The organism is Streptomyces sp. TP-A0874 (genome assembly GCF_001748085.1).
In the GTDB taxonomy this organism is placed as follows: domain Bacteria; phylum Actinomycetota; class Actinomycetes; order Streptomycetales; family Streptomycetaceae; genus Streptomyces.
In genome coordinates, this window is sequence record NZ_BBZK01000012.1 from 1 (window position 1) to 55074 (window position 55074).

The 55074-nt window shown below is 70.3% G+C and carries 58 protein-coding genes and 1 pseudogene (1 of these 59 only partly in view); 27 read left to right on the top strand and 32 right to left on the bottom strand.

Features of this window, described 5'->3' with window-relative positions:
- Positions 1-113 precede the first annotated feature (113 nt).
- Positions 114-635: a GNAT family N-acetyltransferase gene (locus BGP73_RS19295; RefSeq protein WP_069816667.1), complete on the top strand. Its 522-nt coding sequence runs from the start codon at positions 114-116 to the stop codon at positions 633-635.
- 78 nt (positions 636-713) lie between these two features.
- Here the strand turns inward: BGP73_RS19295 and BGP73_RS19300 are convergent, their stop codons facing one another.
- From BGP73_RS19300 to BGP73_RS19325, 6 genes are all read right to left on the bottom strand, one after another.
- The gene (locus BGP73_RS19300; RefSeq protein ID WP_079127690.1) at positions 714-2273 is read right to left on the bottom strand and encodes a type VI secretion protein; all 1560 of its coding nucleotides are present in this window, start codon (positions 2271-2273) and stop codon (positions 714-716) included.
- A 1-nt stretch (position 2274) separates the two neighbouring features.
- A complete protein-coding gene (locus BGP73_RS19305; protein WP_069816669.1) occupies positions 2275-3702 on the bottom strand; it encodes an ATP-binding protein in 1428 nt (475 codons plus the stop codon).
- A gap of 14 nt (positions 3703-3716) precedes the next feature.
- Positions 3717-5276, bottom strand: coding sequence for an SCO6880 family protein (locus BGP73_RS19310; protein WP_069816671.1), 1560 nt, complete (start codon positions 5274-5276; stop codon positions 3717-3719).
- The gene (locus tag BGP73_RS19315) at positions 5273-6562 is read right to left on the bottom strand and encodes a hypothetical protein (RefSeq protein ID WP_069816674.1); all 1290 of its coding nucleotides are present in this window, start codon (positions 6560-6562) and stop codon (positions 5273-5275) included. Before BGP73_RS19315 ends, BGP73_RS19310 begins: the two co-directional genes overlap by 4 nt.
- Positions 6552-7400, bottom strand: coding sequence for a hypothetical protein (locus BGP73_RS19320; protein WP_069816865.1), 849 nt, complete (start codon positions 7398-7400; stop codon positions 6552-6554). The genes BGP73_RS19315 and BGP73_RS19320 overlap by 11 nt, the downstream gene beginning before the upstream one ends.
- 394 nt (positions 7401-7794) lie before the next feature.
- Positions 7795-8103 carry a hypothetical protein gene (locus BGP73_RS19325; RefSeq protein ID WP_069816676.1) on the bottom strand — a complete coding sequence of 103 codons (309 nt, stop codon included), beginning with the start codon at positions 8101-8103 and terminating at the stop codon, positions 7795-7797.
- A gap of 605 nt (positions 8104-8708) precedes the next feature.
- Between BGP73_RS19325 and BGP73_RS19330 the strand changes: the two genes are divergently transcribed.
- The 4 genes from BGP73_RS19330 to BGP73_RS23205 all read left to right on the top strand — a co-directional run bounded on the left by BGP73_RS19330 (position 8709) and on the right by BGP73_RS23205 (position 12195).
- On the top strand, positions 8709-9716 hold the full coding sequence (locus BGP73_RS19330) for a C40 family peptidase (RefSeq protein WP_069816678.1): 1008 nt from the start codon (positions 8709-8711) through the stop codon (positions 9714-9716).
- Positions 9717-9988: 272 nt separating this feature from the next.
- The gene (locus tag BGP73_RS19335; protein ID WP_069816867.1) at positions 9989-10735 is read left to right on the top strand and encodes a phosphatase PAP2 family protein; all 747 of its coding nucleotides are present in this window, start codon (positions 9989-9991) and stop codon (positions 10733-10735) included.
- A 259-nt stretch (positions 10736-10994) separates the two neighbouring features.
- Positions 10995-11903: a hypothetical protein gene (locus BGP73_RS19340; protein ID WP_069816680.1), complete on the top strand. Its 909-nt coding sequence runs from the start codon at positions 10995-10997 to the stop codon at positions 11901-11903.
- A gap of 133 nt (positions 11904-12036) precedes the next feature.
- Positions 12037-12195, top strand: coding sequence for a hypothetical protein (locus BGP73_RS23205; RefSeq protein ID WP_170837890.1), 159 nt, complete (start codon positions 12037-12039; stop codon positions 12193-12195).
- A 54-nt stretch (positions 12196-12249) separates the two neighbouring features.
- On the opposite strand, the gene BGP73_RS19345 is transcribed toward BGP73_RS23205, so the two are convergent.
- The gene (locus tag BGP73_RS19345) at positions 12250-12552 is read right to left on the bottom strand and encodes a metal-sensitive transcriptional regulator (RefSeq protein ID WP_069816869.1); all 303 of its coding nucleotides are present in this window, start codon (positions 12550-12552) and stop codon (positions 12250-12252) included.
- 300 nt (positions 12553-12852) lie between these two features.
- Here BGP73_RS19345 and BGP73_RS19350 point away from each other — a divergent pair, with 300 nt between their 5' ends.
- Both BGP73_RS19350 and BGP73_RS19355 read left to right on the top strand, forming a co-directional pair.
- Positions 12853-13473 (top strand): DUF47 domain-containing protein, encoded by a 621-nt coding sequence (locus tag BGP73_RS19350; RefSeq protein ID WP_069816682.1) that lies wholly within the window; start codon positions 12853-12855, stop codon positions 13471-13473.
- Positions 13474-13479: 6 nt separating this feature from the next.
- The gene (locus BGP73_RS19355) at positions 13480-14478 is read left to right on the top strand and encodes an inorganic phosphate transporter (protein ID WP_069816685.1); all 999 of its coding nucleotides are present in this window, start codon (positions 13480-13482) and stop codon (positions 14476-14478) included.
- Positions 14479-14592: 114 nt separating this feature from the next.
- On the opposite strand, the gene pstB is transcribed toward BGP73_RS19355, so the two are convergent.
- From pstB to pstS, 4 genes are all read right to left on the bottom strand, one after another.
- Entirely contained in the window at positions 14593-15369 is a 777-nt protein-coding gene (gene pstB / locus BGP73_RS19360; protein ID WP_069816687.1) for a phosphate ABC transporter ATP-binding protein PstB, read from the bottom strand.
- Between the two features lie 116 nt (positions 15370-15485).
- Positions 15486-16568 (bottom strand): phosphate ABC transporter permease PstA, encoded by a 1083-nt coding sequence (pstA, locus tag BGP73_RS19365; protein WP_069816689.1) that lies wholly within the window; start codon positions 16566-16568, stop codon positions 15486-15488.
- Positions 16565-17551 (bottom strand): phosphate ABC transporter permease subunit PstC, encoded by a 987-nt coding sequence (gene pstC / locus BGP73_RS19370; protein ID WP_069816692.1) that lies wholly within the window; start codon positions 17549-17551, stop codon positions 16565-16567. Before pstC ends, pstA begins: the two co-directional genes overlap by 4 nt.
- 134 nt (positions 17552-17685) lie before the next feature.
- Positions 17686-18816: a phosphate ABC transporter substrate-binding protein PstS gene (pstS, locus tag BGP73_RS19375; RefSeq protein WP_069816694.1), complete on the bottom strand. Its 1131-nt coding sequence runs from the start codon at positions 18814-18816 to the stop codon at positions 17686-17688.
- Between the two features lie 542 nt (positions 18817-19358).
- Between pstS and BGP73_RS19380 the strand changes: the two genes are divergently transcribed.
- On the top strand, positions 19359-20792 hold the full coding sequence (locus BGP73_RS19380; RefSeq protein WP_079127691.1) for a PP2C family protein-serine/threonine phosphatase: 1434 nt from the start codon (positions 19359-19361) through the stop codon (positions 20790-20792).
- Between the two features lie 86 nt (positions 20793-20878).
- On the opposite strand, the gene BGP73_RS19385 is transcribed toward BGP73_RS19380, so the two are convergent.
- The 3 genes from BGP73_RS19385 to BGP73_RS19395 all read right to left on the bottom strand — a co-directional run bounded on the left by BGP73_RS19385 (position 20879) and on the right by BGP73_RS19395 (position 22371).
- Entirely contained in the window at positions 20879-21241 is a 363-nt protein-coding gene (locus tag BGP73_RS19385) for a DUF2516 family protein (RefSeq protein ID WP_079127704.1), read from the bottom strand.
- A 138-nt stretch (positions 21242-21379) separates the two neighbouring features.
- The gene (locus BGP73_RS19390) at positions 21380-21931 is read right to left on the bottom strand and encodes a hypothetical protein (RefSeq protein WP_069816698.1); all 552 of its coding nucleotides are present in this window, start codon (positions 21929-21931) and stop codon (positions 21380-21382) included.
- 26 nt (positions 21932-21957) lie between these two features.
- Positions 21958-22371, bottom strand: coding sequence for a helix-turn-helix domain-containing protein (locus tag BGP73_RS19395; protein ID WP_069816700.1), 414 nt, complete (start codon positions 22369-22371; stop codon positions 21958-21960).
- 16 nt (positions 22372-22387) lie between these two features.
- Here BGP73_RS19395 and BGP73_RS19400 point away from each other — a divergent pair, with 16 nt between their 5' ends.
- On the top strand, positions 22388-22966 hold the full coding sequence (locus BGP73_RS19400; protein ID WP_244501275.1) for a TnsA-like heteromeric transposase endonuclease subunit: 579 nt from the start codon (positions 22388-22390) through the stop codon (positions 22964-22966).
- Positions 22932-24308 carry a hypothetical protein gene (locus BGP73_RS19405; RefSeq protein WP_244501276.1) on the top strand — a complete coding sequence of 459 codons (1377 nt, stop codon included), beginning with the start codon at positions 22932-22934 and terminating at the stop codon, positions 24306-24308. The genes BGP73_RS19400 and BGP73_RS19405 overlap by 35 nt, the downstream gene beginning before the upstream one ends.
- A gap of 484 nt (positions 24309-24792) precedes the next feature.
- On the opposite strand, the gene BGP73_RS19410 is transcribed toward BGP73_RS19405, so the two are convergent.
- The 3 genes from BGP73_RS19410 to BGP73_RS19420 all read right to left on the bottom strand — a co-directional run bounded on the left by BGP73_RS19410 (position 24793) and on the right by BGP73_RS19420 (position 26407).
- Positions 24793-25386, bottom strand: coding sequence for a hypothetical protein (locus BGP73_RS19410; RefSeq protein WP_069816703.1), 594 nt, complete (start codon positions 25384-25386; stop codon positions 24793-24795).
- Positions 25383-25718: a hypothetical protein gene (locus BGP73_RS19415; RefSeq protein ID WP_069816873.1), complete on the bottom strand. Its 336-nt coding sequence runs from the start codon at positions 25716-25718 to the stop codon at positions 25383-25385. The genes BGP73_RS19410 and BGP73_RS19415 overlap by 4 nt, the downstream gene beginning before the upstream one ends.
- 98 nt (positions 25719-25816) lie before the next feature.
- Positions 25817-26407 (bottom strand): DUF4240 domain-containing protein, encoded by a 591-nt coding sequence (locus BGP73_RS19420; protein ID WP_069816705.1) that lies wholly within the window; start codon positions 26405-26407, stop codon positions 25817-25819.
- Positions 26408-26464: 57 nt separating this feature from the next.
- Here BGP73_RS19420 and BGP73_RS19425 point away from each other — a divergent pair, with 57 nt between their 5' ends.
- The 5 genes from BGP73_RS19425 (at position 26465) to BGP73_RS19445 (ending at position 28576) form a co-directional block, all read left to right on the top strand.
- Positions 26465-26734: a hypothetical protein gene (locus tag BGP73_RS19425; RefSeq protein ID WP_069816706.1), complete on the top strand. Its 270-nt coding sequence runs from the start codon at positions 26465-26467 to the stop codon at positions 26732-26734.
- Positions 26731-27099: a hypothetical protein gene (locus BGP73_RS19430; RefSeq protein ID WP_069816708.1), complete on the top strand. Its 369-nt coding sequence runs from the start codon at positions 26731-26733 to the stop codon at positions 27097-27099. Before BGP73_RS19425 ends, BGP73_RS19430 begins: the two co-directional genes overlap by 4 nt.
- A 188-nt stretch (positions 27100-27287) precedes the next feature.
- The gene (locus BGP73_RS19435) at positions 27288-27758 is read left to right on the top strand and encodes a DUF6228 family protein (protein WP_244501277.1); all 471 of its coding nucleotides are present in this window, start codon (positions 27288-27290) and stop codon (positions 27756-27758) included.
- Positions 27755-28228: a hypothetical protein gene (locus BGP73_RS19440; RefSeq protein ID WP_170837893.1), complete on the top strand. Its 474-nt coding sequence runs from the start codon at positions 27755-27757 to the stop codon at positions 28226-28228. Before BGP73_RS19435 ends, BGP73_RS19440 begins: the two co-directional genes overlap by 4 nt.
- A gap of 102 nt (positions 28229-28330) precedes the next feature.
- A complete protein-coding gene (locus tag BGP73_RS19445; RefSeq protein WP_069816710.1) occupies positions 28331-28576 on the top strand; it encodes a hypothetical protein in 246 nt (81 codons plus the stop codon).
- Positions 28577-28580: 4 nt separating this feature from the next.
- On the opposite strand, the gene BGP73_RS22340 is transcribed toward BGP73_RS19445, so the two are convergent.
- Complete coding sequence (locus tag BGP73_RS22340) at positions 28581-29771, bottom strand: TniQ family protein (RefSeq protein WP_079127706.1); 1191 nt, start codon at positions 29769-29771, stop codon at positions 28581-28583.
- Here BGP73_RS22340 and BGP73_RS19455 point away from each other — a divergent pair.
- Entirely contained in the window at positions 29697-30491 is a 795-nt protein-coding gene (locus BGP73_RS19455; RefSeq protein ID WP_244501278.1) for an SMI1/KNR4 family protein, read from the top strand. The two genes, BGP73_RS22340 and BGP73_RS19455, sit on opposite strands and share 75 nt — an antisense overlap.
- A gap of 249 nt (positions 30492-30740) precedes the next feature.
- Here BGP73_RS19455 and BGP73_RS19460 read toward each other — a convergent pair whose 3' ends face one another.
- Positions 30741-31181: an NUDIX hydrolase gene (locus tag BGP73_RS19460; protein ID WP_069816714.1), complete on the bottom strand. Its 441-nt coding sequence runs from the start codon at positions 31179-31181 to the stop codon at positions 30741-30743.
- Positions 31182-31376: 195 nt separating this feature from the next.
- Positions 31377-32826, bottom strand: a pseudogene (locus BGP73_RS19465) (FAD-dependent oxidoreductase).
- Positions 32827-32972: 146 nt separating this feature from the next.
- On the opposite strand from BGP73_RS19465, the gene BGP73_RS19470 reads away from it, so the two are divergent.
- The 9 genes from BGP73_RS19470 (at position 32973) to BGP73_RS19510 (ending at position 43949) form a co-directional block, all read left to right on the top strand.
- A complete protein-coding gene (locus tag BGP73_RS19470) occupies positions 32973-33614 on the top strand; it encodes a TetR/AcrR family transcriptional regulator (protein WP_069816716.1) in 642 nt (213 codons plus the stop codon).
- A 112-nt stretch (positions 33615-33726) separates the two neighbouring features.
- A complete protein-coding gene (locus tag BGP73_RS19475; RefSeq protein ID WP_244501279.1) occupies positions 33727-34206 on the top strand; it encodes a helix-turn-helix transcriptional regulator in 480 nt (159 codons plus the stop codon).
- Positions 34207-34211: 5 nt separating this feature from the next.
- Positions 34212-34628, top strand: coding sequence for a VOC family protein (locus BGP73_RS19480; protein ID WP_069816881.1), 417 nt, complete (start codon positions 34212-34214; stop codon positions 34626-34628).
- 148 nt (positions 34629-34776) lie between these two features.
- A complete protein-coding gene (locus BGP73_RS19485; protein WP_069816718.1) occupies positions 34777-37182 on the top strand; it encodes an ATP-binding cassette domain-containing protein in 2406 nt (801 codons plus the stop codon).
- Between the two features lie 119 nt (positions 37183-37301).
- Positions 37302-38384: a MerR family transcriptional regulator gene (locus tag BGP73_RS19490; RefSeq protein ID WP_069816720.1), complete on the top strand. Its 1083-nt coding sequence runs from the start codon at positions 37302-37304 to the stop codon at positions 38382-38384.
- Positions 38385-38912: 528 nt separating this feature from the next.
- Positions 38913-40376, top strand: coding sequence for an MFS transporter (locus BGP73_RS19495; RefSeq protein ID WP_244501280.1), 1464 nt, complete (start codon positions 38913-38915; stop codon positions 40374-40376).
- 452 nt (positions 40377-40828) lie between these two features.
- Positions 40829-42007, top strand: a complete 1179-nt coding sequence (locus BGP73_RS19500; RefSeq protein ID WP_069816721.1) for an EamA family transporter — start codon at positions 40829-40831, stop codon at positions 42005-42007.
- A 265-nt stretch (positions 42008-42272) separates the two neighbouring features.
- Positions 42273-42524 carry a hypothetical protein gene (locus tag BGP73_RS19505; protein ID WP_069816723.1) on the top strand — a complete coding sequence of 84 codons (252 nt, stop codon included), beginning with the start codon at positions 42273-42275 and terminating at the stop codon, positions 42522-42524.
- A gap of 663 nt (positions 42525-43187) precedes the next feature.
- Positions 43188-43949, top strand: a complete 762-nt coding sequence (locus BGP73_RS19510) for an ATP-grasp domain-containing protein (protein ID WP_069816725.1) — start codon at positions 43188-43190, stop codon at positions 43947-43949.
- 168 nt (positions 43950-44117) lie between these two features.
- Here the strand turns inward: BGP73_RS19510 and BGP73_RS19515 are convergent, their stop codons facing one another.
- Complete coding sequence (locus BGP73_RS19515) at positions 44118-45359, bottom strand: GNAT family N-acetyltransferase (protein ID WP_069816726.1); 1242 nt, start codon at positions 45357-45359, stop codon at positions 44118-44120.
- A 164-nt stretch (positions 45360-45523) separates the two neighbouring features.
- Positions 45524-46294 carry an RsiG family protein gene (locus BGP73_RS19520; protein ID WP_244501281.1) on the bottom strand — a complete coding sequence of 257 codons (771 nt, stop codon included), beginning with the start codon at positions 46292-46294 and terminating at the stop codon, positions 45524-45526.
- A 188-nt stretch (positions 46295-46482) separates the two neighbouring features.
- On the opposite strand from BGP73_RS19520, the gene dtd reads away from it, so the two are divergent.
- Positions 46483-46908 carry a D-aminoacyl-tRNA deacylase gene (gene dtd, locus BGP73_RS19525; protein ID WP_069816728.1) on the top strand — a complete coding sequence of 142 codons (426 nt, stop codon included), beginning with the start codon at positions 46483-46485 and terminating at the stop codon, positions 46906-46908.
- A gap of 58 nt (positions 46909-46966) precedes the next feature.
- On the opposite strand, the gene ygfZ is transcribed toward dtd, so the two are convergent.
- From ygfZ to BGP73_RS19540, 3 genes are all read right to left on the bottom strand, one after another.
- Positions 46967-47947 carry a CAF17-like 4Fe-4S cluster assembly/insertion protein YgfZ gene (gene ygfZ, locus BGP73_RS19530; protein ID WP_069816730.1) on the bottom strand — a complete coding sequence of 327 codons (981 nt, stop codon included), beginning with the start codon at positions 47945-47947 and terminating at the stop codon, positions 46967-46969.
- 9 nt (positions 47948-47956) lie between these two features.
- Positions 47957-48451, bottom strand: a complete 495-nt coding sequence (locus BGP73_RS19535) for a Fur family transcriptional regulator (RefSeq protein ID WP_069816732.1) — start codon at positions 48449-48451, stop codon at positions 47957-47959.
- 74 nt (positions 48452-48525) lie between these two features.
- Positions 48526-49110, bottom strand: coding sequence for a heme-binding beta-barrel domain-containing protein (locus BGP73_RS19540; protein WP_069816734.1), 585 nt, complete (start codon positions 49108-49110; stop codon positions 48526-48528).
- Between the two features lie 459 nt (positions 49111-49569).
- Here BGP73_RS19540 and BGP73_RS19545 point away from each other — a divergent pair, with 459 nt between their 5' ends.
- On the top strand, positions 49570-49932 hold the full coding sequence (locus BGP73_RS19545) for a DsrE family protein (protein ID WP_069816736.1): 363 nt from the start codon (positions 49570-49572) through the stop codon (positions 49930-49932).
- Positions 49933-49992: 60 nt separating this feature from the next.
- Here the strand turns inward: BGP73_RS19545 and BGP73_RS19550 are convergent, their stop codons facing one another.
- The 7 genes from BGP73_RS19550 to BGP73_RS19580 form a co-directional block, all read right to left on the bottom strand.
- A complete protein-coding gene (locus BGP73_RS19550) occupies positions 49993-50289 on the bottom strand; it encodes a DUF3099 domain-containing protein (RefSeq protein ID WP_069816738.1) in 297 nt (98 codons plus the stop codon).
- A gap of 468 nt (positions 50290-50757) precedes the next feature.
- The gene (locus tag BGP73_RS19555) at positions 50758-51048 is read right to left on the bottom strand and encodes a DUF1416 domain-containing protein (protein ID WP_069816740.1); all 291 of its coding nucleotides are present in this window, start codon (positions 51046-51048) and stop codon (positions 50758-50760) included.
- A gap of 28 nt (positions 51049-51076) precedes the next feature.
- A complete protein-coding gene (locus BGP73_RS19560) occupies positions 51077-51916 on the bottom strand; it encodes a sulfurtransferase (protein ID WP_069816741.1) in 840 nt (279 codons plus the stop codon).
- A gap of 526 nt (positions 51917-52442) precedes the next feature.
- A complete protein-coding gene (locus BGP73_RS19565) occupies positions 52443-53150 on the bottom strand; it encodes an LmeA family phospholipid-binding protein (RefSeq protein ID WP_069816743.1) in 708 nt (235 codons plus the stop codon).
- Positions 53151-53231: 81 nt separating this feature from the next.
- On the bottom strand, positions 53232-54167 hold the full coding sequence (locus BGP73_RS19570) for a hypothetical protein (protein ID WP_069816745.1): 936 nt from the start codon (positions 54165-54167) through the stop codon (positions 53232-53234).
- A 10-nt stretch (positions 54168-54177) separates the two neighbouring features.
- On the bottom strand, positions 54178-54438 hold the full coding sequence (locus tag BGP73_RS19575) for a MoaD/ThiS family protein (protein ID WP_069816747.1): 261 nt from the start codon (positions 54436-54438) through the stop codon (positions 54178-54180).
- 89 nt (positions 54439-54527) lie between these two features.
- On the bottom strand, positions 54528-55074 hold the 3' portion of the coding sequence (locus BGP73_RS19580; protein WP_069816887.1) for an alpha/beta hydrolase. Its footprint extends 332 nt past the window's final position; the window shows 547 of its 879 coding nt (coding positions 333-879); its start codon lies beyond the right edge, outside the window; it ends in the stop codon at positions 54528-54530.

Here is a 55074-nt window from a genome sequence, read left to right on the forward strand (position 1 = left end):
TTTTGTTTTCGAGGTCGCATCAAGGGGACTAGGAGCATTCTCACCGTATGGATCCGTGCTGTCACGTTCTGAACGGTCGAGCGATCTTCCGACGCTGGTACTAGCATCGGAAAATGGACTATCAGATTCGTACGGTGGGACCGGAGGACTGGCCCGCGTTGAGGGACCTGAGACTCGCCGCCCTCCGCGACGAAGCGGCACCGATCGCATTCCTGGACACTTATGAGAACAGTGTGGCCCAGGCTGACAGCTTCTGGCGTGGCCGGGCCACCCCGATCGAGCAGGGTGGAGCTGCGACCACCCTGGCGGCTGTGGATGCGGGCGGTACATGGGTCGGCATGTTGGCGCTGTTGGACGAGACCGGTGGTGAACCGCCGGCGCAGGTCCACGTCGTCAGCGTGTACGTACGGCCTGAGCAGCGCGGTACGGGGCTGGCGGAGGCGCTGCTCCGCAGGGCCGTCGACTGGACCTGGGCGAACACGGGCGCCGAGCGGATCCGCCTGTGCGTGCACGAGGCCAACGTCCGTGCCCGTGCCCTCTATGGCCGTGTCGGCTTCACGCCCACCGGGGAGACCATGGTCTTCCCGCCCGCACCGAATGAGGTCGAGCACGAGTTGGCGCTGGAACGCCCTTGAGTCCTGTGAGCAGCTCACCGGAGGTTCCGTGGCTGGACGGAGTCGCTGACTCCGGGGTGAGCGGCGTTCCGCTACTAACTAACCGAGCGACTGCCGTGGCCACCGGGCACGCGCTTGCTCCTGGGAGCGTACGAGAGCCAGCGTGGGGAGCCCTTCCGTGGAGCCCGCCCTGATCAGCTCCGGAAGCTGCGGCAGTGGAGCGACGGCTGCGATGTCGTCGAGGACCAGGGTGAGTGGTGGGTCGAGCCGGCCGGAGGATGACCGTGCGGCCATGCGGCGGCCGTGCTCGACCACGCTGGAGATGAGTGCTGTCAGCAGGGGCATCGCACCGGCGCGGGTGCGTGGGTCCTCGATGGCTTCACCCACCGCATAGAGCGTTCCCCCTTCTGCGATGAATGATTCCACGGCGAGCGAATCGGCCCTACGCGCCGTGCAGGCGTCGCGGATGTGAACCGAGGAGAGCGCGCTGAGCGCGCGAGCCGTCAACTCCTGGGCGGCTGCCCGGCGCTGCGGGTGGGCGGTGAGCATGCCCTCGAGCTCGCCCGCTGAACCAGCGGCGGCCCTGGGGTGGGTGCGGAGAGTGCGGACGGGTTCCTCCGGGGAGTTGCCGGAGGCCCAGCGGTGTACCTGGCGAAACGGTCGGCCGTCGATGGCCGCGGCGTGCAACCAGCAGCGCAGCAGCGTCTCGGCGCATTCGGCGGTCATCGCGTCGAGAGCGTGCGAGGGCCGTACGGGGGCCAGGAGCGCGGTGGCGCGGGCCGCCGCGATGTCCCGTGACTCGCAGCCCGTGCTGGGCGACCAGCGGAGTCTGTCCGGGGTGTCGACCAGATGGTTCGGATCGTAGAGATGGACCGGGCCCAGTTTGGCCCGGGGGGCCCTGCTCTCCGCCCAGACCGCCGGATCAGCGGTGACGACCAGCAGGGCACCCTCGGCCTCCAGCGCCGTGCGGAGCGCCAGTTCGCGGTAGGTCTCGCGGTCGTGCCCGGTGAAGTGCAGTCCGTGGGGGCCAGGCTCCGGAGGGGTCCGGTGGAGGCCGGCCGTAGTCGTGCCCGTCGGGCTGGAGACCGCCGCCTCCGGTGTTTTGGGGTCGTCAGACCAGTCCTCGGCCACCGGTGTCGGACTCGGTAGGGAGACCTGGGGAGGTCCCACGGGGACCCGGTGCTCGCTGGGTGCCGGCGGCGGGGACTGAACCGGCGGCGGCACGTCGGCCTGGACGGACTCGGCCGCGGCCGACCCGGCAGCTTCCTTGCGGCGTAGCCTTCGTTGAGCGCGCCATCTGCTCAGGGTGCCGAGGACGAAGATCGAGAGCACTGTGAGTACCAGGAACTGGCTGATGAAGACGCCCCAGAACAGGCCGTAGCCCGGAAGGGCGGCAGGGTCCGCGGTGGGCCAGGCGGCCGGTAGGTCGTGTGGCTCGGAGAGCAGATGGCGAATCGCCAGCGGGGTGCGAGTGAAGGCGACCCCGGAGGGGAAGGCGCCGTGGGCCAGGAGAGCGGACAGTTCCGCGGCCGTCCACACCAGCACCGTCAGCGCCAAGAGGAACCCCAGGATTCCGATGAGGAGTCCGTCTGGGATCCCGCCACCGGTGGGGCTGCTCGGCGATGGGCTGTGCGGTGTTCTTCCGCTGCTCACCGCCATCTCAGGCCACCGTGGATTCCGAGGACTCGGCGGTGGCCTCCTTGGCCAGTCTCCGCTCCATCACCGCTGCCCGTTCCTCCACTTCCGCCTCCGCCGCCCGCTGGAGGGCCAGGGATTCGCTGTTGCTCGAGGACTCGGTCATGGCCCGGTCGGTGTAGACGAGAGGCCGCTCGTCCTCGGTGATCAGATGTTTGACCACCTGCACATTGCCGTTGACGTCCCATACCGCGATACCAGGAGTCAGGGTGGGGATGATCTCCACGGCCCATCTGGGCAGCCCCAGTACCTGCCCCGTGGAGCGGGCCTCGTCCGCCTTCTGCGCGTAGATGGTGCGAGTCGAGGCCATTTTCAGGATCGCGGCGGCCTCCTTCGCCGCGGCTCCGTCCACCACGTCGGAGAGGTGGTGGACGACTGCTACGAACGACAGCCCCAGCCGTCGGCCGAACTTCAGGAGGCGTTGGAAGAGCTGCGCCACGAAGGGTGAGTTGATGATGTGCCAGGCTTCCTCGACGAGGAAGATCCGCTTCTTGCGGTCCGGCCGGATCCAGGTGTGTTCCAGCCAGACGCCGACGATCGCCATGAGGATCGGCATGGCGATCGAGTTGCGGTCGATATGGGAGAGGTCGAAGACGATCAGCGGGGCGTCGAGGTCGATTCCGACCGTCGTCGGGCCGTCGAACATCCCCCGCAGATCACCGTCGACCAGCCGGTCCAGCACCAGAGCCACGTCCAGGCCCCACGCCCGTACGTCGTCCAGGTCGACGTTCATTGATTCCGCGGACTCCGGCTCCGGGTGGCGGAGTTGCTCGACGATGTCGGTGAGGATGGGCTGCCGGTCGGTGATCGTCTCGTTCACATAGGCGTGCGCCACCTTCAGCGCGAACCCGGAGCGCTCGTCGAGGCCGTGCCCCAGCGCCACCTCGATGATCGTGCGGAGCAGCGCCAACTGACCGGTGGTGGTGATCGCGGGGTCGAGCGGATTGAGCCGGACGTTCCCGTCGAGGGCGGCCATCGGGTCGAGCCGGATCGGGGTGATCCCCAACTCCTGGGCGATGAGGTTCCACTCGCCGACCCCGTCCTCGCCCTGTGCGTCCAGGACCACCACCTGCCGGTCCCGGAACCGCAGCTGCCGCAGCACGTAGGTCTTCTCCAGCGCGGACTTGCCGTTGCCGGACTCGCCCAGCACCAGCCAGTGCGGGGCCGGCAGTTGCTGCCCGTAGAGCTGGAAGGGGTCGTAGATGTACCCCTTGCCCGAGTAGACCTCCCGCCCGATGATCACGCCGGAGTCGCCGAGCCCCGGAGCGGCCGTCGGCAGGTAAACGGCCTGGGCCTGCCCTGTCGACGTCCGGACGGGAAGTCTGGTCGTCTCCACCTTCCCGAACAGGAAGCTGGTGAATGCCTCGGTGAGGGCGGAGAGCGGATCGAGCATGACGGCGATGCCTCCTAGCGGCGGATGCCGGTCGCGAACGGCAGGGTGTTCACGAAGGCCCGGTGGTGCTCCCGGTCGCACCACTCCAGCTTGAGATAGGACTTGCCGGCCGAGGCGCGAATTGTCCGCTTGTCCCGGGCCAGCGCCTCGGGCGAACGAGAGGAGACGGTGATGTAGCCGACCAGGTTCACCCCCGCCGCGCCGCTGGCCAGGTCTTCGCCCCGCTGGTCCAACCGGTTGTGAGCGGCGATGTCCCGGGGGTCGACGGTCCGGTTCATCTTGGAGGCCCGGCTGGCTTCCGCTTCGTCGTTCGTCTTCTCCGTCAGCATGCGTTCGATGGCCACCTCGGTGGGTTCCAGGTCCATGCAGACGGCCACCGTGCGGATCACGTCCGGGGTGTGGACGAGCAGCGGTGCCAGGAAGTTCACGCCGACCGGTGTCATCGGCCACTCCTTCACCCAGGCCGTCGCATGGCACCAGGGCTCCCGCGTGGCGGACTCCCTGGTCTTCGCCTGCAGGAAGGTCGGTTCCGTCGCGTCCAGCTCAGCGGGCCAGGCGTTCCGCCTGGTCATCGCCTGGATGTGGTCGATGGGGTGGTCCGGGTCGTACATCGCGTGGATCAGCGAGGCGAGACGGCTCTGCCCCAGCGGCTGACGGACCCGGATATCCGCCTCGGTCAGGCGGGCGCAGATGTCCGTGAGCTCCCTCGCCATGACGACCGCCAGGCCCGCGTCCTTGTCGAGTCTGTTGCTGCCGCGCGCACCGCTCTTACGGGAGGCACGCGCTATCGCCTGGGCCTCGGCGGCGAGGTCACGGGTGTAGTGCATACAGGCGACCAGGTAGGCGCGGTGCTGCTCGGAAGAGGTCGACACCATCGACTGGAGCTGGTTGTAGGAGTTCTGCAGCCACTGCGGGGAGTTCGGGTCACCGCGCCGATCCACGTCCTTCGCGTGCGCGTCGGGGTCGGCCGGGAGCGTGCGTGCCAGCATCTGGAGGCGGGTGACGAAGCCGTCGCCGTTGGCCACATGCTTGAGCAGCGTTCCGAATCGGTCGACCAGGGCCTCCTGGTCCTCGCTGTCCCGTAGCCCGACGCCGGGCCCCTCGATCTCGATGGCGGCCGTCACCGTGCGGCGGTCGGCGTGCAGCAGCACCGCGATCTCGTCCGGGCCGAAGGGCGCGGCCAACCAGTTGATCCGACCGACGCCCGGGGGCGGACCGACCTCCACCTCACGCCCGTCCAGCCCCACACCCGCCTCCGCCACCCCGGAGCGGTAGACGGCTCCGCGGCGGACGATGCGCCGATAGGAGCGGTTGATCTCGAACCACCTGTAGAAAGTCCGCTGCTTGTAGGGAACGTAGACGGCGGCCAGCGCCAGCAGGGGGAAACCCGTGAGAGCCGCGATGCGGAGCGGCAACGCCGGGATGAGCAGACCGCCCATCATGCCGAGGAAGGCGCCGACGATGATCAGAGCGATCTCGCCGGTCTCCCGGTTCTTGCCGATGATCGCGTTCGGTCGGGCCCGGCCGATGAGGTACGTGCGTCGGGGCGCGACCGACTGGGTGTGGACCGTCAACGCCGCTCACCTCCTGAGGATTTGCTGGTGCTGGTGCCGGATCCGCCCCGGTCATGGGTGCGGGGGGCCGGCGGCGCGGACCTGGAACCGCCCGTGTCGCCCGGGCGGGAGCTGTGCGCGGCCACGCCGCCGGAGACGGCCCCGGTGGACTGCGGGGGCGGTTGCGGAGCGGAACCGCTGCCCCGGCTGCTGTGGGTCTTGATGCCCTGTTTGACGAGAGCGGCGGGGGAGGAGATGACGGCAGCGGCCTGGCTGCCGTCGGTGGCGTTCTTGCGGCCCCTGTGGGCGGAGGCCATCTCGTCGCCGAAGCCGGGTACGAACTTGTAGATGACGGCGCTGGCGAAGATCGCCAGCAGGATGATGGCGAGGCCCGAGACGACGGCGGACAGGGCGTTCGGTCCGTCGTCCGAGGTGCTGAGCGCTCCGGCGAGCCCCAGCACCACCACGATGACCGGTTTCACGAGGATGACCGCGATCATGATGCCCGCCCAGCGCCGGACGTGGCCCCACATGTTCTTGTCCACCAGTCCGGCGTAGACGGCGGTGCCGAGCAGCGCGCCGACGTAGAGCAGAGCCGCCCGGATCACGAGTTCCAGCCACAGCACCCCCGCGGCCAGCACGGTGACGAGGCTGACGACGATCAGCATGATGGGGCCGCCGCCGATGTCCTCGCCCTTCCTCAGCGCGTCCATGAACGTGCCGAAGAAGACATCGGTGTTCGACGAGGTACCGGCGGCCACGACATCGGTGACGGCGTCCGTCGCCGAGACGACCGTGTACAGGATGAGCGGGGTGAAGGCCGAGGCGAGGACGGTCAGCCAGAGGAAACCGATGGCTTCGGAGATCGCCTCGGTGAGGGGGACGCCCCGCACGGCCCGTTTGGCGACGGCGAGCAGCCAGAGGACGAGGGTGAGGACGGAGGAGGCGGCGAAGACGACGGCGTACTGGCGGAGGAAAGCGGTGTTGGTGAAGTCCACCTGTGCGGTCTCCGTGACCGCCTTGGAAAGTTTTCCGACGATCCATGCTGCTGCTTCGGCACAGCCCTTGGCGAGGGAGGAGAGGGGGTCGAGGGGGTTGTCGGAAAGTCCTTGCCGGGTGGGGGAGCCGTCTCCGCGTTCGCAGTAGTCCCTGGCTGGACCATGAATCAGGTCACAGGGTTCATTACTCCCTGATGGTGTCGGGGATGGCTCTGCGAAGGCACGGCTGGCGAGGAGGACACTGGCTACCTGCACCGTGGCCAGTGCAGATGTTATGGAGAGAGCACGTTTGCCGTGGCTAGCGGGCATAAGTGAACCCTCCATAGTTTTCTACCGCCTCCGAAATATCCTTGGCACTGGAAGCCGTTGTGTCGCTGCGTACCGGGGCTGGGCCACTCTTCTGAGAATGTGACTCAATTCTCCAGTCATTTTCGGACCATTTGAGGGTAATGGTGATAGTAAACCAGTCGTCTGCGACTGGTTTCGTCGAGCCTTCACCAGCCAGGCCGAACAAGCTGGTTGACCACACCTCGACGGTCGCAGTTTCCTGCCCGTAATCCGCTATCTTGGTCCCGACAGGAATTGTTCGGCTGATGAAAGTCATACCGTCAGGTGCGGAGCCGTCAGCGTTTAGGCCGATGCTTTCTTTGAACGACCTGTTGTAAGCCTTGTCCAGACCGCGCTGCATGTCGTCCCGTGCCGAGGATGTCGTGAGTGCCGCTATGGCTCGGTGACGCTTCTCCTCATCGAACATCAGGTCGGAGCCCAGAACCACCGCGTAGTTGGCCGCCGCGCTCTGCGCGCCCTGCTCCGTCTTGGGGAAGCCGGACGGGATGCCGGCGTTGGAGCCCGTCACCGGGTCTTCGCCGGTTGGGGCGGTCGGTTGGGGGCCGTTGGCGGAGCCGCCGCTGGAGCCGGAGTCCGACTGGTCCTGGCCGCTGCGGTTGGCGAACGCGATGGCCGCGATCAGCAGGACCACCACGCTCACGACCGTGAGCAGGCTCCTGGGCGAGCGGTTGGCGCGCTTGGCGCCGCCGTAGACATCGCCGGTCTCCGGGAGTCTGGTGCGGGTGCCGTGGCCGTCGTCGCCGGAGTGTCCGTCGGAGTAGTCGTCGTAGCCGCTGTAGTCCTCGCCGCTCTGAGTCATGTCGCCCACGTCCCCTCGTGCCCGGCAGCCGTTCTGGCCTCGCCGTGTGCACAGTCTTCACAGCCGTAGTACGACGGTAGCGCTGGTTGCCGCGCGGGCGCGGTGTGATGACATGACATCGGAAAGTTGCAACCTCAGCCGGTGGGGCGACGGACGGTGTCATGGCCGGGTGCGGACCGCTCCTCGGGCGTGACGGAGACGCGGTCGCGGTGGCCGATCGGTTGGGGTGGGCGTCGGGTGTGGGCTGTCGTCCGGATCGCCTTGGCGTCGCGTGCCCCGGCAGGCCGGGGCACGCCGGTAGGCCCTGCGGGCTCCGCCACGAGGACGTTCCGGCCCGTGCCGTTGGCCGTGCCGGGTCGCGCCCTCTGCCTCGGGGGGATCCGAACGGCAGCCCCTAGACGGCCATGCCGTAGACGATGGTGAACAGGGTTCCGAGTGACCCGATGATGAAGACACCGGTCAGTCCCGCGATGATCAGGCCCTTGCCCTGCTCGGCGCTGAAGGTGTCACGCAGGGCCGTGGCGCCGATCCGTTGTTTGGCCGCCCCCCAGATCGCGATCCCGAGGCAGAGCAGGATGGCTACCGCCATCACGACTTCGATCATGATCCGGGCCTCTTGGCCCAGAGTGCCGAACGGCCCCCAGTCCGGGGCGATGCCGCCGATGATCGTGGTGATGTCGCCTTTCTCGGCCGCCAGGTACATGTGGAACTCACCGCCCCCTGTGGGTAGTTGCCTGCCCCGGTGCCGTATGACACGGGGCAGGGTCCATCTTCGCTCAAGTTGCCGCCTGGTCCTGTCGACTTGACGGCATTTCTCGGTGGATCCGGTGTGGATCTCGGGTTGGCTCGCGCCTGCGAGGCGGCGAGGAGGCTTCTGAGGTCCGAATGATTACTCTGTGTATCACGCTCCGTGACCAAGGGCAATGGTCGGTCCGCGCCTCGGACCTCCGCCGCGCTGCGGGAGGAATGCCGGAGCCTGCAATGGGTCCGCCAGCTCGGGCCGCCCGGCTCCGTCGGCCCCGCAGGGTGGCCGTGGTGCCCTTGGGTCGGTCTTTCCGGCAGCGGAGCTAACGGCCTGTGATGTTGGGCGCACTTCCGGGCTTCCTCCGCCTGCGGTCGTGGTTCAGTCGCTATTGATGGCCTGTCGGGCGCTCCGAGTCGTTCGGTGGTACCGCCGCTGGCCGGCGCCTCCGCCCGGCGCACGGTGGCACGTTGGGTCGGCGCCGTGCGCCCGTCGCGGAAGGGCCGCGTGCGCTGTACCGTCCGAAGGAGCGCTGGGCGGCCGGGGAGTTGGGGGAAGGAAGCGGGATGCGGAAGCTCTGGCTGGGGCTGGGTGTCGGGTTAGGGCTGTCGTTGAGCTTCCTGGCCCTGCTGGTGGTGGGCACGTTCACCGCCGCCTCGAATCTGCTCGGTGGCGTGGCGGGTCGGGGCACCGGTCTGGCCAAGGGGGCGGTCCCGGCGGCCTACAAGCCGCTGGTGCAGCAGTGGGGGAACCACTGTTCGGCCATCACCCCGTCGCTGCTCGCCGCCCAGCTGTACCAGGAGAGCGGTTGGAACCCGAGGGCGCAGAGCCCGGCGGCGGCGCAGGGCATAGCCCAGTTCATCCCGAGCACCTGGGCCGTGCACGGGCTGGACGGCAACGGGGACGGCAAGCGAGATGTCTTCGACCCGCAGGACGCGATTCCCTCGGCGGCCGCCTACGACTGCAAGCTGGCCGAGTATGTGAAGGACACGCCGGGCGACCCGACCGAGAACATGCTCGCCGCCTACAACGCCGGGGCGTACGCGGTCATCGAGCACGGGGGTGTGCCGCCGTACCGCGAGACCCAGAACTACGTGAAGACCATCACCACGCTCGCGAAGAGCTTCGAGGCCCCGGAGAGCAAGATCCCAGCTTCCCGGCAGGCGGCCGGGGCGATCTACTACGCCCAGCAGAAGCTGGGCACCGAGTACCTGTGGGGCGGTGACGGCCGGGAGGACCAGGGCGGCCGCTTCGACTGCTCGGGGCTGACCAAGGCGGCTTACGCCTCGGTCGGGATCGAGCTGCCCCGGGTCGCCAACGATCAGTACAACGCCGGGCCGCACCCCCAGCGGGACGAACTGATGCCCGGTGACCTCGTCTTCTTCTCCGACGACCTCGACGATCCGCGGGCGATCCGCCATGTGGGGCTGTACGTGGGCGGCGGATATATGATCAATGCGCCGTACACAGGGGCCGTGATCCGGTTCGACAAGATCGACACGCCGGATTACTTCGGGGCCACCAGGGTTACCCAGGACGGCGCGCGGGCTCTTCCGGGGGCCGACACCGCGTAGGCTGTCCCCCACCTCCCCCAAGCCGTCTGAGCTGCGACGATGGATCACCCTTCGGTAACGTACTGGTGGTCTTTCCGTGGAAAGCGGAACGTCGGGCGGGTGGTTGGGCGTTCCCTGGTGGCGAGGTTGATGTGCCCCCGAGCGGGCACGGCAGCCCCAGGGGGACGTGGGGGCCGACAGCGGGCAAATCGATCAGGGCGACAGACAAGGGGCCGCGTCAGATGGCTGGAACCGCAGTGGGACTCCCTTTGTCGGTGGACTCCGCGACAGCGATGGACTCCCTGGCCTCGGCGACCTCGGAGCCCCTCACCGCCGCGGCCGGTCCGGTGGTCGAGGCCGAGTCCAATCTCGATGTCGAGCTGCTCTACGACATCAACGGGATCGGCACTGACGCCCCGCACTGGTTCGACCGCACCGTGGAGTGGGTCGGGGAGTACGGGATCCTGGTGGCGATGGCGCTGCTGATGCTCTTCTGCTGGTGGGGAGCGCGGAAGCGGAGCGGTGCACCGGGTGTGGTGGCCGGTCTGGTCTGGGCGCCGATCGCGGCCGGCATCGCCCTGCTGGTGAACATCCCGATCCGGGAGATCGTCGAGCGGCCGAGGCCCTTCCTGGACCACGAGGGACTGCACGTCCTGGTGGAGGGCAAGACCGACTACTCCTTCGCCAGCGATCACTCGACGCTGGCCATGGCCATCGCGGTGGGCGTCTTCATCGCGCACCGGAGGTACGGTCTGGCGGCCCTCGGGCTCGCGCTCCTGGAGGGCTTCTGCCGGATCTACATGGGCGTCCACTACCCGACGGACGTGGTGGGTGGCTTCGCGCTCGGTACGGCTGTCGCCCTGCTGCTGGCCCCGCCCGCGATGGCGCTGCTCACACCGCTGGCGCGGACGGTCGCCGACTCCCGGGCCGGATGGCTGGTGCGGGCGGGCGGCGCGGGCGCCTCGGCCTCCGAGGGGGAGGCCGACTCGAACGGTCCCGCCGACGGCTCCGGAGGCCACCGGAACGACCTGGCGGCCTGAGGGCCTCCTTTCACCACTCCCGGCAGCCGCGCGCCCGCCGCGCTGTCGCGCTCCGAGGGTGGCCCGTGATCGGGGTGCCCCCGGGGGCGCGCCGCGGTCGCCCGAGGGCACCCACTGACGCACCGCGGATCGAACCGGCGGCGCGGGGTGGGCGAGAGTGGCCGCGGTGCTGGAGTGCGCCGGCCGCCGACCGTGACGGTTCGCCCCGGACGCTCGTTGTCCAAGCGAGTCGCAGCGGGACTACTGGGGGTTGTCGGCCATGGCAGGGCAGCGAGGGCGTCGAGGCGGTGGTGTCATCGTCGTCGCCGTGTCGGGCAGCCTGCTGGCCTCGGCGGCCGTGACCGGCTGTTCGCAGCCGGATGTCGCGGTGGACCAGAAGCCCGCGGCTGACAGCCGGCCGGCGGACGACGCGTTGTCCCAGGTCCGGGACGCGGCCGACGTCCTTCTGCGGTCGGGCAGCTCCAGGGCCCGTACGGCGATGGAGACCGCGGTGGGCGGCACCAAGGTGACCACCCGGGGCGAGGGCGCCTTCGACTACACCCGGCGGATCGGTCGGCTGCGGGTGGTGCTGCCGCGGGATGCCGCCGGTCTGGCGGAGCACCGTCCGGTCACCGAGTTGATGACGGCCGGGGAGCTGTACATGAAGGACCGGGGGGCCGGGGTTCCGGCCGACAAGTGGGTGCGCCTGGACACCACGGAACTGGTGGACGGGAACCTGGTGAGCGGTGGGGCGGCGGATCCGCTGATCGCGGCGGAGCTGCTCCGTGGGGTCCGGCGGGTGAGCTACCTCGGTGAGACCGAGGACGGGAGTGGGCGGCGGCTGCGCCACTACCGGGGCACGACGGACATCGGACGGGCCGCGGAGCGCGCCTCGGAGTACGCCCGGGGTGCGCTGTCCGCCGCGGTGCGCGGCTTCGCCGCCGAGCCCGTCTCCTTCGACGCCTACCTCGACGGCCGGGGCCGGCTCCGTCAGGTGCGGTACCGCTTCGTCTTCACCGCGGGCGGGCGGGGCCCGGGTGAGGCGGGTGGAGTCGGCGCTCCGGGGGCGGGGAGCGGGGTGGAGGTGGTCTCGACGACGCAGTTGTTCGATTTTGGTGCTCCGGTCGACACGGTGCTGCCGGCGGAGCAGGACATCTACGCCGGTGAGGTGTCGATCTCCGGGGTCTGACCCAGGCCGACATAGCCTTTCGGCGCAGGAGAGATGGTCCGTTCGTGCCATGCGCGCACTCTGTCCCGGTCTCTACGCTGAGCGGGCAGTACGGGGGAGCAGTGGATGCTCGCCGGGGGAGGAGGTGACGCGCGTGGTGCCATCCCGCGGTTGTGCCGTCCAGGACCACGTGGCCCTCGCGGAGATCGAACTCTGCGGTGAGCTGATGATCGCGGCCTCGGCGGCGGAGGGGGACAGGCTCAGCCCGGACCAGATCGACGAGGTGCTGGAAGTGGCGAGGGAACAGCGGTAGGAGGGGCTGGATCCGGCCCCTCCGGCGCGTCGACGCGGATCCATGGTGAGTTTTTCAGCTCCGGAGCAGCCGGGCGACCGCCGCGGTGGCCTCGGCGACCTTCGCCTCCATCTCCTCGCCGCCCTGTACGGCGGCCGCGGCGACGCAGTGCCGCAGGTGCTCTTCCAGCAGTTGGACGGCGAAGGACTGCAGCGCCTTGGTGCCGGCCGACACCTGGGTGAGTATGTCGATGCAGTAGACGTCCTCGTCCACCATGCGCTGCAGCCCGCGGATCTGGCCCTCGATCCGGCGCAGCCGCTTGAGGTGCTGTTCCTTGTTCTTGCTGTAGCCGTAGGACGCCGGGGCGTCGTCGGTCAGGTGGCTGTCGGCGCGGCCGCCCGCCGCCGGGCCCGAGGCTCCGCTCCCGCCGCTCACGTCGGCCTTCGAGGTCGGCACGGTATGTCCCCTCCCGGTTCCGCCGCCGGCGGCTCCTGTGGTGCTTCGAAAGTCCGTATACCCCTACCGGGTATACGGTAGCCAATTCCTCCGCCGATATCCGGGGGCCGCTGCCGGGGAGCCCGTTCGATGGGCGACACTGAGGTAACGGCGGTTAGCCGTGGCTGGATGATGCGCCTAGCATCAGCCTGACCGAATCCGATTGCACCCCGAGGAACTCACGTGCGATTTCGTCTGACCCCCCGGGAGACGAGTTTCTATGACATGTTCGCCGCATCCGCGGACAACATCGTCACGGGCTCGAGGCTCCTGTTGGAACTGCTCGGGGCGGACTCCTCCGCTCGGGCTGAGATCGGCGAGCGGATGCGGGCAGCGGAGCACGCGGGGGACGACGCGACCCACGCGATCTTCCACCAGCTGAACTCCTCGTTCATCACGCCCTTCGACCGCGAGGACATCTACAACCTCGCCTCCTCGCTCGACGACATCATGGACTTCATGGAGGAGGCGGTCGATCTCGTGGTGCTCTACGAGATCGACGAACTCCCCAAGGGGGTCGAGCGGCAGATCGAGGTGCTGGCGCGGGCGGCGGAGCTGACCGCCGAGGCGATGCCGAACCTGCGGACCATGTCCAACCTCACCGAGTACTGGATCGAGGTGAACCGTCTGGAGAACCAGGCGGACCAGATCCACCGCAAGCTGCTGGCCCACCTGTTCAACGGCAAGTACGACGCCATGGACGTGCTCAAGCTGAAGCAGATCGTGGACGTACTGGAGGAGGCCGCGGACGCCTTCGAGCACGTGGCCAACACCGTCGAGACCATCGCGGTCAAGGAGTCCTGACCTCCGGTGGACACCCTCGCGCTCGTCGTGACCATCGGGGTCGCGCTCGGTTTCACCTACACCAACGGCTTTCACGACTCCGCGAACGCCATCGCCACCTCCGTCTCCACCCGGGCACTGACCCCGAAGGCGGCCCTGACCATGGCCGCCGTGATGAACCTGGCCGGGGCCTTCCTGGGCAGCGGCGTCGCCAAGACGGTCAGCCAGGGGTTGATCGAGACGCCGCACGGCTCCCGCGGCATGGCGATCCTCTTCGCCGCGCTGGTCGGCGCCGTGGTCTGGAACATGATCACCTGGTATTTCGGCCTCCCCTCCTCCTCCAGCCACGCTCTCTTCGGGGGGATGGTGGGCGCCGCGCTCGCGGGATCGAGCGTCGTCTACTGGATGGGTGTGGTCGAGAAGATCGTCATCCCGATGATCCTCTCGCCGATAGTCGGGCTTCTCTTCGGCTATCTGGTGATGGTCGGCATCCTGTGGCTTTTCCGGAAGAGCAATCCGCACCGGGCCAAACGCGGCTTCCGGATAGCGCAGACGGTGTCGGCGGCGGCGATGGCGCTCGGCCACGGTCTGCAGGACGCGCAGAAGACCATGGGCGTCGTGGTGATGGCCCTGGTCATCGCCGACCTGGAGCAGCCGAACGCGGCGATCCCGGTCTGGGTCAAGCTCTCCTGCGCCCTGGTGCTCTCTCTCGGTACCTACGCGGGCGGCTGGCGGATCATGCGCACGCTGGGCCGTCGGATCATCGAGCTCGACCCGCCGCAGGGGTTCGCGGCCGAGACGACGGCGGCCTCCGTGATGTACACCGCGTCGTTCATGTTCCACGCGCCGATCTCCACCACGCACGTGATCACCTCGGCGATCATGGGCGTGGGGTCGACCAAGCGGTTCAAGGCGGTCCGCTGGGGCGTGGCCAAGAACATCATCATGGGCTGGTTCATCACCATGCCCGCCGCGGCGCTGTTCGCCGCACTGAGTTTCTGGACCGTCAAGCTGGCCTTCGGCTGACGGCGGACCGGCGCACCCGCCGGCACGGACGAGCCCGCCCTCGGGAGCCAAGGGCGGGCTCTGGGCTTCGCGGCCGCACCGCCATGCAGCACCGCGGAGCCGATCGTGGTCGGGTCAGCCGAAGCGTCCCGAGATGTAGTCCTCGGTGGCCCGTACCGACGGGTTGGAGAAGATCCGCTCGGTGTCGTCGATCTCGACGAGGGTGCCGGGCTGCCCGACGGCGGAGAGGTTGAAGAAGGCGGTACGGTCCGAGACCCGCGCCGCCTGCTGCATGTTGTGGGTCACGATGACGATGGTGAACCGCTCCTTCAGGGTGCTGATCAGGTCCTCGATGGCGAGGGTGGATATCGGGTCGAGGGCGGAGCAGGGCTCGTCCATCAGCAGCACCTGAGGCTCGACCGCGATCGCGCGCGCGATGCAGAGCCGCTGCTGCTGGCCGCCGGAGAGACCGGAGCCGGGCCGGTGGAGCCGGTCCTTGACCTCGGTCCAGAGGTTGGCGCCGCGCAGCGAGCTCTCGACGATCTCGTCCAGCTCGCCCTTCCGCCGGGTCCCGTTCAGCCGCGGACCGGCGACCACGTTCTCGTAGATCGACATGGTCGGGAAGGGGTTCGGACGCTGGAAGACCATGCCGACGGTCCGGCGGACGGACACCGGGTCGACGTCGGGTGCGTAGAGGTCCTCGTCGTCCAGCAGCACCTTGCCCTCCACCCAGCCCCCCGAGGTGACCTCGTGCATCCGGTTGAGGGTGCGCAGGAAGGTGGACTTGCCACAGCCCGACGGGCCGATGAAGGCGGTCACGGAGCGCGGCTCCACCGTCATCGAGATGTCCTCGATCGCCTTGTGGTTGCCGTAGTAGGCGGTGAGGCCGCTGACGTCGATGCGCTTGGCCATGTGTGGCTCACATTCCTTCCGGGGGGCTCCGCCCGGCGGAGCCGGGTTCTCTGCTGCTCCGGCCCGCCGGCGCCCTGTGGGGCGTCCGGGCCTCTCGATGGTGGCGGCCGGCGGGTTCAACGTCCGCTCCTGGGGGCCTTCCACCGGGCGATGGCGCGGGCGACCAGGTTGAGGATCATGACGAAGACGATCAGGACGAGCGCCGCCGCCCAGGCGCGGTCGATCGCGGCCGGGGTGCCGATGGCGTACTGCTCGTAGACGTAGAGCGGCAGCGAGGACTGGACGTCGGAGAACGGGTTGGTGTTGATGAACATGCTCCCCGAGACGAGCAGCAGGATCGGCGCCGTCTCACCGGTGATCCGGGCGACCGCCAGCATCACCCCGGTGGTGATCCCGCCGATGGCGGTCGGCAGCACGACCTTGAGGATCGTCCGCCACTTCGGCACGCCGAGCGCGAGGGATGCCTCGCGCAGCTCGTTCGGCACGAGCTTCAGCATCTCCTCGGTGGAGCGGACCACGACCGGCATCATCAGGATGGCGAGGGCCATGGCGCCGGCGAAGCCGGAGTAGCCCATTCCGAAGGTGAGCACCCAGGTGGAGAGGATGAACAGGCCGGCGACGATCGAGGGGATGCCGGTCATGACGTCCACGAAGAAGGTGACCGCGCGGGCCAGCCGGCCGCGGCCGTACTCCACCAGGTAGACGGCGGTGAGCAGGCCGACCGGCGCGGCGATGGCGGTGGCGATGGCGACCTGCTCCAGGGTCCCGACGAGGGCGTGGTAGATGCCGCCGCCCGGGGCGCTGTTCGACAGCCCGGCCATGGAGTGCGTCAGGAAGTAGCCGTCGAGCACCTTCACCCCGCGGGCGACCGTGGTCCAGGCGAGGGAGAGGAGCGGCACGGTCGCGAGGACGAAGCAGAGCCAGACCAGGCTGGTGGCGATGCGGTCCTTCGCCTGGCGGGGGCCCTCGACCGCGGCGGTGGCCAGATAGCTGGCGAGGACGAAGAAGAGGGCGGCGAGGATGCCCCACTGGACGCGGCTGTGCCAGCCGGCGGCGAGGCCGAGGCCGCAGCCGGCGGCTATCGAGGCGAGGGCCGTGACGGCCGGGGCCCAGCGGGGGAGCCGCCGCTGGGAGAGGGTCCGCCGGGGCGGTGGGCCGGCCTCCCCGAGCAGGGGCTCTTCCAGGGTGAGGTGGCTCATGCGTTGGCTCCCGAGTACTCCTTGCGCCTGGCGATGATCAGGCGGGCGGCACCGTTCACCAGCAGGGTGATGGCGAAGAGCACCAGGCCGGAGGCGATCAGCGCGTCCCGGCCGAACTCGTCCGCCTCGTTGAACTTGGCTGCGATGTTCTGGGCGAAGGTGCCGCCCCCCGCGTCCAGCAGATGGCCGGAGAAGACGAAGGACGGCGAGAGGACGGTGGCCACGGCCATGGTCTCGCCGAGGGCCCGGCCGAGGCCGAGCATGGCGGCGCTGATGATCCCGGAGCGGCCGAACGGCAGCACCGACATCCGGATCACCTCCCAGCGGGTGGCGCCGAGTGCCAGCGCCGCCTCCTCGTGCGCCTTCGGCACCTGGAGGAAGACCTCGCGGGTGACGTTGGTGATGACCGGCAGGATCATCACGGCCAGCAGGATGCCGACGGTGAACAGCGACCGGGCGGGACCGGAGTCGGACTTGTCGAAGACGTAGGCCCAGCCCAGGTAGGCGTCGAGCCAGCGGTTCAGCCCGTCGAGGTACGGCACGAGGACCAGTGCGCCCCAGAGCCCGTAGACGATGCTGGGCACGGCGGCGAGCAGGTCGATGAGATAGGCCAGCGGGGCGGCGAGTCGGCGCGGGGTGTAGTGGGAGATGAACAGTGCTATCCCGACGGCCACCGGCACCGCGATGGCGAGCGCGATGATCGAGCTCACCACCGTGCCGTAGGCGAGGATCGCGATGCCGAACTCGACGGGCCGGCCCTGCGGGTTCCACTCGAACGCGGTGAGGAAGTTGGCTTCGTTCCGGGAGATCGCGATCGAGGCGCGGTAGGTCAGGAACACCGCGATGGCCGCCATGATGACCAGCAGCACGATCCCGGAACCCCGGGAGAGTGTGAGGAAGACCCGGTCTCCGGGGCGGCTGGCGCCTCCCCGGCTCGGCCCTCGGGGCGGCGGCGCGGTCGGGCTGGGTGATTCGTCGTCCATGGCTTCTCCGGTCTGCGGGGTGGGGTTCCCTGCTGTGCGGCGGTGCACCGGATGGTGGGAGGCGGAAGGGGGCTGGCGGCTTCGCCGGCCGGGGCCGGCGCGGCCCCGGCGGAGTGACGGGGCCGGCGGCCTGGTCAGGAGAGGGTGGGGATGACCTCGCGGACCTTCGCCGCGATCTCGGGGGGCAGCGGGGCGTAGCCCTCGTCGGCGAGCAGCGACTGACCGTCCTCGCTGGCCGTGTAGCTGAGGAAGGACTTCACCGCCTCCAGGCTCTTCTCCGGGTTGCCCTGGTCGCAGACGATCTCGTAGGTGACCAGGATGATCGGGTAGGCGCCGTCGGCCTTGGTGGCGTAGTCCAGTTCGAGGGAGAGGTCCTTGTCCTCGCCGACGACCTCGGCGGCCGCGATGGCCTTTGAGGCGTTGTCGGTGGTGGCCTCGACCGGCTCGGCGGCCCCCGTGTCGATCTTCACCGAGGTGAGGTCGTTGCTGGTGGCGTAGGAGAGCTCGAAGTAGCCGATGGCCCCTTCGACCTGCTTGACCTGCGAGGCCACTCCGGAGGAGCCGCTGGCGGACTGACCGCCCTTGGCGGGCCAGGACTTCTCCGCGTCGTACTTCCACTCGTCGGGGGCCGAGGCGGAGAGGTACTGGCCGAGGTTCTGGGTCGTGCCGGACTCGTCGGACCGGTGGAACGCCTGGATCTCGGTGGACGGGAGCTTCGCGTCGGGGTTCAGCTTCTGGATCGCGGGATCGTCCCACTTCTTGATCTTGGAGTCGAAGATCTTGGCGATGGTGGGAGCGTCCAGTGTGAGGTCGTCGACGCCCGGGAGGTTGTATCCGAGGGCGACCGGCCCGCCGACCATCGGGAGGTTGATGCCCTGGCCGGTCTTGCAGACCTTCCTGGACGCCTCGACCTCCTCGGGCTTCAGCGCCGAGTCGGAGCCGGCGAAAGCGGTCGATCCCTGGTTGAACTGGGTGATGCCACCGCCGGAGCCGATCGGGTTGTAGTTGATCTGCACGCCGGGGCAGGCCGCCATGTAGTCGGCGATCCACTTGTCCATGGCGTTCTTCTGGGCGGAGGAGCCGGAGGCGAGCAGCTTGCCGTCGCTGCCGCACTTGATGTCGCCGGACGGCTTGGCCCCGGATTCCCCGCCTGCCTTGGTGTTGTCGTCCGAACCACAGGCGGCGAGGAGGAGCGCGGCGGAGACTGCGACCGCACCGGCGGTCAGCGTCCGTGTTCCGCGGCCGAAGCTACGCTGGGGTTTCACCTTCGAGTGGTCCTTCCTGGAGGCTCGCCGTGGGCGGCCGGGCTGGGGGTGGGTTCCGACAGCCGTCCGTGGCTGCTGGACCCTCTGGTAAGGCCGAAATTAGGTAGATGAGATGAATCCGTCACCGGTGGCGAGTGAACGGCGAGTGAACCTCGTCCATCGCCATGGCGACCCGGATTTGTGGCAACGGCGGAGCGTGCTCCAGCGCCCTCCGGTGTCACGGTTCGCTGTCCGCTGACAGCACACGGTGGGGGAGTCGAGTGGCGTGGCTCACCCCGGGCTGGGGCGCGGCCGATGGGACCGGGTGGGTCGGGGGCGGCTATACCGCGTCTTTTCGGCCGGAAGGGTGCCGGATCCTGTCGGCATATGCCGCCGGTAGTAGACCGTCCGGCGTTCCGCTCGCGCGCGCCCTACCGTTAGGGTCGCCTGGACAGCGCGCCGGGCGCTCTGCCGCGGACCCAGGCCCGCGCCCTTGTGCGCGCCGGGACGGCGGTACGCCGCTCGGGCCGCCGAGCCCTCGGGGGGAGAGAAGGAACCGAGTCATGCCCGTGCCACAGCAGGGGGAGGCTTCGGCCGTGGGAACCGCTGCGGCCGGCCTGCCCTCGCACCGCTCGCCGGAGGGCGCGACCGCCCCGCCGGGGCGGGGCGGTCCAACGGGCGAGCCAGGTGTTCCCGCGGGGGAGGCGGTGGACGTTCCCCGGCCGCCCGACGGCGACACGGCTCCGGTGGAGAACGCCGGTGGCGGGCTGACCCTCCTGGTGATCGAGGACCACCCTTCGGCCCCCTTCTCCCTCCCGGAGATGCCGAAGCCGGGCGGGAAACGGGTGCGGGTGCGCACCGCCCGCAATCTCACCGAGGCGGAACGCCTGCTCACCGACGACGTCCACTGCATCCTGCTCGACCTGGCCCTCACCGGGCCGCGGCCCGGGCAGACGCAGGGAGCGGAGAACGGTGTGCGCGGCGGGAACGCCCCGGGGGCCGAAGACGGCCCGCCGCCCGAGGACGAGCTGGAGATCCTGCGGGAGGTCCTGCGACTGGCCCCGAACCACGCGGTGCTGGTGCTCACCGACGAGGCGGACGCCGAGGGCGGGGCGGCGGCCGTCCGGGTCGGGGCCCAGGACTACCTCTTCCGCGGTGAACTGGACGGCCGGATCCTCCACCGGGCCATCCGCTACGCCGTCGAGCGCAAGCGGGCCGACGTGGCCCAGCGCCAGCTGACCGAGTCGCGGCTGCGGGGCCAGGAGAACTCGCGGCTGGAGCGCGGGCTACTGCCCAAGCCGCTGCTGGAGGGCTCCGACCTGCGGTTCGCCTCGCGCTACCGGCCCGGCCGGAGCCGGGCGCTGCTCGGTGGGGACTTCTACGACACCGTCCGGATGGCGGACGGGACCGTACACGTGATGATCGGCGACGTGAGCGGACACGGCCCCGACGAGGCCGCGCTCGGCGTCGAACTCAGGATCGCCTGGCGGGCGCTGACCTTCGCCGGTCTCTGCGGCGACCAGCTCCTCCGCACGCTGCAGCAGGTCCTGGAGAACGAGCGCGCCGACGAGGAGATCTTCGCCACCCTCTGTACGGTCGACATCGCACCGGACGGCCGACGGGCCGGGCTCTGCCTCGCCGGGCACCCGGCGCCGCTCGTCGCCCGGGACGGACGGCAGCCGCTGCTGATGCCCTACGAGGACGGCGGTCCCGCGCTGGGGCTGCTGCCACAGGCCCGCTGGCCCCGGCAGGAGGTGGAGCTCGGCAGCTCCTGGTCCCTGATGATGTACACCGACGGGCTGATCGAGGGCCGGATCGGGGAGGGCAGGGAGCGGCTCGGGCAGGAGGGGATGCTCGAGATCATCGCCCGGCAGCAGGAGCTGGGAATGCGGGGCGAGGAGCTGCTGGACGCCGCGATGGCGGAGGTCAGATCGCTCAACGGGGGCGAGTTGACGGACGACGTCGCCGTGCTGCTGCTGGACCGCGACCACCGCTGAGCCGGCGGTGGCCGCGGTTGCGACCCGGAGCCGGTCCAGCGGTGGTCGGTCGGGATGGTCGGCGGGCTCGGCGGTGTAGGTCGAGGTCAGCGGCGGCCGTTGAACGGCCCGTAAGGGCCGTCCGAGCTGCTGCCGCCCGGCCGTCGACCTCCTCGGCGGCCCCAGCCGCCGCCTCCCGAGACCTGCTTGAGGGCCGGCCGCACATCGACGATGTACACGATGGTCGCGATGAGCCCGGCGATCTGCAGGATGCCCAGGATGTTGTTGAAGAGCCAGCTGACCACCGCCGTCAGACCAAGGATGATCAGCCAGAACACCTTGTTCTGCTTGCCGGCGGCACGGTAGGCGTCCTCCCGGCGGAGGACCGCGTCGACGAAGGCGAGCAGCGCGGCGATGAAGAGCCCGAAAGAGGCCCAGCCCAGTAGTTCGTCAAAACCTTGTGCCAACATGCCGTCCACCGCCCGATCCTTCTCGGGCCCCCGATCGAGCCCACATCGTCGCTGTTTGTCCTATTCGCCCCCGCCGATCCAGCGTACTGGAGTGCGGACCGCGGTTTCCTCCCTTCCAGATGCCCGAAATGCTCCGGCTCACTCGGCGGACTTCGAGTCGCCGTGCTCTGGGCCGGCGTCTTCGGCCTGCTCCGGGGCCGCCGCCGGACCGTCCGTCTTCTTCACCGGCCCCGGCCCTTCCGCCCCGGCCGGAGCGGCCAGCTCAGCGGTGGGTGCCGTGGGCTCGGTGCGCCAGTTCTGCACGGTGTGGCGGCCGCGCTCGGCCAGCTCGTCGTAGGTCTCCCGGGCCTTCACGGCGTACCCGGCGGCCCGGCCGGCGCCCTGGAGTGCGTAGCCCTGCGCGGTCTCGCGCAACTTCCTCAGGTCGTTGTCGAGCGTCCCGAGCACCTCGCTGACCTTCGTCCTGACGGTCTGCTGTGCCTCCTTGGCCTGGGCGGTCACCCGCTGCTGCACGGCCTTCGGGTCGGTGGACCTGATGGCCTCGATCCGCTCGGGCGCCTCCGCGCGGATCCTCTCGATGAGTGCGGGCACTTCACGGAGCTTCTCGGCGGCCAGGTCGGCGGTGCCGACGGCGGCGTAGAGGGGGGTGGGGTCGGTGAGCGTCTTGCGTACTTCGTCGGTGGTGGCCATGACGATGGTCCTCCGGGTGGGGCTGGTCAGTTCGAGGGGCCGGCCGCTCGCTTCCCGCCGTGCTCTTCCTCGCTCGTTCCGGTGCTGCCCGACGACGAGGCGTTCTCCTTGCGGAAGGACTCGTAGATCTGCAGCAGCACCTGCTTCTGGCGCTCGTTGATGGCCGGGTCGGTCAGGATCGCGCTCCGCACCCCGGCCTCGTCCGGATCCCGCTCGTCGAGGATCCCGGCTCGCACGTAGAGCGTCTCGGCGGAGATCCGCAGCGCTTTCGCGAGCTGCTGCAGGATGTCCGCGCTCGGTTTCCGCAGTCCGCGCTCGATCTGGCTGAGATAGGGGTTGGAGACCCCGGCCGCCTCGGCGAGTTGGCGCAGGGAGAGCTGGGCGTTCCGCCGCTGCTCACGCAGGAACGCACCGAGATCCCCGACCTTCAACGAAGCCATGCGTCGATGGTGACGCATGGTGCTAACTTTTGCAAGCGTCCGCTTGCAAAAGTGCTCTGCGGGGTTCGGTAACGGCTGTCCGTTCCGACTCTTATGGCGGCCGGGTGACCGGGCCCGGCGGGTCAGTCATACGCCGGACTACTTCGTGCGCCGTCGGGACGGCTCCGCCGTGGTGCTGGATGTGCGCCCTGATGACCTGATCGAGCCCGAGGATGCCGTGAAGTTCGCGGCTACAGCGGCGGCTTGCGCCGTGGTGGGCTGGGATTTTGAGCGGGTTGGCGTGCTCGATCCGGTGTTGGCGGCGAATCTGCGCTGGTTGTCGGGCTACCGGCATCCGCGGGTGCGGCGAGATCCGGTGGCGGCGGAGTTGCGGGCGGCATTCGCCCGGCCTCGGGGACTGCTGGCGGGGGTGGGTGCGGTGGGTGATCCGATCGCCGTGGTTCCGGTGCTCTTCCACCTGCTCTGGTGCCGGGAGCTGGCGGTGGATCTGGAAGCTGGTCTGCTGTCGGCGGCCACGCAGGTGCGCCCTGTGCCCATGGTCACGAAGGAGGTGGGCGGGGATGCCGGCGTGTCCGCGGCTGCTGTCGCTGGGTGACAGGGTCCGCTACGACGGGCGGGAGCACACGGTTGCCGCCCTGCACGGCACGTCGGTGCGGCTGGTCGATGACGCCCAGGCCGCCAGTGTTGTGCTGCTGGGACAGCTGCTGGCGTCGGAGGGTTTCACCGTGCTCAGCACCGCGCTGAGCCGCCCGCCACTGCCGGAGGCCGGGGTGCTGGAGGGACTGCCGGAGGAAGCGGCACAGCGGGCTGAGTGGTGGCGACGACATCTGACCGAGTTGCTCACCGGCCGCCCGGACGGCAATACCAACGTCCCGGTGCGCGCCGAGTACGACCCGACGGTGCACTCTCTGCGGCAGCGGGAGCTGACCAAGGTGGCCGAGCTGCGGGACTGCGGTGAGGAGGTGGGGCTGAGCACACTGCGCCGAATGCGGTCCCGCTTCGAGAACGAAGGGGTGGTGGGCCTGGTGGACGGCAAGCTGCGCAAGCCTGCCACCGGCACGAGCCGGACCGATCCCCGGGTGGTCGAGGCGATCGTGAAGGTCGTGGGCAGCCGGACGGACGAGCCGACCGTCTCCGCGCAGGTGCTGCGCCGCCGCGTTGAACGTCTCCTGGTCGCCGAGCACGGTGCTGGAGTGGTCCGGATGCCCTCCAGGGCGACGTTCTACCGTCTGCTGAAGGTGGTCTCGACCGGGCAGCATCTGTTCGGTTCGGCCCGCACCCGCCGCTCGCTGGGCAAGCAGCCGAAGCGGATGTTCGGGGAACTGACGGCGGCCCGGCCCGGCGAGGTGATGGAGATCGACTCCACGCCGCTGGACGTCATGGTCATCCACGATGACGGGACGGTGGACCGCTGCGAACTGACCGGGCTGATCGACCTGGCCACCCGGACTCTGGCCGCCGCGGTGCTGCGGCCGTCGACGAAGGCGGTCGATGCCGCGCTGCTGCTGGCACGCGCCATGACACCGGAACCCGTGCGGCCCGGTTGGTCCGACGCACTGCGCATGTCGCGCTCCGTGCTGCCCTGTGCCTCCTTGCTGTCGCAGGACGAGCGGCTGGACAAGGCCGCCGCAGTCCCGATGATCGCTCCGGAGACGGTGGTCAGCGACCACGGCAAGGCGTTCATCTCGGACAACTTCCGCAACGCCTGCCGCCACCTGGGAACCTCCTTCCAGCCCACGCACCCGGACACCCCGACCGACAAGCCGCACATCGAGCGGACGCTGGGCTCGGTATCGACGATGTTCGCCCAGTACGTGGCCGGCTACACGGGACGCAGGGCCGAGATGCGGGGAAAGGACCCTGCCGCGCATGCGGCCTGGTCCCTACGGCGAGAGCGGCTACCGAGGCAAGTGGGGCGAGCACTTCCCCCGAACTGAACTCGAAGCCCTCAGACGCCTCTGACGCACTCACCAGCATCCCCAAGAGACGTAGCCGGGACACAGACTGCTCAGGTTGAGTGAGACAAGTCAGCAGGACAACTGTCACCGCTCAGCTCGGCGGACTCCCGTACAGGTGAGGACTGCGTCGGCGTCGTCGGAGAGGAAGAACATGAAGGCCCACGTCCGGTCCGGTGAGAAGATGCAGCCGATCCTGACTTGAGCGGCTTCGAGCCGGGTGAGGATGTCGACGGTGGACGGCAGGGCGAGAGTCTCAGCACCTCGCTTCCTCGCCCGTCGGAGAGGCGCCGCGTAGATGCTGGCAAGCTGCTGACTGGGGACGCGGCCGTCCCATGCGACGAAGTCGCCTCCGGCGAGAAGCGCCTCCCTGGCGGCTTCGCAGGCCGTGGTCGGTCGCCCAGCATCCCGGCGAGTTCCGCCCGGTCCATCTGTCCTCCTCCCGCCTGCTGTCCCGCTGTCCCGCTCAGTCGTCGAAGTGGAGGCCGGGCCGGGTCCAGAGTGTGAGGTCACTGCAGGTGGCGACCGCCAGGGTCAGGCCGGAGGGAGAGAACCCGGCCGCGCGGAGTTCTGAGTACTCGGAGTGGAAGACGTGCCACCACATCCCTCCCGCCGGGCCTTTGTGGGACCCGCCGTCGGCGGAGAGGATGACCCGGTCGTGGGGCCACTCGGGACTGACGACGTCCAGGGTCCAGCCGTCCGGCGTGGTGCTGTGCAGGCCGCCGCCGAAGAGTCCGGCTATGCGTACCGGGACGCCCGCGATTGGGCCGAGCCCAGGGCAGGTGAGGTCCGGGTGGGCGTCGGGGGTGCTCGTTTCCGGGTCAGGGTCCCGGTCGCGGGCGATCTTCTCGCCGGTGACCGCGTCGAAGAGTCCATGGCCGTCGCTGGACACGACCATGATGAGGTCGTGTCCGCTGTCGGGATGGACGGCGAATCCAACACCAAGAAGGCCCCCGATGGGAGTCCTGTGGTCCATCACCGGCTGCCATGGCTCGGGAGCCGGCATGACGGTGGCGGCGAGATAGCGCTCGCGCAGCTTCTGCTGGTACTCCGTGATCAAGTCGTCTCCTCGGTGCGATCCGCGTCGAGGGTCTCTCGCGCAGCGGTCCACGTCGACTCGAATTCTTGGCGGGTGATCTCGGCAGCGCCGTCCGCTTCTTGCCATCCGCGCAGTGCGCTTTCCGCGAGGACGCCGTACTGCCGCTCGTAGGCGGCCATGGCCGCGAGGTCGCCACGGTCACGGATCTCGATGACCTCCGCCAGAGAGGCTGCGGTCACGGGCCGACGCGGAGGCCCTTGCAGGTCGACCTGGCGCAGGGCCCATTCCTCGCCGTCGAGCTCGAAGTACGACCAGACATCGCTCTCGCCGTCGTAGGCGCGGATCCACAGCATCACGCTCACATGATCTCTCGGTGAGGAGAAGGCGCGTTCGGCGAGGCCCACGGGCCGACCGCTTCCCGCTGATCCAACTGCGACGCCGTCCGACTCGTTTAAGCGAACGATCGCAGAGGAAACATCACGCTCAGTCTCGGCAGTTTGCGTGCTGCCTCATGCTCGCGTCGCACGTCCCACCGCTGACCGAGCGGCCCCGAACTGCCCTCTCCATCCCCTTGTTCGGCCTCGACATCCTCATAAAACGCCTCGCTGCAGTCGTCGTCGACACCGGTCAGGCCCCGGCACGCCTCCATCGCGACATAGTCGAGAGACTCCCACTCGGGCCAGTCGTCGTTCCACATCTCCCGCGGGCGTCCCACCAAGCACTGGACCTCCGGAACGTCGGCCAGAGAGTCCGGATCAGCCAGTGCCCTGGAGAAGGCATCACGGCCGAGCCCCACCATCCACAGGCCGAAGTAGCAGAATCCGTCATCCGAACACCAGCCACCGAAGATCCGGTCCGCTGCTGCCCACAGATCCCACGTGAACGCCTCGTGCGTCACCTCGTCCAAGCGCACCTGGAACTGCGCGATCTCAACCAGCGACCTTCGCGACAATGCGCCACGCAGCCACGCGAGCCGCTCGTCCGGGCCCTGCGCCTGACGCCGGCACTCCTCGATGAGCTCCCAGAAGGAATCAATGCCCACAACGGCACTGTGCCAGGCACCTCTGACAGCGCAGGGTCGACGAACTATGTTCGAGGGGTGGAGAATCCGGAGATCATCATCAAGCTCACCTCGGATGAGGCGCTGGTCCTGTCGGACTGGCTGGAGCAGGTTCAGATGACGGACCTCAGTCGTCTCGTAGGCGATGCAGCGGTCTGGGCGCCCCTTCACCGCATTGCCGGAACGCTCGACAAGTCGCTACCGGAGATCTTTGCGGCGGACTACGTCGAACGTCTGGAGGCGGCCCGCAGCAGGCTTCGTCCAGACCTGGACGACAGCGCCAGTGACGAGGAGGGTGCGGACGCATGACGCCCCTCTCGGAGATGACTGAACGCGAGTACTTCGCCAGCATCGGCCAACGTCCCGGCGTGTTCGTCGGCAAGACCTCCTTCCACATGCTGACCGCGTTCCTGACCGGTTATGACCAGCATGCTCTCCGGCACGGTGGGCCCGGGCTCACCGGCTGGCACGACCGGCTCGTCGCCCGTCGCGGACGCGACTGCAACCACGCCTGGCCCGGCCAGGTCCTCCACATCGCCCTCCCGAACGGCTGGGACGACTTCCGGAACCTTCCGCTTGAGGACGAACAGCACGCGATCAAGGTCCTGTTCGAGCTCCTCGACGAGTTCGCTGCCGAGCGCGAGGCAGCGCAGGACTCACAGACCTCAGATTGAGTGAGACGCCGCGCCGCACCGCGTCTCACTCAAGATGAACCACTGTCGGTCAACGCCTCGTCATGGTTCACCTCAACTGAGACGGGACAGATAGGTGTCGTATTTGCAGGACAACTGTCGTGCAAGTGCGTCCCAGCCCAGAGGAACTCTGGTGACAACGGGTGTGGTGCTGGCCTAGCGTTCGGCTCATGACCTCTCCAAACGGTGGCAGCTCCACCGACGAGCAGCTGGGTGTGACCATCCGCTGCCAGGACAACCTGTCCGTCGGTGTGAAGTTCTGTGATCGGTTCAGCTTCGACGAGGACTCCGTGCACTACGCCGTCGAGGCATGGGCTCCAGGGCTGACCGCTCGCGTGAACGAGGTGGTGGCCTGGGTCTGGGATAGCGATCTCGCACCGTTCCTCGAGGAACTGGCCGCGGACTACCGAGGGTGGGACGGCGAACGGAGCTGGCAGACCAACGACCAGGACCTGGCCGTCTCGGCCGTGTTCCGGTCCGGCGGGCATGTCGGTCTGACCTGGACTCTGCGCCCGTGGCCGAAGGCCGCAGGCGGGTGGAGCGCCGCGGTAACCACGTGGCTGGAGGCCGGGGAACAGATTCGACTTTCGCGGCTGACATCCGGCACTTCCTCGCGTTCTCGCAGGGGTGAGTGGCCGTGACCGCTGACTTTCGGATCACCTGGACGCTGGCTGGACATGGCTGGGCCGACTGCGCGGTCGAAGCGAACGCAGCGAAAGCCGAGCTCACCGCCTCGTATATCACGAGCGCTGCCGAGGACCTGCTGACTGCTGTGGCCCGGCTCGTCGCCGGCGAGCCGGAGACGCGGGTGCAGTTCGAGGCGGAACCGACCGCCTTCCGCTGGATCTTCTATCGCGAAGAGGACGCCGTCTGGCTCCGCCTGCTGGAACTCCGGCATGGCGGTGAGCACGACAACGCCGGAACCGAGCTGTGGTCCGGAACGCTGAGCGTCGATGGTCTCGCCCGTGCGGTGGTTCGCTGCTTCGACGAGGTCGCGACGGTCTATGGCGAGAGCGGGTACCGAGGCAAGTGGGGTGAGCACTTCCCCCGGAGCGAGCTCGAAGCACTCAGGCGTATTTGGCAGGCTCACCGTTCCGCCGAAGATCCATAATCCGACCGTGGACATCTCAGACGGTGGCCTGGAGCTGGCCCCCGAGTGGCGGGAGGCGACAACAACCTGTGTGGTGTTCTGAAGGGACGGAGCACTTCGGCTGTGGCCGCGTACTTCGTCGGGGCCGGCTGGAAATCCCGGTCATCGTCCTGGGACGCGTACGAAGTCGAGACGAACTGGTGCCGGGTCGAGCTTGATCCGGTCGACGGATCGGACACCTTGCTGAACGGTGTCATCGACCCTGGCAAGCTCGACGGCCTCGCGATGCTGCTCTCGCAGTTCCGGCTGAGCTTCGGTCTAGAGCTGTATGACGAAAAAGGCGGCCTGCGCCGCGAAATCCACGGGTGAGCGATCATGCTGTAGCCCTTCTGCCCGTCGGAAGATCCATGACCGCTTGCCTCAGCGAGACCGAGATCCAAGACGGGCGGCGAAGCCAGGTGCTCAGTGCGAGGTCGGCCTCCCTCAGCCGTTGAACGAGCGGCACCAACCGACGCCGGGCGTCTCCCGGATCGTGTGTGTCGAGCAGGTTCGCCGCGACGTCGAGTGCCGCGCCGGTGGCGAGACACTCCGTGGGCGGCGCGGTGTAGGGCTTGGAGGTCTTCTTCTTGCCCGGGGTGTTGAGCAGAGGCTTGGCCTGCGCGACGCGGGAGGCGTACTCCGCATCGAGGGCGGCGGCCAGGCGGGGTGTGCCGGCGTACTCGCGGGCGACGGGCCAGGACCGGAAGACCATGGCGACCGTGGCTCGCAGGTCGGCGAAGTAATGGGCGACAGGGACCGGTGCGCCGGCGCTCATCGCGGTCTCGGGGCCGCTCGCGGCGAGCAGGTCCATGAGTTGTCGCTGGACTTGTAAGAGCACGGCCATGGTGGCCGTGTCAGGTTCCTCGGGAGGCGGATCAAGCCGGGTCAGGTCTGCTGCGCAGGCTGTTTCGGGCTGCTGCAGTGGTACCGGTCGCGCAGTGAAGCGGCACTGCGATGGGTGGAGTGTGTCGTCGGTCAGGCGCGCGATGGCGTTTGCCGTTCGGACGAACTGGGCGGGGGTTCTGCATCCGGGGCATTCGTGCTGAAGGAGGCGTCGATGCTGCAGGCAGAGGAAGACCACGGGGAGGCGCCAGATTCGCTTCCAGGCACCGCCGTGGAGTTCCTGAATGGCGTCGCCGTCGCCGACGAGGCAGAACGGGCAGTAGCGAGTGGAGCGGGTCAGGATCCATGCGTTGTCGTAGATCATCCGCGCTGGTGTTCTGCGTGGAGTGAGCGCGGGGTTCAGCGGTCCGTATCGCTTCCCGAGCGGGGCGAGGAGCAGTCCTTCCACCTCGCCGGGAGTCAGGTGGGTCGCGTGGGCGAAGTCTGCGAGGTGTCCGCCGTTGAGGTGATGCAGGAAGCCGAGGGGCAGACGAGTGGGCAGTCCCGGGCGGCCTTGAGGAGCCAGGCCGGTGCGGACGGCGATCTCGCCAGGTGTCGTGCCCAGTCGGTGGGCGAGTCGCAGGACGAATCCGGTGAGGGTCTCGTCGGGCAGGGGATCAAGGCTGCGGGGCAGCGGCCGCATGCGGTTCACAGGGCGCGAGCCTGGGCCTTCGTTCGGGACTTCGCCGCAGCGTGGGCAGAGCCGCTCGTCAGCGACGCGGGGACGCGAGCACAGGAACTGGAGCGAGCCGAGGAGACGCTGGGGCTCACACTGCCGACCGCGTTGCGCGAGGCGTACTCGCTTCTCGGTACGCGTCACGACCTCACCGGCAACCAGGACCCACTGCTACAGCCTTCCGAATTGTTCGTGCACGACGAGTTCGACGGAGTGCTCGTCTTCCGCAGTGAGAACCAGGGGTGCGCCTTCTGGGGAGTGCGGCTGCGGGATCTCGACCAAGACGATCCGCCGGTGTTCGTCCAGTCGCGGGATGGCTGGGTTCCCTTCCTGGAGCGGGTCTCCCTGGCCTGCGTCGAGCTCGTCCTCAGCGAGACGCTGCTCGGCGGCGAAGGACGGCTTTACAACGCGTGCGAGCTTCCCGCCGACCTGATTCGGGAGCTGCCGATTCGGTTCGCGCGGGTGGAGTTGCAAAAGTATCCGATGTGGACGGGAAAGGAGGAGTCACCCGTGTGCTGGTTTTCCGCACCGGGGAAGCTCTTGCGGCTCGACGGAATGAGTGACCACAGCTGGCTACACGTCCGGGGAAGGACACCGGCCGACCTGGAGTCACTCTGCGCCACTGTCAACGGCCACTGGGTACATGGATACTCAGACCCGCTGGAAGCAGGCGACCTGCCCTTCTAGGCACTCGATGATCTGCTTGGATGACTGGGAAGAGCTGTGATCCGAGCCGATACGGGGGCGTGAGAATGGCTGATCCGTACGTCATTCTCAACTCCTTCTCGCCGGAGGCAGAGCTCCACCTCTGACGCAAGCCCCCTCTGCCTGAGGAGGACGGCTCGCCCGGGGCCTGGGTGAGACGGCCCCGCGGGGTCCGTTCCCCGTCGCAGCGGGCTGCTGTCGGCTGGGGGGCCGACTGGCGGACGCGGATCGTCAGTCGATCAGGCCCCGCCGGCGGAGCAGTGGCAGAAGCTGATCCCGCAGCGCCGGGGACAACCGCACGTCCGGTTCGCCACCGGAGATCCACCGCAGCTCCGCCAGCTCCGCCGCCGGGCGAGGGGGCCGGCTGAGAGCCGCCTCGAAGACCGTCAACTTCATGGGCACGCTCTCAAGCGCCGCCAACGCTTCGATCTCGACCAGGAACCGCGCCTCCAGCGGACGGGCTCCCAGTTCCTCGTCCAGCTCCCGGGCCAGGGTGTCCAACGGCTCCTCGCCGGGCTCGGGCTTCCCACCGGGCAGGTAGAAAACCTCGGGAGCCGCCTTCTTGCTCACCACGAGGAGACGCCCCTCCTGGACGACCACGGCGGCCACGACCACCAGGGGGGCTGCCCGCTCACGGGCTTCGGGAACGACCACGCTGCCGTCTTGTGTCATGCGCACCATTTTCCCGGGTGCGGCCCCGGCGACCCGGCCGCATCCCGGCGACAGGGGGCCGGCTTGAGCCGCAGGGGCCTTGAGTGGAGCCGGATCGTACGGGAAACCAGAGGCGCCGCCCCCCAGCCCGGGTGGTGAACGGAGTAGCCCTCAGGGCACCGGTACGCGTCGACTGCCGCCGCGAGTTCCGGTTTCTCAGGGCGCCTTGGAGAGGTTGCCGGTGATGGCGGCGAGCAGGGTGTCACCGGTGGTGGCCGGGTTCTCCGTAGCCCAGCAGATGTAGCCGTCGGGGCGGATGAGCAGGGCGGTGGCCTCCGGTGCCTCGCCGCTGGTGGCGCGGACGAGGTCGACATGAGAGGGGGGGCCGGAAGTCGCCCGGGACCGCCCCGGCCAGGTCGAGCAGCACGGAGTGCCCGGCCTGGAACAGCGTCGCGGACCGGGTGGGCCCGTCCTCGGTGACCAGCTCGGTGTCGGGCATCCGCCGGCCGGTGAGCGGATGGTCCCCGGGCAGCGGGTAGCGCAGCGAGAGGCCGGATATCAGACCCGCGATGTGGCGGTTGGCGTCAGGCAGCCGCAGCAGGTCGACGACGATGTCGCGCAGCGCGGACACGTCCTCGCCGGGGTCCGGGTCCGCCAGGACGCGCTGCGCCGACGTGTGGTGCAGGACCTGGGCCGCCACCGGGTGCCGTTCGGCGTGGTAGCTGTCCAGCAGGCCGCTCGGAGCCCGGTCCCGGACGGTCGCGGCGAGTTTCCAGCCGAGGTTGAACGCGTCCTGGACGCCGAGGTTCAGCCCCTGGCCGCCCAGTGGTGGGTGGATGTGGGCGGCGTCGCCCGCGAACAGGACGCGGCCCGCGCGGTACTGCTCCAGTTGGCGGGTGGCGTCGCCGAAACGCGAGGAGTTGTCCACGGAGCGGAGGATGGTCTCGGCTCCGTAGACGCTCTGGAGCGCGGCGGCGATCTCCTCGCGGGTGACCGGGGTGTGGCGGTCCGCCCCTGCCCGGGCCGCCTGGTCCGTGCGCCCGAAGGTCAACCGGTACCGGTCGCCGCCGAGGGGGACCAGCATGGTCCAGTAGTCGTCCGTCGTCCGGGTCAGTGTGCTCATGTGCCCGAGCCGCCGCGGTACCAGTGGCGATGTCGCGGACAGGCGGATGTCGGTCAGCACCGCCTGGTACGTGGCGGGTCTGCCGGGGAAGGGCAGTCCGAGCCGTTTCCGCACCGTGCTCCTGGCGCCGTCGCAGGCCACGAGGTAGCCGGCCCGTACCCGCGGACCGTCCGTGGTCACGACCACGCCGTCGCCGTCCGGCTCGACTCCGGAGACGGCGGTGCCGCGCAGGACCCGGGCGCCGGCCGCGATCGCCCGCTCCTCGAGCACCTCCTCGATCTCCCACTGCGGGATCGAGATCGGGAAGGGGTGCCCGGTCTGCCAGGGCGTGCAGTCCAGGGGCACGGGCAGAGCGGCGAAGTGCCCGCCGACCCGCTCCCGCGGCGTGGCGCGCGGCAGCAATGGTTCCAGTAGTCCGCGCGACTCCAGCAGTTCGGCGGTGCGGGGCTGGATCCCGCCGCCCTTGACCTGTTCGATCCGGCGGGACAACTGCTCCAGGACCAGGGTCTCGACCCCGCCCAACGCCAGTTCGTACGCCAGCATGAGCCCGGTCGGCCCGGCACCCACGATGGCGACCTCGGTCTCGGCCACTGCATCACTCCCCGTCTGCCTGTCATTCTCGCCTCGGAGGAAATGTATACCAGGTGTAGAAATGCACTTGGGGGAGGTGAGGCTGCTACGGTGCCGGCGTGGACGACAAGCCAGGGCTGCGGGAGCGGAAGAAGCAGCGGACCCGCGCCGCGATCTCCGACGCGGCGATCGGCCTGTTCCTCGAACACGGCTTCAACCAGGTCTCGGTGGCCCAGGTGGCCGACGCGGCGGAGGTGTCCAAGCGCACGCTCTTCGCCTACTTCCCCAGCAAGGAAGACCTTGTGGTGCACCGCCTCGCCGACCACGAGACCGAAGCCGCCCGGGTCGTGCGGGACCGCCGGCCCGGCACCGCCCCGCTGACCGCCCTGCGCGAGCACCTCCTCGAGGGGCTGCGCGAGCGCGACCCGATCACCGGGCTCAACGACCATCCACAGGTGCTGAGACTGACCCGGATGATCCTGGACGCGCCCTCGCTGGTGGCCCGGATGGAACGGTTCAAGAACGGCGCCGAACAAGCCCTCGCCCGGGCCCTGCGGGAGACGGCGGAGACTCCGGAACTCACGGCGCGGCTGGCGGCCGTCCAGATCGTCGCGGTCCAGTGGACCCTGGCGCTGGACAACACCCGGCGCCTGGCCGACGGGGAACCGGCCGATGTGCGGTACGCCGGTGCGGTGGCCGACGCCGAGCACGCGTTCGCGCTGCTGGAGGACGGGTTGCGCGGACTGGCCCCGCGGCGGTGAACCCGGCCTCCGGCCGGTGCGCCGAGCCGAGCGCCGGCGCGGGCTGAGCGGGGTAACCCGTGCCACACCGCTGCGGCCCCGCACCGTCACACGGCCGTGCCATGCTGGTCGGGTGAGGCTTCCGGACCTGGTCCGGCTCCGCCGGGCCCGCGACCAGATGGACCGCGACTACGCGGAGCCGCTCGACGTGCCCGCGCTGGCAGCCGCGGCCCACATGTCGCCCGGCCACTTCTCCCGCAGCTTCCGCGCCGCCTTCGGGGAGACGCCGTACAGCTACCTGATGACCCGCAGGATCGAGCGGGCCAAAGCCCTGCTGCGGCGCGGTGACCTCTCGGTGACGGAGGTCTGCTTCGCGGTCGGGTGCACCTCGCTGGGTTCGTTCAGCTCCCGTTTCACCGAGTTGGTGGGGGAGAGCCCGAGCGCCTACCGGGCGCGCGAGCACGGACCGGGGGCGGCCATTCCGGCCTGCGTCGCCAAGGTCTTCACCCGGCCGGTCAGGGGCGCGGAACCGGCCGGTCGGGGCCGAGCCGTCCGACGCGGTGGAACCGGTCAGGAACGGAGAAGCGGCGCAGGCGGTCCGCCCGTAGCGTGAACCGTATGGACATCAGACTTTCGCAGTGCTTCATCGCCGTCGACGACCACGAAGCGGCGCTCGCCTTCTACCGGGACGCGCTCGGATTCGAGGTGCGGAACGACGTCGCCTTCGAGGGGATGCGCTGGGTGACGATCGGCTCGCCGTCCCAGCCGGACGTGGAGATCGTCCTGGAACCGCCGCTCGCCAACCCGAACGCCTCACCGGCCGACAAGCAGGCCATGGCGGAGCTGCTGGCCAAGGGCATGCTGCGCGGTGTGATCTTCTCGACCGACGACTGCGACGCCGCCTTCGAACACCTCCGAGCCTCAGGTGCCGAGGTGCTCCAGGAACCGATGGACCAGCCCTACGGGGTGCGCGACTGCGCGTTCCGCGATCCCGCGGGTAACATGCTCCGCTTCACCCAGCGCCGCAGCGGGTGATGTCGGCCGGCCGGGTACCGGCCGGCGTCGGTCCGTGGCCACCGGCCGTGCGTGCGCACCGGCCCCGCCACCGGAAACCCGCCTGGGACCGGCCCAGGCGACCTGACGGGGACCGGAGGCGGTCCCCGCGTCCGAACATGGAGAGAGAATGAGCGCGGCCGAGAAGGCGCAGATAGCCCAGTCGGCGCTGCACCGTGCCGACAGCCACGACCTGATCCGCGTGCACGGCGCGCGGGTGAACAATCTCAGGGACGTCAGTGTCGAGATCCCGAAGCGCCGGCTGACGGTGTTCACGGGCGTCTCCGGATCCGGCAAGAGCTCGCTGGTGTTCGAGACGATCGCCGCCGAGTCGCAGCGGCTGATCAACGAGACCTACAGCGCCTTCCTCCAGGGCTTCATGCCGGCGCTGGCCAGACCCGAGGTCGACGTACTGGAGGGGTTGACGACCGCGATCGTCGTCGACCAGCAGCGGATGGGGAGCGATCCCCGTTCCACCGTCGGCACCGCCACCGACGCCAACGCGATGCTGCGCATCCTCTTCAGCCGGCTGGGGCAGCCGCACATCGGCCCGCCCAAGGCGTTCTCCTTCAACGTCGCCTCGATCAGCGGAGCCGGCGCGGTCACCCTGGAGCGCGGCGGCAAGACGGTGAAGGAGCGCCGCGAGTTCAGCATCACCGGTGGCATGTGTCCGCGCTGCGAGGGCCGGGGATCGGTCACCGACATCGACCTCTCGGCCCTCTACGACGACAGCAAGTCGCTCAACGAGGGCGCGCTGACCATCCCCGGCTACAAGGCGGGCGGCTGGAACCACCGCCTCTACAGCGCCTCCGGCTTGGTCGACGCCGACAAGCCGATCCGCGACTACAGCGAGACCGAGCTGTACGACTTCCTCCATCGCGAGCCGACCCGGATGAAGATCGAGGGCATCAACATGACCTACGAGGGGCTGGTCCTGCGGGTCAGGAAGTCGATGCTCGCCAAGGATCGGGAGGCGATGCAGCCGCACATCCGGGCCTTCGTCGACCGCGCGGTCACCTTCACCGCCTGCCCGGAGTGCGAGGGGACCCGGCTCAGCGAGGCGGCCCGGTCCTCACGGATCGACGGGACCAGCATCGCCGACGCCTGCGCGACGCAGATCAGCGACCTCGCCGAATGGGTCCGCGGGCTCGACCGGCCCTCGGTGGCGCCGCTGCTCACCACGCTCCAGGAGATCCTCGACTCGTTCGTGCAGATCGGCCTCGGCTACCTCTCGCTGGACCGGCCCGCCGGCACCCTGTCCGGGGGTGAGGCGCAGCGCGTCAAGATGATCCGTCACCTGGGCTCCTCGCTCACCGACGTCACCTATGTCTTCGACGAGCCCACCATCGGGCTGCACCCGCATGACATCCAGCGGATGAACGACCTGCTGCTGCGGTTGCGGGACAAGGGCAACACCGTGCTCGTGGTGGAGCACAAGCCGGAGACGATCGCGATCGCCGACCACGTCGTCGACCTCGGCCCCGGTGCCGGGTCGGCGGGCGGCACCGTCTGCTTCGAGGGCAGTGTGGCCGGACTGCGGGCCAGTGGCACCGTCACCGGCCGCCATCTCGACGACCGGGCCCGGCTCAGGGAGACGGTGCGGAAGCCCGACGGGTGGCTGCCGATCCGCGGCGCGAGGGCGAACAACCTGCGCGATGTGGACGTCGACATCCCGCTGGGGGTGCTGGCGGTGGTCACCGGCGTCGCCGGCTCGGGCAAGAGCTCGCTGCTGCACGGCTCGCTGCCCGGGCAGCCCGGGGCCGCCGACGCGGCGGTGGTGTCGATCGACCAGAGCCCGATCCGCGGTTCCCGAAGGAGCAACCCGGCTACGTACACCGGGCTCCTCGAACCGATCCGCAAGGCGTTCGCCAAGGCCAACGGGGTGAAGCCGGCGCTCTTCAGCGCCAACTCCGAGGGTGCCTGCCCGGGTTGCAACGGCGCCGGCGTCGTCTACACCGACCTGGGGGTCATGGCCGGCACCGCCACCACCTGCGAGGAGTGCGAGGGCAAGCGGTACCAGGCCGAGGTCCTGGAGTACGAGTTCGGCGGGAAGGACATCAGCGAGGTGCTCGCGATGTCGGTGGCGGAGGCCGAGCAGTTCTTCGGCTCCGGCGAGACCCGGTCACCGGCCGCGCACCGCGTCCTGCTCCGGCTCGCCGACGTGGGGCTCGGCTACCTCCACCTCGGCCAGCCGCTCACCACGCTCTCCGGTGGGGAGCTGCAGCGGCTCAAGCTGGCCACCCACATGGGCGAGAAGGGCGGCGTCTACATCCTCGACGAGCCGACCACCGGCCTCCACCTCGCCGATGTCGAGCAACTGCTGGGACTACTGGACCGGCTGGTCGACTCCGGCAAGTCGGTCATCGTCATCGAGCACCACCAGGCGGTCATGGCGCACGCCGACTGGATCATCGACCTCGGACCCGGCGCCGGCCACGACGGCGGCCGGATCGTCTTCGAGGGCGCCCCGGCCGATCTCGTCGCCGCCCGCTCGACCCTGACCGGTGAGCACCTGGCCGATTATGTGGGCGGCTGACGGCGCCGTGACCGACCGTCCTCGGTTCGGCTCCGGCCCCGCCGGTTGACCTTCACCCTGGGGAAGGCCCCAGCATCGGCGGGGCCGGGCCGGAGCGCCCGGTACGAGGAGGGGCCGGCATGGAGCTGCTGAGCATCGGGGCGTTCGCCAGGGCGTCCGGTCTGTCACCGAAGGCGCTGCGTCTCTACGACCAGCTCGGGCTGCTGCCACCGGCGGATGTCGACCGGGTGTCGGGGTACCGCCGCTACGCCCCGGAGCAGCTGGAGCAGGCCCGGCTGGTCGCCTGGCTCCGCCGCCTGGGCATGCCGCTCGCCGGGATCCAGCGGGTCTGCGCACTGGGCAGGGCCGAGGCGGCGGAGGAGGTCCGAGCGTTCTGGGCCCGGATCGAGGCCGAAACGGCTGCTCGGCGCGGTCTCGCCGCCTTCCTCGTCGGACATCTGTCTCGGGAGGAATCCATCATGTCCGCTACCGCACAGCCGCTGGAGATCCGTTGTGCCGGGCTCTCCGACACGGGCCTGGTCCGGGAGAGCAACCAGGACGCCGTCTACGCGGGGTCCCGACTCCTCGCCGTGGCCGACGGTTTCGGTGACCGGGGCGCCCCGGCCAGCGGCGCCGCCGTCGAGGTGTTCAAGGGCCTGGAGGGGGACGACTGTCCGGCGGGCAGCCTGCTCGAGGTGCTCGAAGAGGCCGTGGAGCGGGCCGGACGGGCCGTCCACGAGATCGCCGGGTCCTCGGCGCCGGACCGGTCGGAGGTGGGCACCACGCTCACCGCGATGCTGTGGACGGGGTCCCGACTGGCCCTGGTGCACATCGGCGACTCCCGTGCCTACCTGCTGCGAGACGGGGAGCTCTTCCAGATCACCCACGACCACACCGTGGTCCAGACGATGCTGGACGAGGGGCGCATCACCCCCGAGGAGGCGGCCTCCCACCCGCAGCGTTCGCTGCTGGTGCGGGCGTTGACCGGTGGCGGCGGAGCCACCGCCGACATCCGTCTCCACGAGGCCCGGCAGGGGGACCGGTACCTCGTGTGCTCCGACGGGCTCTCGACCGTGGTGCCGGTGGAGCGGATGCGTCGGGTGCTCCGTACGGCCGGGGAGCCGGCGCGGGCGGTCGCCGAGCTCGTCGCCCTGGCCAACCGCGCCGGAGGCCCGGACAACGTCAGCTGCGGGGTCGCCGATGTCGTGGCGCTCGGGTGCTGAACGGGCGGGGCCGGGGGCCGCCCCACCGAGAGGGAGAGGAATAGGCTCATGCTTCCTGATAACCCGGCGGGGATACCCGTTTTCCCCCACTGTTCATCAGGAGTGGGGACGAAGCAGAATATCCGGTCGCCCTGATGCAGGTCCCGATGTAGCCGGGGGCGCACCCGTGACCTGCCACGGAGCGGTCGGCGGAGGCTGTCTTCGCAGCTCAGTGTGGTTGGTCATGCGGTGTGCGGAATGAGTTTCGAGAAGATGTGCGGGGGCGGTTGGCCTATCGGACAATGCATATAAAGTATGCGGGTCAGTCGTTTCGGTCCGAGCGACATCAAACCCGTATGGAGGCTCGATGGGCGCCGCCCGGCCCTCTGCCGCCGACGGCAGAGGTGTGAAAGCCGTCCTCTTGCCGGCCCGTTCCCGGGTCTGCCGCGAGGTCCACCGCAGAGAGCTGGTGTCGCCCGGTGCGGGCCGCCGGGTGTGGGGCCGGCGCCGGGAGGAGAGCCCGTCCGGTCGGAGGCCGGGGGGCTGCCGGTGATCCAGCGGATAGAGACCAAGTGGCGGGGGAAGATCGTCATCGCCGTGCTGGCCTGCGCCGGCGTCACGGTCTCGGTGACGCAGACGCTGGCGGTGCCGTTGATCGGCCAACTCCCCGCGGTGCTGCACACCACCGCCTCGAGCGCCTCCTGGGCGATTACCGCCACCCTGCTCTGCGGGGCGCTGGCGAACCCGGTCGTCGGGCGTCTCGGGGACATGTACGGCAAGCGGCGGATGATGCTCGCGAGCGTCGCCCTGCTCATCGTCGGCTCGGCGGTGTGCGCCCTCGCCAACTCGGTCGTTCCGATGGTCGTCGGCCGGGCGCTCCAGGGCTGTGCGATGGGGATCGTGCCGCTGGCCATGAGCGTGATGCGCGATGAGTTGCCGGCCGAGGAGGTCGGCTCCGGGATCGCGCTGATGGGCTCTTCGCTCGGCATCGGCGGTACGGCCGGGCTGCCGGTCGCCGCGCTGGTGGCCCAGACCTTCGACTGGCGGGTGCTCTTCTGGGTCTGCGGCGCGGTGGGTGCCGTCGTGCTGGCTCTGATCCTCCTTCTCGTCCCGGAGTCCCCGGTGCGTACCGGGGGCCGGTTCGACCTGCTCGGCGCGGTGGGCCTGTCGGGCGGTCTCGGCTGTCTGCTGCTGATGGTCTCCAAGGGGGGCGACTGGGGGTGGACGAGCTTCACCACCTTCGCCTTCCTCGCCACCTCCGTGGTCGTCCTCTTCGTCTGGGCCGTCTGGGAGTTGCGTACCCCGGACCCGCTGGTGGACCTGCACACCACGCTCCGCCGACCGGTGCTGCTGACCAACGCGGCCTCGGTGATGGTCGGTTTCGCGATGTACGCGATGACGCTGATCGTGCCGCAGTTGGTGCAGTTGCCCTCGGCCACCGGGCACGGCCTGGGCGGTTCCATGGTGGTCGCCGGGCTCTGCCTCGCACCCGGAGGCCTGGTGATGCTGCTGTTCGCCCCGCTCGCGGCGCGACTGTCGGCCGCCCACGGGCCCAGGGCCTCGCTGATGGTCGGGTCCGGGCTGATGGGGCTCAGCTATGTGATGGGGCTGGGTATGACCGACACCATCTGGCAGGTGGTCACGATCTCCACGGTCGTCGCCGGGGGGATCGCCTTCGCCTACGCCTCGCTTCCGGCGCTGATCATGGCCGAGGTGCCGCAGTCGAAGTCCGCGGCGGCCAACGGGCTCAACAGCCTGATGCGCTCCATCGGCACGTCCACCGCGAGCGCCGTGGTCGGCGTGGTGCTGGCCCGGATGACCGTTCCGTACGGCGCCTCCTCCGTGCCGTCGCTGGCCGGTTTCCGTACCGGTTTCCTGATCGCGACCGCGGCGGCTCTGGTGGCGATCGGAATCGGTATGTGCCTTCCGGGGCGGCGCCGGCAAGGTCCCGCCAGCGGGTCCAAGGCCTCCGGGGTGGGCGCCAAGGCGATCGTCGCTTCGCAGTCGAGTTGACGGACGGCTGACGGCCGAACTTCCCAACCACCGTGACCACATGGGCAGATCGGGCATATGGGCAGATCGGTCATACAGTCATTGTATTGCGGTGAAGTCATGCTGGAATCAGCCGAACCCGCCATAACATAGCGAATGTTCTGTATTCTCTTCTGAGTCATCGGGCGCCGACGCAGGACACCGATGGTGCAACGCGGGGCATTTGCCGCGCACCGCGTTGACGTGCGAAACCAGCGCGGAGCCATCCTCCGGGCAGGGCCCGCGTGCCCGGTCGCGCCGCCCCGGGGCGCCCCCTGGCGAGGCCCTCCCCGGACACGTCGTCAAACCCACTACCGGCCGCGACGGGCGGCCGGAACCGCTACCGACCGATGAGCCCTGGGGACACCTGTTCCTGCTGGACGGCCCGGCAGCCACCGACGAGACCGCGTCGACTCCGGGCGAGGAAGGTACGCATGACCGCCGATGTAAGCGCCAGTCCCAAGACGACCCCCAGCAGCTCGCCGGCAGCAGGCGCCACCGTGCGTGGCATCGGCGGACTGGCACCCGCCTCCTTACTCATGCTGCTCGGCATGCTCACCACCCAGATCGGCACCGCCTTCGCCAAGCACCTGTTCGGAGTGGCGGGCCCGGCCGCGCTGACCGTGCTGAGACTCGGCTTCGCCGCAGCCGTCCTGCTGCTCTGGTGGCGCCCCTCACTGCGGCTCGACCGGCGGACCGCCGCCACCGTCGCGGCCCTCGGAGTCGCGATCGCCGGCATGAACGTCACCTTCTACCTCGCCATCGTCCGGATGCCCGTCGGTGTGGCGCTGACCGTCGCCATGGCAGGCCCGCTGATGGTCGCGGCCCTGTCCTGCCGGCGGGTGAGAGACCGGCTGTGGACGGTACTGGCCGGCGCCGGAATAGGGCTACTGGGCTGGCAGGGAGGGGCCGGCGGAGCGGCCGGGCTGCTGATCGCCATCGTCTGCGCGGTGTTCTGGGGGGCCTACGTACCGCTGTCGACCAGGGTCGGCGTGCTCTGCCCCGGCGGCGGGGGGCTCGCCCTCGCCATGGGGTTCGGCACCCTGTGCACACTGCCGATCGGGCTGGCCGACGGCGGCACCACGCTGCTGCGCCCCTCGGTGCTGGCCTTCGGGTTCGCCGTCGCGATGCTCTCCTCGCTGGTCCCGCACACCTGTGAGATGGAGGCGCTGCGCCGGGTGTCGGCGCTGGTCTTCGGTGTGCTGCTCAGCCTCGAACCCGCCATCGGCGCACTGGCCGCCCTGTTCGTACTGGACGAGAAGCTCACCGTGGTCCAGCTGCTGGGGCTGCTTGCGGTGTTCCTCGCCTCGGTCGGGGTACTACGGAGCACCCGCCGCTCGGCGGACGACCCGAGCCCGCCGAGCGGTGCGGAGCCCGTGACCGCCCGACCGCCCGCCGCCCGCACCGCACGGAACACGGGCACCCGCCTGATCCGCGGTCCGGTGGCGGGCCACGTCTGGGGGACCGGCACCAGATGCAGCCGCGGGGCGGTGCTGACCGACAGCGCCGTGATCTCCTTCAGCGCCTGCAGCCGCATCGAGGAGTCCACCGCCACGGCCAGGGCGCGCGGTGGGCGCAACGTGCCACCGCCCACCGCGGTGGTCGACGGCTGAGGAGGGCGTCCGGCCACCACCACCCGGCCGCTGCTCGCCAGGCCGGGGACTCCTCCGGACGTCGTCACCGGGGACGCCGGGCAGCCGTCCCCGAGCGTCCCCGAGGGCCCTACCCCGTCGTCCGAAGGGCCGACCGCGCCGGCCCGGGGTTCATCACATAGGCAGAACCTCGTAGTCTGATTCGCCCTGTTCGGGTGTCCGGGGAAGCCGGGCGTGCGGAAGGTGTAGAGGAGAGGCACCTCAGCCGGACACCAGGGAGCGGACCGTGGATTCTTCCTGCCCGTACTGCGGCTGGCCGGACGCCGACCCGCCGCGGGAGCTCTCCCGGCACCGGACGTCGACGGGCGAGACGGTGTGGACCCGCTGCGGTTGCGGCTCGCTCCAGATGCGGTTGCTCGACGAGACGGGGGCCGAGATCGCGGCGCGGAGCCGGCCCCCCGCCGACTGCCGCCCGGACGGCTCCGAGCCCCGCCCGGGCGAGCTGCCGGAGGACGGGGCTCCGTCGCCCGGACGCTGACAGCGGAGGCCGGAAGCGGACGCGTGGCCCTCGGAGCGGCGCGGATGCCTTCCCACGATCGGCGAGGCGCACCCGAACGCCTCCGCCGGCGTACGGCGCTGCGGTCCGCTTCCTGCGGCGGAGCACCGCTGGCGATCCTCCGCCAGTACACCGAGCAGCGAGAACCTCCACTCTCGGGTGCGCGTCGGTACTCCCGCGAGTGTTCAGCCCCGGGGTGGACACCGGGGCTTTCAGCAAGGAACCGGTAAGCCGGTGGATCAGTGCGTAGTATCCGCACTTGACGGCCCCCTGCCTTAGCCGAGGGGTCTCACGGCCCACGCCGTGATCCGTCCTGCTTCGCCGCCGACTGCCCCGTCCGGGAGTACTCCCGTTGAGGTCTTACGCCAGCTCCACAGGCTGTCACCGCCCGTTCAGCGGCCGGCAGGTTCTTCGCCGCGCCCGCGTCCCGGGCGGGGGCGAACGCCGCCCGGAGACGAAGGCACCACCGCAGCGGCACGGACGCCACCCCGCCCGGGCGGGCCGGCTCTCCGGCCTGCTGCCACACCGTCAGTACCGAAGAGCGGGTGTCGCGGTCGCTGCGCTCCCGGCGGATCGTCCCCGCCTCGTGAGCGGGAGGTACCCCCACTCCGCCGTGAACGGCGGAGCACCCACGGAGGAACCCTGATGAGCGCCCCCGGACTGCTGGTCCTCACCCCGCAGCACACCTCCACCGGGCTGCTCCTGGCGCAGGCCGCGGAGGCGCGCGGCCTGCTGGTCGAGCAGTTGCCGGGCCGGGTGGTGCCCCAAGGGCTGCGGGACCTCCGGCCGGCGCACCTCTACGGCGGGCCGCTGTTCGCCGAGGCCGTCGCCCCGCAGCTGGGGATACGACTGCTCCAGCCGACCGCCGAATGGCTGGCGATGCTTCCGCCGCACCTCACCGGTCGCTCCATCCGCCTGCTCTACCTGGAGCACGCCCGAGACCTCCACGAACCGTTCTTCGGCAAACCACCCTCGGAGAAGCTCTTCGCCGCGGAGATATACCCCAACGGCGGTTTCCTCCCGACCGACCTTCCACCGGAGACCCTGGTGCAGGTCAGCGACATCGTGACGTTCGCGTCCGAGTTCCGGCTCTTCGTGCTCGACGGGGAGGTGCGGACGGCCGCGCGCTACGCGACCTTCGGCCGACTGGACCCGGCGCCCCTCGCCGACTGCCCCGAGCGCTTCTCCCTGCTGGAGTTCGCCGACGTGCTGCTGCGGGACCCTACCCCCGGGCTGCCCAGGGCCTGCGTCCTCGACATCGGCCTGATCCTGCCGGACGGAGCCGGAGAGCCTCGCTGGGGAGTGGTCGAGGCCAACATGGGCTGGTTCAGCCATCTGTACGCCTGCGCCCCGGAGGACGCCCTGGACGTGGTCCTGGGCTCGGCCGCCTCGCCGGAGGCCAGCTGACGCGGCGCCTCCTACGCGCCCGCGCCAGGGACCCGAGGGCAGCTCAAGTGCGGGGGCCGACGCGGGTCTTCCGGCAGGGGCGGTGGCGCTGCTGTCCTGGGCGCGGTGACGACTGTCCGAGGCCGGGCCGGGGCCGCTGCGGAAGGCGGGCTCTCGGTTGAGCGGACCTCAGAACATGTCGGGGCACCAGGGGCGGCGCGCGGTGCGGAGGAGCAGGTCCGCCCGCGCCGCCGCGCCCGCTCGCTCCTCGGAGACCCGGCCCAGCGCAGCCAGCCGCAGCGCCGACTCGTCGCCCAGGTAGAGCGCGGCCAGATCGGAGGCCGACAGGGCGAGATCCGCCGCCGAGGTGGTGGACGTGCAACTGGCGCCCTCGGGGCCGGCGTCCAGCCGGAAACGGCCCGCCGCGTAGCCGGAGGGATCGTGCACGTCGAGGACGAGCGAGCCGGCGGCGCGGTAGCTTCGGGCCTCCAACGCGCCCGGCACGTCCAGCAGCCGGACCCACAGGTAGTCGCTGTCGGTGGTGACCCGCGCGGCCCGGGGATCGGGCAGCAGTAGCGGCAGCAGGTCGTCCGGCGCCCGGCGGCCGGACTCCACCCGGGTCACCCAGTCGATGGAGAGGAGGAAGTGCCACAGGGCGCGCTCGGCGGCCGGCGAGTCCGCCAGGAAGTCGCGCACCCTGGCGGTGACCCTCGGCATCTTGCCTTCCCACTCGTCGTCCGTGGTGTAGGAGACGAGACCGTCCACCCGGCCCTCGGCGGAGCGGTAGACGGCGTAGAACGCTTCCTTCCAGGGGATGTGGGGACGCCGCAGGTCCCCGGTCATGAGGCGCCAGAAGCGTTCGGACCGGTCGATGAGGCCGTGCCGCCGGGACCGCAGCCGCTCATGCAGCTCGGGCCCCAGCCGGCGGACGTCGGCCCCGTCCACCAGCTCGACCCGGCCTCCGTCCTCCGGCCCCGACCAGCGCGGGTCCAGACCCGACCGCAGGGTGTCCACCCGCCACTCGGTGATCTGGGTGGCCGGTCCGAAACCGTGGCGGCCGTAGATCCGGTACTCGGCGGCGATGAGGGTCGACAGAAGGTCGCCGCGATCCTTGGCGCGTGCCTGGTCGGCGGCGAGCATCCGGCTGAGAAGTCCGCGCCGCCGGTGTGTGGGGGAGACCGTCACGCTGCTGACGGCGTCGCTCGTCACCTGGCCGCCGCCGGGGACGGTGAGCCGCTGGGTGAAACTGCGGTAGGTGCCGACGCAGTGCCCGGAGTCGAAGGCGCCCAGGGTGCGTTCGGGCTCCAGCTGCGGCCGCTGCTGCTCCACCTGCTCCGCCAGGGCCTCCGGCGGCCGGAGGAACCCGGTGTTCACCGCCCGGACCCATTCGTGCAGGTCGGCCTCGGTGATGTTGCGGACCTCGAGACTCATACGGTCACGCTAAGCGCTCGTCCGGGCCGGTGTCGCCCGGATTTCTCAGTGCTCGACGCCTATCGGGGGCGTCGACGGTGGCGGCCCTGCCGAGCGCCCCAGCGGAGCGGAGCCGGGCCGGGAAGCCCCTGGGATCGGCCGGGCGTGGGCGTGCGGGGGGCCGGTCAGCCGAGGAGGTCGTCGATCCGGGCCTCGCCCTCCCGGTAGCGGCGGGCGATCTCCGCGCTGCAGTCGTCCGCGGTCCGCTGGAGGCGTTGGCGGTGGCGGGAGACCTGCCGCTCGTAGCCGCCGAGCCGGTCCATCGCGGCCCGCAGTTCCCCGTCCGTAAGGGCCTTGGGGTCGGAGAGCGCGACCTCGGCGAGCATCTCCTGGGCCAGCTGCCGGTACTCCTCCCCGCGCGGCGTGCCCATCGTGACGTGCCGGGCTGAGGACCGGACCCGGGACGGCTCGTCGGCCAGGATCTCGGAGAGCTGTTCGACGACGAGTCGGTCTCCCGCTCTGCCCTCGGCCTCCTCCCGCCGTTCGGTGGGGGAGCCCTCCACCGGCTGGGCGCCGGGGACCGGTGCGGGCCACCCCGTCTCCGCTTGGGTGGGAGCGGGGACGGCCGTGCCGCCCGCCGCGGGGTGTGCCCGGCCGGCCAGTTCCGCCTGGAGGATGTCGATCCGCCCCTGGAAGAGCCGCCGGAGATAGCTGAGGTCGGCCTCTTCGCGCTGGGCCTCCCGACGCAGCGCCCGCAACTCCGGGAGGCCCAGGCCGGCGAGCTCCTGCCACTGGGGCGCGGTCAGCGGACCCGACCGCTGGAGCGGCGGGCGCGGTGGCAGGGGGGCGGCCTGGTCGAGCAAGGACCCATCCTTGGTGCGTGGCCAGCCGAAGTGGCCGGCGGAGGCGGCCGGGGTGTCGGTGGGCGTGGTCAACGGCGTGCTGCTGGTCGTCATACGGGCCTTTGGTGCGGGGCCGGGCTGGTGCCGGGGGCCGGATCTGCTCATGCGTATCCCCTTCGTCCGGCGCGGGTCGGTTTCGCCGACGAGCGCACCGTATGGATGCATCGTGCCACTGCGGGTGCCGCACGTGCACAGGAAGCGCCCGCGATCGGACCCGGATGGCGGCAGGGCATGATGGTCGTATGCGTGCGGTGGTACAGAGAGTGAGCGGTGCGAGCGTCTCGGTCGACGGCGAGGTCGTCGGGAAGATCGAGGGCGAGGGCCTGTGCGTGCTGGTCGGGGTGACCCACCAGGACACGCCGGAGAAGGCCGCCCAGTTGGCCCGAAAGCTGTGGTCGGTGCGGATCCTGCGGGACGAGAAGTCCTGCTCCGACCTGGACGCACCGTTGCTGGTCGTCTCCCAGTTCACCTTGTACGGGGACGCGCGCAAGGGACGGCGGCCGACCTGGAACGCGGCCGCCCCGGGGGAGGTCGCCGAGCCGCTGGTCGACGAGGTGGTGGCCCGGCTGCGGGAGTTGGGCGCTCGGGTGGAGAGCGGCCGGTTCGGAGCGTCGATGCAGGTATCGCTCACCAACGACGGGCCGTTCACGGTCCTGCTGGAGGTCTGACCGGCTGACGGCCGGGCGGGCGCCGACCGGGACGCCGGACCGCCCGCCGCTTCGGCGGTCAGGGTTCGACGACCACTTCCTGAGCGGCCGCGGTGTCGTCGGCCAGCAACTGCGCATCGAGGGGGACGTTCCGCTTCACCAGCGCCAGGGCGATCGGCCCCAGCTCGTGGTGGCGGGCCGATGTGGTGACGAAACCGAGCTGGCGGCCACCGGCGCCGTCCGCCGCCAGCCGCAGCGGCGCGCCGTGGCCCGGCAGCTTCACCTCGCTGCCGTCCAGGTGGAGGAAGACCAGCCGGCGCGGCGGCTTCCCCAGGTTGTGGACCCGGGCGACCGTCTCCTGGCCCCGGTAGCAGCCCTTCTGGAGGTGCACCGCGGTACCGATCCAGCCCAGCTCGTGCGGGATCGTCCGGTGGTCGGTCTCCAGACCGAACCGCGGGCGACGGGCCTCCACTCGGAGCGCCTCCAGCGCCAGGACGCCGATCGCCGGGCCGTGGTCGGCGGCGAACGCCTCCAGACCGCCCCGCGGCAGGAACACGTCCCGGCCGTGTGCGGTCTCGCGGACGACCACACCCGGCGGCGTCTCGACGATCGAGCCGGCCGGGAGGTGGACGACGGCGAGGTCCTCGGTGGCGTCCCGCACCTCGACCCGGTAGAAGAACTTCATGCTCTCCAGGTAGGAGATCAGCGCGCCCTGGGTGCCGGGCTCGACGTGCGCCCAGGTGGTCTCGCCGTCGTCCACCAGGTAGAGCGCGTGCTCGATGTGGCCGTTCGCGGAGAGGACCAGGGCCTCCGTGGCCTGCCCGGCGGGCAGCTCGCTCATGTGCTGGGTGATCAGCAGGTGCAGCCAGCTGAGCCGGTCCTCGCCACCGACCGCGATGACACCCCGGTGTGAGAGGTCCACGAAACCGTCGCCTTCGGCGAGTGCGCGCTGCTCGCGGAACAGATCGCTGTAGTGGCCGGCGACTCCCTCGTCCGGGGCCTCGGCGGGTACCGCGCCGGGGAGCGACAGCAGGGGGCTCTGGAACTGGGATGACTGCATGACCCCAGCCTACGGCCGACCGGCTGACTCTTCCGTGGGGTGTTGGCCGGGCGAGCTCCCGGACTTCGCGCTGTCGGCGGCCTCGGCCGCCGCGGTGCAGTCGCCGCACCGGCCGTAGATGGCGAAGTGCTTGAGGTCGGTGTCGAAACCGAAGGTCTGCCGGAGCTGCTCGGTGAAGTCGGTGGCCACCGAGGCGTCCGCTTCGATGACCTCCCCGCAGTCCCGGCACACCAGGTGCAGGTGGTGGTGGCGGGCCGCCAGGTGGTACGTGGGCGCGCCGTGGCCGAGGTGGGCGTGGCTCACCAGGCCCAGCTCCTCCAGCAGCTCCAGCGTGCGGTAGACGGTGGAGATGTTGACGCTGCCGGCGGTGCGGCGCACCTCGTTGAGGATGTCGTCCGGTGTCGCGTGCTCGAGCTTGTCCACTGCTTCCAGCACGAGTTGCCGTTGCGGCGTCAGCCGGTAGCCGCGCCGTCGGAGGTCCGTCTGCCAGTCGGTGGTCACCACGCCACCAGTGTAGGCAGTCCGGCGGCGGAGCGGTCCGGACGCCCGCCGCCCCTCCCCGACCGAGCGCGGCGGGCTCACTTGAAGAAGGCGATCCCGTCGTCCGGGAGGTCCGTCAGGTCCTTGGCCAGCTCGCGCAGGTCGACCACCTTCCGCAGGTGGGCCGACATGTAGGGGCGCAGCTCGATCTCCGGCGTGGCCTTCTCACCGACCCACATCAGGTCGCTGTTGACGTAGCCGTAGAGCCGCTTGCCGCCGGTGTACGGGCCGGCCGCGGCGGTGCGGGCGACCGCGTCGGTCACCAGGTCGATCTGGGGCTTCTGGTCGGCCAGCCGGCCGTACCAGACCTCCACCACGCCGTCGTTCCTGACCATGACGACCTCGACCTCGCGGTCCTTGCCCACCCGCCAGAAGCCGCTCTCCGACTCCAGCGGGCGGACCTTCTGACCCTCGGCGTCCAGCTCCCAGGTGTGGGAGACGTACTCCAGGAAGTCGCGGCCGTCGTGGCTGAAGCTCACCTCCTGGCCGAAGTTGCACTTCTTCCCGCCGGGGGAGTCCTCGTCCTCGACGAGGGGGGCGTAGACACCGGCCCCCTCCCAGTTGCCGAGGAGGAAGGCGATGGGGACGAGGTCCGGGTGGAGGTCGGACGGAATCTCGATCATGAGCTCAGACGATCTGTGGGAAGGGAAAAGGGGAAGAGGACGGGATCGGGGCGGTCGGGGTGGCGAGCGCCCCCTCGGGCGGTCAGCGCTGACCCTGGTAGAGCCTCTTGACGGCCAGCACCGTGAAGGCGACGACACCGAGGCAGACCAGCGTGAGCAGGGTGGTGAAGAATGCCTCAAGCACGGGCGGCTCCTCGGGACGGCGGAGTCAGGGGGACCGGGTTCGAGTCTAAGGGGTGCCCGTGCTCCCCGACGGGTCAGCGCATGGCGCCGTCGGTGGTGCGCCCGCGGACGGACGGACGGGCGCGCCGCACCCGGGTGCACCGGGCTCTTCCGGTGCCGGGGTGAGGCGCTCCGAACGGCGGGCGGGGGCTCCAGCCCGTCACCGTACGTCCGCGCGCGGCCGGCCACCGGCCGCGGTGGCCGCCTCCGAGGTGGTCAGCGCTTAGGGTGGCGGGTATGGCGAAGAAGCTGGTGATCAAGGTTACGGCGGGCGCCGACGCGCCGGAGCGCTGCTCCCAGGCGTTCACGGTGGCCTCGGTGGCTGTCGCGAGCGGGGTCGAGGTGTCGCTCTGGCTGACCGGGGAGTCCTCCTGGTTCGCGCTCCCGGGCCGAGCGGCGGAGTTCGAGCTCCCGCACGCCCCGCCGCTGCCCGACCTGCTCGACGCCGTGCTCGCCGGCGGGCAGGTGACGTTGTGCACCCAGTGCGCGGCACGCCGGGACATCACGGAGAAGGAGATCCTGGACGGCGTCCGGATCGCCGGTGCGCAGGTGTTCGTCAGCGAGGCGATGGCGGACGGGGCGCAGGCGCTCGTCTACTGACCCACCCGGCCGGTCACGGCGCGCCGGTGGACGTCGCCCGTCCGCTGGCCGGTCGTGCGGTCAGCGGTCTCGACGGCGCTTCCGCCGGAGCCGCTCCTCATGCTGTTCGCGCCTCAGCTCCTCCCGCCGCTGCCAGTCGGGAGGCTTCGGCGGTTCGGGCTCGTCCCACCAGCGCTCGCCCGGTGCCCGGCGATTTCCGATGATCACCGCCACCGGTGGGATGAGCATCGCGAACAGGCACATGCCGATGGCGCCGGGAAGCGACCACATGCGCACCCCGGCCCAGGCCAGGATGAACAGCGCCAGGCACGTCAGCATCATGGCCAGGTAGACGCGACGGCGTCGTCGCCGGTACATGCCCTCAGGCTACGTCCGGTGGGGTGGGACTTCAGTGTGGGCGGGCCGATCGGTGGGTGCTGCGGGTGCCGGTGGTCTTGGTGGTGGGTGGGGGCGGGCCTTGCCGGCTCGGTGGGGCTGCCGGCTCGGGGGGCGTGCGGTGGGTGGCGTGCCGGTGGGTGGTGCGGGGTCGTGGCCTGCGCGGGTGGGGGTGCCGTGACCGGCTATTTACGGGGCTGTGCGGGTGTGTATTCGGGTGCGGGTGGGTTGGCCCCGCAAATATCCGGCGCCGTCCCGGCACCCCCGCCCGCTCCGGCCCCGCCCCCTCCCGTCCGTCGTCGCGCACCGTCCGATGCTGGCGGCCTGTGGTGGTTTCGGCTGTCGCGGTGGCTCGGTGGGGTGGCGAAGGGCTGCGGGGACCTGGTGCTCCGGAACGGGGCCGGGCCCCAGCGTCGGCTGGGGCCCGGGTGGGTTCGATCGTGTCCGTGGTCAGAGGCTGATGGTGACGTCCGCCGCCGAGCCGCGCTGGGCGACGACCGTGCGGTCCACGGTCGCCCCGGGCACCAGGGCCCGGAGCGTCCAGGTGCCCGGCGCCGCGAAGAAGCGGAACTGTCCGGTGGCCGAGGTCGGGACCTCGGCCGTGAACTCGCCGCCGCCGTCCAGCAGCCGCACGTAGCCGGAGACCGGCTCGCCGTCGCGGACCACGGAGCCCTGGATGATCGTCTGCCGGGTGACATCGACGCCCGTGAGATCCGGGCCGCCGACCGTCGCTCCACACATGTTCTTCCTCCGGCTTCGGTGGTTTGGGTCAGTCGGCGGGGCCGAGCGCGATCGGCACGCCCACCAGGGAGCCGTACTCCGTCCAGGAACCGTCGTAGTTCTTGACGTTCGGCTGGCCGAGCAGCTCGTGGAGCACGAACCAGGAGAGCGCGGAGCGCTCCCCGATGCGGCAGTAGGCGACGGTGTCCGTCGACAGGTCGACGCCCTCGGCCTCGTAGAGCGCCCGCAGCTCCTCCTGGCTCTTGAAGGTGCCGTCGTCGTTGGCGTTCTTCGACCACGGGATGTTGCGGGCGGTGGGGATGTGCCCGGAACGCTGCGCCTGCTCCTGCGGGAGGTGCGCCGGGGCGTTCAGCTTGCCGCTGAACTCGTCGGGGGAGCGTACGTCGACCAGGTTGAGCTTGCCGATCGCGGCCACCGCGTCGTCCCGGAAGGCCCGGATGGAGAGGTCCTGCTCCTGGGCCCGGTACTCCGTCGCCGGACGGGTGGGGACCTCCTCGACGAGGTCGCGGGAGTCCAGCTCCCACTTCTTGCGGCCGCCGTCCAGCAGCCGTACGTCCTGGTGGCCGTAGAGCTTGAAGTACCAGTAGGCGTAGGCGGCGAACCAGTTGTTGTTGCCGCCGTAGAGGACGACGGTGTCGTCGTTGGCGATGCCCCGGGCGGACATCAGCTTCTCGAAGCCCTCCCGGTCGACGAAGTCGCGGCGGACCGGGTCCTGGAGGTCCTGGCGCCAGTCGATCCGCACCGCGTTCTTGATGTGGTTCTTGTCGTAGGCCGAGGTGTCCTCGTCCACCTCCACGATGACCACCTTGGGGTCGTCGATGTGGGCCTCGACCCAGTCGGCGTCCACCAGGACGTCACTGCGGCTCATGCTCTCTCCTCCGGGGCAGGTGCGGGTGCGCGGTACGCGCGGGGGTGCGTCGACGGGCAGCGTTCGGCTGAGGCTCGGTTCGCTGTGGCGCCGGGGCCCGGTCGGACGCGCTGGGCGGGACGGCCCCTGCGAGGGGGCGCGGGCGGGGGGAAGCGGAGTGGGGAACTCCGGCTCAGACAGGGCGACAGAGCATGGCGGCCATACGGCACAGGTCTACTGCCCGCCGCTCTGTGAGATCCGCCTGTCGCTTCATATCCCCGATCGTAAGGAGCTGAGCCCGGCATGTCACCGGCATGTCGAATGTTGAGACACGAATGGTCGAATAATGAGATAGGTGGTGGGGTGGCGGGGCCTGGGCGGCCCGCACCGGCCGCCGGTGCGGGCGGTTCCGGAGGCTCTCTTCCTCGGCTGTCCGTATGCCGAAACGGGGGGCGGGATCCGGCCTTACCGGGGCGGGACGCGCAAGCGGCGGGGCGCCGCCCGGTTTCGGGCGGCGCCCCGCCGCTCGGGCGGGCGACCGGCGAGGTCAGCCGGCGAGCTTGACGCCCTTGCCGCTGACGGTCAGCTCTATGCCGTCCTTCGTCGCGTTGACGCTCTCCAGCGACAGCTCCTCGGGGAGGCCGCCGATCTTGCTGTCCATGTCGATCTTCTCCCGGACCATGTCCTCCAGCCCCGGGATCTGGCTGGCCGGGATGGCCACGGCGCGCAGCCGCACGGTGTGACTGCCGCTGACCGAGACGGTGCTCACCACGCTGTGCTCGAAGGACTGACCGAGCGGCAGCGGCACGTTCGCGGTCACCTTGACCTGGCCCTTGCCGTCCTTGTTCTTGCCGCCGTAGCCGAGGGTGACGTTCTCGTCGGCGGCCTTGGTCAGGTCGTCGTAGCCGATCAGCGCGGTACCGGTGGCCCGCTCGGCGGTGGCGGAGGAGAAGTCCCCGCCGATGCGCACATCCGACAGCCGGGCCGACAGCGAGCTGACCCGGATCGTGTGGCCGGCCGCCTCGTGCTCTATGCCGTCGAGCTCCAGGTCGACCTCACCGAACTTCTTGCTGATCACCTGGGTCAGAAAGGGGAATCCCTTGATCGACACCTTGGGGGTGCCGGGAAGGCCCTGGCTGCTCTGGATCTTCTCCGCTGCCTTCTTCTCCGCGAGATTGACCGCGAGGCGGTCGGCAGCGACGAAGAGCCCGCCGAGCACTACGACGAGGATGAGGATTATTCGCAATGCCCGCATCGGTCCGTTCCCCCATGTCGATCACATGTACTGAAGGGTTGTCCTTGAGCCCCGTGCCCCCTGGCGAGCTTAACCGGACGGTCAGGCGATTGTTCGACTCAGTACGTAGACGATGGGGCCCGCCATGGTGAGCGGCAGCGCGACACCGGCCGTCATATGCACGAAACGAGAGGGGTAGTCGTAACTCGCCACGCGCAGCCCGATGAGCGCGCAGAGCCCGGCTGTGAGACCGGTCACGGTGCCGGTGAGGTCGTTCAGGGCGAGGAGCCGTCCCACTCCCAGACCCGCGCCAGCGGCGACGGCCAACGCGAGGACCGGGGAGAGCGGAGCCGGCAGCGGCAGCGCGCGGACGAGCACGGCGGCGGCCACCGCGACCGCCCCGGCGACCACCAGGTCGGACGACTCCGCGGCGGCGGCCAGATGACCCGCGGCCAGTACGGTGACCGCGGCGGCGGCGACCCCGGCGGTGAGCGCGTACAGCCGCTCGTCGGCCGAGCTGCGGTTCCGCAGCTGGAGCACCAGCACCAGCAGGCACCAGACACCCAGGGTGCCCAGCGCCACGGTGGGGGCGTGGGACCGGTCGACCGCGAGCAGCCCGACGTCCGCGACGACGCCCCCGGCGAAGGCCAGGGCGATGCCCTGCCGGGCCGGCCACATGCCGTTCAGCCGGTACCAGCCGGCCGCCGTCACCGCCTGGAGCAGCACGACCGGAACGGCGGCCAGCGGGCGGGGGAGCGGTGCGGCGAGCGCGACCAGCCCGGCGAGGACGACGGTCAGCAGCGCCGGCTGCAGGCCGGGGGCGATGATCGGCGAGCGGCCCTCGGCGCGCGCCCGCTGGGCCGCCGTCAGCGGGTTCGGCGGTGCGGGCGACGGCTCGGGAGCCGGTGGGGCCGGGCTGCCCGCCGAGGCGGCGTCCGGGGCGGTCGCCGTCGGCGCGAGCGGTCCGGTCGGCGTGCCCGGCCGGCCGGGGCCGTCCGGCTCCGGGCGGAGGTACGGGTTCTGAGACTGGTCGGTCATGTGCGGGGGGTCACCCTCCGGCGAATGGTGGGAGCACCTCGACCGTTCCGCCCGGGGTCAGTTCGACCGAGTCGTGGCTCCGGCTGCCGACCGGGTCGCCGTCCACCAGGAAGGAGCAGCGGACCAGCACCCGGGCGAACTCGGCGGTGTGCCGCTGCCGGGCCGCCTCCAGAGCTTCGGCGAGCGTGCCCGCCTCGTAGGGCTCTTCGGCGGTCCGCGCTGCGGCCTTGGCCGCCGCCCAGTACCGGATGGTGCCTGCTGTCGCTGCCATGGGTGACTCCTGTCGTCGCGGGTTCGTGCCGGATCCGTTCTGGCGAGGGGTCGGGGTTCTTCGGCGGCGCCCGGCGGACGCCGCCCCCATCATGACGTGTTTCGCGGTGCGTTGTGCCGCTGCCCCGGCCCCGGCGAGCTTTCGGCCAGCCAACCGGCGATCCGGGTCAGCAGCCGGTCGTCGACCGCGTTCTCCGCGTGACCCAGGCCGCGCTCGATCCAGAGGTCGGCCGCCCCCGCCGCGGCTTCGGCCAGGGAGAGCGGATGGTCCAGCGGGAAATACCGGTCCTGGTCGCCGTGGACGATCAGCAGTGGGGTCGGGGCGATCAGCGGCACGGCCGCCACCGGCGGCAACGGCACCGGGTCCCAGTCCTCGGTGTGGATCCGGGTGCGGAGCCCGTAGCGGCCCACCACCCGGCCCGCGGGCCGGGTGATCACCCAGTGCACCCGCCGCATCGGTGCGGTGCCGCGGTAGTACCAGCGGGCCGGGGCGCTCACCGAGACCACCGCGTCGGAGTACGCCGGCAGCCGGTCGCGGTGCGGCACGGTGCAGCCGGTCGCACGGGGGCCGAGCGGGGTCGCGGCGGTGGGGCGGTCCGGCCCGCCCGGCCGGTGGAGCGCGGCGTGCCGCAGCACC

Bases quoted from the DNA above. Each gene is read 5' to 3' on its own strand.
- BGP73_RS19295 (WP_069816667.1), top strand. From the start codon at position 114: ATGGACTATCAGATTCGTACGGTGGGACCGGAGGACTGGCCCGCGTTG.
- BGP73_RS19300 (WP_079127690.1), bottom strand. From the start codon at position 2,273: ATGGCGGTGAGCAGCGGAAGAACACCGCACAGCCCATCGCCGAGCAGC.
- BGP73_RS19305 (WP_069816669.1), bottom strand. From the start codon at position 3,702: ATGCTCGATCCGCTCTCCGCCCTCACCGAGGCATTCACCAGCTTCCTG.
- BGP73_RS19315 (WP_069816674.1), bottom strand. From the start codon at position 6,562: ATGCCCGCTAGCCACGGCAAACGTGCTCTCTCCATAACATCTGCACTG.
- BGP73_RS19320 (WP_069816865.1), bottom strand. From the start codon at position 7,400: ATGACTCAGAGCGGCGAGGACTACAGCGGCTACGACGACTACTCCGAC.
- BGP73_RS19325 (WP_069816676.1), bottom strand. From the start codon at position 8,103: ATGTACCTGGCGGCCGAGAAAGGCGACATCACCACGATCATCGGCGGC.
- BGP73_RS19330 (WP_069816678.1), top strand. From the start codon at position 8,709: ATGCGGAAGCTCTGGCTGGGGCTGGGTGTCGGGTTAGGGCTGTCGTTG.
- BGP73_RS19335 (WP_069816867.1), top strand. From the start codon at position 9,989: ATGGACTCCCTGGCCTCGGCGACCTCGGAGCCCCTCACCGCCGCGGCC.
- BGP73_RS19340 (WP_069816680.1), top strand. From the start codon at position 10,995: ATGGCAGGGCAGCGAGGGCGTCGAGGCGGTGGTGTCATCGTCGTCGCC.
- pstB (WP_069816687.1), bottom strand. From the start codon at position 15,369: ATGGCCAAGCGCATCGACGTCAGCGGCCTCACCGCCTACTACGGCAAC.
- pstA (WP_069816689.1), bottom strand. From the start codon at position 16,568: ATGAGCCACCTCACCCTGGAAGAGCCCCTGCTCGGGGAGGCCGGCCCA.
- pstC (WP_069816692.1), bottom strand. From the start codon at position 17,551: ATGGACGACGAATCACCCAGCCCGACCGCGCCGCCGCCCCGAGGGCCG.
- BGP73_RS19380 (WP_079127691.1), top strand. From the start codon at position 19,359: ATGCCCGTGCCACAGCAGGGGGAGGCTTCGGCCGTGGGAACCGCTGCG.
- BGP73_RS19385 (WP_079127704.1), bottom strand. From the start codon at position 21,241: ATGTTGGCACAAGGTTTTGACGAACTACTGGGCTGGGCCTCTTTCGGG.
- BGP73_RS19390 (WP_069816698.1), bottom strand. From the start codon at position 21,931: ATGGCCACCACCGACGAAGTACGCAAGACGCTCACCGACCCCACCCCC.
- BGP73_RS19395 (WP_069816700.1), bottom strand. From the start codon at position 22,371: ATGGCTTCGTTGAAGGTCGGGGATCTCGGTGCGTTCCTGCGTGAGCAG.
- BGP73_RS19400 (WP_244501275.1), top strand. From the start codon at position 22,388: ATGGTGCTAACTTTTGCAAGCGTCCGCTTGCAAAAGTGCTCTGCGGGG.
- BGP73_RS19405 (WP_244501276.1), top strand. From the start codon at position 22,932: ATGCCGGCGTGTCCGCGGCTGCTGTCGCTGGGTGACAGGGTCCGCTAC.
- BGP73_RS19415 (WP_069816873.1), bottom strand. From the start codon at position 25,718: ATGCTGTGGATCCGCGCCTACGACGGCGAGAGCGATGTCTGGTCGTAC.
- BGP73_RS19430 (WP_069816708.1), top strand. From the start codon at position 26,731: ATGACGCCCCTCTCGGAGATGACTGAACGCGAGTACTTCGCCAGCATC.
- BGP73_RS19435 (WP_244501277.1), top strand. From the start codon at position 27,288: ATGACCTCTCCAAACGGTGGCAGCTCCACCGACGAGCAGCTGGGTGTG.
- BGP73_RS22340 (WP_079127706.1), bottom strand. From the start codon at position 29,771: ATGCGGCCGCTGCCCCGCAGCCTTGATCCCCTGCCCGACGAGACCCTC.
- BGP73_RS19460 (WP_069816714.1), bottom strand. From the start codon at position 31,181: ATGACACAAGACGGCAGCGTGGTCGTTCCCGAAGCCCGTGAGCGGGCA.
- BGP73_RS19480 (WP_069816881.1), top strand. From the start codon at position 34,212: ATGGACATCAGACTTTCGCAGTGCTTCATCGCCGTCGACGACCACGAA.
- BGP73_RS19485 (WP_069816718.1), top strand. From the start codon at position 34,777: ATGAGCGCGGCCGAGAAGGCGCAGATAGCCCAGTCGGCGCTGCACCGT.
- BGP73_RS19490 (WP_069816720.1), top strand. From the start codon at position 37,302: ATGGAGCTGCTGAGCATCGGGGCGTTCGCCAGGGCGTCCGGTCTGTCA.
- BGP73_RS19500 (WP_069816721.1), top strand. From the start codon at position 40,829: ATGACCGCCGATGTAAGCGCCAGTCCCAAGACGACCCCCAGCAGCTCG.
- BGP73_RS19510 (WP_069816725.1), top strand. From the start codon at position 43,188: ATGAGCGCCCCCGGACTGCTGGTCCTCACCCCGCAGCACACCTCCACC.
- BGP73_RS19515 (WP_069816726.1), bottom strand. From the start codon at position 45,359: ATGAGTCTCGAGGTCCGCAACATCACCGAGGCCGACCTGCACGAATGG.
- BGP73_RS19520 (WP_244501281.1), bottom strand. From the start codon at position 46,294: ATGACGACCAGCAGCACGCCGTTGACCACGCCCACCGACACCCCGGCC.
- dtd (WP_069816728.1), top strand. From the start codon at position 46,483: ATGCGTGCGGTGGTACAGAGAGTGAGCGGTGCGAGCGTCTCGGTCGAC.
- ygfZ (WP_069816730.1), bottom strand. From the start codon at position 47,947: ATGCAGTCATCCCAGTTCCAGAGCCCCCTGCTGTCGCTCCCCGGCGCG.
- BGP73_RS19540 (WP_069816734.1), bottom strand. From the start codon at position 49,110: ATGATCGAGATTCCGTCCGACCTCCACCCGGACCTCGTCCCCATCGCC.
- BGP73_RS19545 (WP_069816736.1), top strand. From the start codon at position 49,570: ATGGCGAAGAAGCTGGTGATCAAGGTTACGGCGGGCGCCGACGCGCCG.
- BGP73_RS19550 (WP_069816738.1), bottom strand. From the start codon at position 50,289: ATGTACCGGCGACGACGCCGTCGCGTCTACCTGGCCATGATGCTGACG.
- BGP73_RS19555 (WP_069816740.1), bottom strand. From the start codon at position 51,048: ATGTGTGGAGCGACGGTCGGCGGCCCGGATCTCACGGGCGTCGATGTC.
- BGP73_RS19560 (WP_069816741.1), bottom strand. From the start codon at position 51,916: ATGAGCCGCAGTGACGTCCTGGTGGACGCCGACTGGGTCGAGGCCCAC.
- BGP73_RS19565 (WP_069816743.1), bottom strand. From the start codon at position 53,150: ATGCGGGCATTGCGAATAATCCTCATCCTCGTCGTAGTGCTCGGCGGG.
- BGP73_RS19570 (WP_069816745.1), bottom strand. From the start codon at position 54,167: ATGACCGACCAGTCTCAGAACCCGTACCTCCGCCCGGAGCCGGACGGC.
- BGP73_RS19575 (WP_069816747.1), bottom strand. From the start codon at position 54,438: ATGGCAGCGACAGCAGGCACCATCCGGTACTGGGCGGCGGCCAAGGCC.